Source organism: Allobosea sp. LjRoot90, assembly GCF_964254315.1.
Lineage (GTDB): Bacteria > Pseudomonadota > Alphaproteobacteria > Rhizobiales > Beijerinckiaceae > Allobosea.
In genome coordinates this window covers 1,046,227-1,089,148 of sequence record NZ_CAXUTF020000002.1, presented here as the reverse complement: position 1 = coordinate 1,089,148, position 42,922 = coordinate 1,046,227, and the positions used below count along the sequence as shown (strand labels likewise).

Below are 42,922 nucleotides of genomic sequence, written 5' to 3'. Positions count from 1 at the left end.
TAATACCTGATTCCACTTCTGGATCGCGCCAAAAGCAGAAACTGGCTGCTGGCCAGAAAGCGGACATTCCAGGAATTGGCGGCCTGGGAGGCAGCAATCCATACGCGCCGCATTCGCGGTGCCGGGGCCCAAGCCGTTGTCGCATCACCGTGGTGCGATCGTCATGCCGCCGTCGGCCAGCATGACCGAACCCGTGATAAAGCTTGCTTCATTCGAGGCGAGAAAAGCGATCGCCGCGGCGATCTCTTCGGGCGTGCCGAGACGGCCGATCGCCTGGCGCCCCGCCATCGCGGTCAGGCGCTCCTCGCGATCGGCGCCATCACCGGCAAGGCGGGCGATCCAGGGCGTGTCGACGGTACCGGGGCAGAGGCAATTGACCCGCACCTTGCCCGCGAGCTCGACCGCGAGCGCGCGCGTCAGGCCGAGCACCGCCGATTTCGAGGCGCAATAGGCGGCGCGCTCAGCAAAGCCGAGATGGGCAGCGACGGAGGCGAGATTGACGATGCTGGCCCCGGCCGGCATCAGCGGAACGGCGGCTCGCGCCATCAGCATCTGGGCGGTGACATTGACGGCGAAGACGCGGTTCCAATGTGCCGTCGTCAGCGTCGCCAGGGCGCCCTCGCCGGGTATGCCGGCATTGTTGACGAGCACGTCGCAGCGACTACGCGTTGCGAAGAAGGCCGCCACGGCATCTTCATCGGTGATGTCGAAGGCATGCCAGGACAGGTGTTCCGTATCGCCCTCGTCCGTGGGCAGCTCCAGATCGATCGCGGCGACACGTGCGCCCTCGGCGAGGAAGCGCGCGACCACGGCCCGTCCGATGCCACGGCCGGCGCCGGTGACGACCACGTCTCGATCGCGGAAGCGCATGGCGGCTCCTTTTAGTACTTCGGCTTCTCGGCGAACCAGCCAGGTCGGTCTGGGTCGAGATAGGCTCCGATCACCTTGCTGCTGACGAAACGTTCAAGCGCATCGAGATCGGGCACGACGCTGAGGCCAGGCCCTTGCGGAACGCTCAGCCGCCCATCGCGGATCGCGAACGGCTCGGTGACGATGTCGGCGCTGTGGTAATAATACTCGGTGTCGATCGCGATATTCATGTTCGGGATCGAGGCGGCGAGGTGCAAGTAAGCGGCCTGCGACAGGCCGAGCTCGCCGCCCGAATGCAGCGTCACCGGAATGCCCGCGGCCTCGGCTACGCCCGCCGCCTTGACGCATTGCCAGATGCCGCCCTCCTCATGCGGATCGAGCAGGATCACGTCGGCAGCGCCGGCGCGCACGATGTTGCCGACATCGCCGAGCGTATAGGCGCCTTCGTCGATCGCAATCGGTACCGTCTGCGCCTGGCGCAGTTCGGCATGGCCGGCGATGTCGTGCAGGACGAGTGGCTGCTCGACATAGGCGAGGTCGAGCCCCCTCAGCTTCTCAAGCTGGCGGCGGGCCGTGCCCGGCGACCAGGCGCCGTTGACGTCGGCGCGCAAGGGCGCGTCGCCGACGACCCGGCGCACCCCCTCCATCAGGGCGATGTCGCTGCGCTCGTCATGGCCGATCTTGACCTTGAAGGTGGTGTAGCCATTGTCGCGGAAGCGCGCGGCGGTCTCGGCGCAGGGCTTGGGATCGGCAACGAAGAGATAGGCGGCGAGCTCGATCTCGCGACGATAGGCGCCGCCGAGCAGGGCATGCAGCGGCAGGCGCGCATGCTTGCCGAGTGCGTCCCACATCGCCATCTCGACTGCGGCGAGCGCCATCACCACGGCGCGCTCGTGATGATAGTAGCCGGCACCGAGCACATGCCGGTGCAGGCGCTCGACATCGGCGACGCTGCGGCCAAGCGCCAGCGGCAGCACCACCTTCTCCAGAACGACCGGAACGAAATCGAGCAGGGCGATCGTCTCGCCATAGCCCTTGAGGCCGGAGGCGGTCGTCACCTCGACGATCAGCCGGGTCGAGCCGGCGCGCTTGCCGGAGCCCCAGACGATCGGGCTGTCGAAGGGGATGTAGACCAGCCAGTGCCGGGTCGCGGTGATGGTGAGCGGATCGTCAGGGAGTGCCATGGCAGCGTCAATCCATGTAGAGCCCGCCGTTCACGTTCACCACCTCGCCGGTGATGTAGCTCGAACGTGACGACGACAGGAAAAGCAGGAGATCGGCGATCTCGTCGGTCTCGGCCATGCGGCCCAAGGGAACGAAATCGGTGACGCGCTTGAGCTGCTCAGGCGTCAGCGCCTTGATCAGCTCGGTTGCGACCGGCCCGGGCGCCACGGCGTTGACGCGCACCCCAACCTTGGCCGCCTCTATGGCGAGCGCCCGGGTGAAGCCGATCACGCCGGCCTTGGAGGTCGAATAGGAGGTGTTGTCGCCGAACAATGTGCCGCGCTTGCCGGCGAAGGAGGCGAGCGAGACGATCGTACCCCTGCTCTCGGCGAGAACCGACATCGCCGCCCGCGACAGCAGGTAGACGGCGTCGAGATTGACGGCGAGTACGCGGCGCCAGGACTCCGGCGTCGTTTTCGCGATCGGCGCGGGCTCGCTGATGCCGGCATTGTTGACCAGCACGTCGAGGCGGCCGAAGGCGGCAAGCGTCGCGGCCAGGATCCGATCGGCGGCGGCGTCCTCAGTGAGGTCAGCCGCAACCATCCGCGACCCCGGCACCGAGGCGCCCGCCTCGGCAAGTAGGCCTTCGTCGCGGTCGGCGAGCATCACCAGCGCACCTTCGGCGGCGAAGCGCTGCGCACTCGTCAGGCCGATACCTCGCGCCGCGCCGGTGACCAGCACGACCTTGCCCGTCAATCCAAGATCCATGAATCGGCTCCGATGACTACTTGACCGCGCCCTGGGTCAGGCCCGCGATGAACTGGCGTTGCATGATCAGGAAGGCTCCGATGATCGGCACGCTCGACAGCACCGAGGCCGCCATCAGCATCCCGTATTCGGGCAACTGGTCACTCTTCAGCGTGGCGACGCCAACCGGCAAAGTGAACATCTCGTCGGTGCGCATCATCACCAGCGGCCAGATGTAGCTGTTCCAGGAGGCGATGAAGATCAGCACGCCGACGGTGCCGAGCGCCGGGCGCAGCAGCGGCAGCACGACGCTCCAGTACAGGCGGAATTCGCCGGCACCGTCGATGCGCCCGGCATCGAGCAATTCGTTCGGGATCGCCACCGCATATTGCCGCATCAGGAAGATGCCGAAGGCATTGGCGGCGAAGGGCAGGATCAGCACGATGTAGGTGTCGAGCAGCCCGAGCCTTGCCAGCCAGCCGAACAGCGGGATGACTGTGGTGAAGGCCGGGATCGAGACCGAGGCGATCACGACCCAGAACATCACGGTCTTGCCGGGAAAGTCGAACTTGGCGAAGGCATAGCCGCCGAGCGAGCAGAACAGTAGCCCCAGCGCCGTGCTGGCGAGCGCGACCACGAGGCTGTTCGCCATCCAGCGCAGATAGAGCGTCTTCGCCAGGAGATCGTCGAAGTTCTCCAGCGACCAGCGCCGCGGCCAGACATCACCGGCGAAGATGTCGGCGCGCGATTTGAAGGCGGAGAGCACCGCCCACAGTACCGGCGTCATCGCCAGCGCCAGCACGAGAAGCACGGCAAGCGTGCCGAGATAGGCGGCGAGGCTCGGCGCCGGCTGTTCAGCTTGGGATTCCCTGCTCATGCGACCTCCCGTCCGGAAAGGAGCTTCTGGACGATCGCGATCGCGACGATCATCAGCGTCAGCACATAGGAGACCGCCGCCGCATAGCCGAGTTCGACGTATTGGAAACCGGCTTGGTAGAGGTAGATGACGATGGTCAGCGTTGAGTCGGCAGGGCCGCCCTTGGTCAGCACCCAGGGCTCGTCGAAGAGCTCAAGCGCCCAGATCGTCGACATGATCACGCCGAACAGGATGACCGGCTTGAGCAGCGGCAGTGTCACATGGTGCGTCACCTGCCACGGGCTGCAGCCGTCGAGGCGCGCCGCCTCCTTGATGTCGCCGGGAATGCCCTGGAGACCGGCGAAGTAGATCACGGCGTAGTAGCCGAGCGCCCGCCAGACGCGCAGGATGATGATCGCCCAGATGGAAAAACGCGGGTCGCCGAGCCAGTCGATCTCGCCGAGGCCAAGGCCCTTCTGCACGATGTTCAAGAGGCCGACGCCCTTGGCGAAGATCATCTCGAAGATCACCGCCGCGACGACCAGGCTGATCGTCACCGGCAGGAAGAAGCCGACCTTGATCGCGTTCTTGAAGCGCAGCCACAGGCTGTCGAGGCAGAGCGCCAGCGCCAGCGCCGAGAGGTTCAGGATCGTCACATAGACGACGCCGTAGAACAGCGTGTTCTTGAGCGCCACCCAGAAGCGCGGATCGGCGAACAGCTTGGTGTAGTTGGCGAAGCCGATGAAGCGCGGCGATGCGAAGCCGCGCCAGTCGGTGAAGGAATAGATCAGCGAGGCGATGATCGGCCCGAGCCAGAAGGCGATGAAGGTCAGGAAGAAGGGCGCGAGGAAGAGGTAGGGCGTCAGCTCGCGGCGCAGCCGCGGCCAGAACACCGTCCCGCCGGCTCTTCTGGCTATGGTCGTCGCGCTCATCGGCCGAGCTGGCCGGCGAGCTGCTTCTCGATCTCGGCCCAAGCCTCGGCCGGCGATTTCTTGCCACCGAACATGAAGTCGAGCTCGTTGCCGATGATCACCTCGGCCTTGGCCCAGTCGAAATAGTTGAAGCCTTTGAGCGTGCGATCCTTCAGCCCGGCCTCGTAAATTGACTGGCCGGAAAGATAGTCCTCGCCCTTGAGTAGTTCGGGCGAGCGCAGCGCCGGCGCGAAGGCCGGAACGAGATGGCCTTCCTGCCAGATTTTTACCTGGGTCAGCTCATTGGCGCCGATGAACATCGCCCATTTCAGCGCCGCCTCCTTGTTGCGGGAGGTTTTCGGGATGGCGAGCACATTGCCGCCCCAGGCCCCGGTCGTCGCTGGCTGGTCCTTACCCCATTTCGGCCAAGGCATGACCCGCCATTTGCCGGCGTGCTCCGGCGCCTCTTTCTGCAAACGGAAGATCGCCCAGGCCGGCACGGCATAGCCGGCGATCCTGGAGTCCTTGATCGCCTGGAAGAACTCCGGCGCGTTGTTGCGCGACTCGAAGACGACCTTCTCCTTGCGGGCGAGGTCGAAATAGAACTGCAGCGTCTCGCGCGCGAGCTTGTTGTCGCGGATGACCTTGCCGTCCGCGCCGAAGATCTGCGCATCGCGCGACTGCAGGTACTGCACGAGATTGGCGACGCCGGGCACACCGCTCGGGCTCGAGACATGGCCGATGAAGATGCCCTTGGCGGCGAGGATCCGCCCGGCGGCGACGACGTCCTCCCAGGTCTCGAGCGGCGCCTTGATCCCGTTCGCCTCGAAGATGTCGGCCCGGTAGAAATAGACGGCCGGGTTCTGGTCATAGGGGACAGCAAAGGTCTTGCCGCCGGTGCCGAGCGAGGCATAGACGCTCGCCGGGAAGCTGTCCTTGAGCGGCGCCATCGCCGCGGTCGTGTCGAGCAGCCCCCCCGTCGGCAGATAGCCGTCGAAGCGGCGCTGCAGGATCAGCGCAACATCGGGGCCGCCGGCCCCCGCCGCGAGCGCGACCAGGAACTTGTCCTGAAGATCGAAGGGATTGAGGTTGACTACCTCGACTGTGATGCCCGGGTTCTGCTTCTCGAACTCGCCCTTCACCGCATTGGCGGCGGCGACATGCTCGGTCCAGGCCCAATAGGTGATCTTGGTGCGCGCTTGCGCATTCGCCGCAGCCGGCAGCGCAGCCGCGGCGGCCATTCCCGCCAGAACGGCGCGTCGATCAATCATCGTCATTTCGCCCTCCCATTTGTTCTACATTGTAGAACTTGTTTTATAATGTAGAACATCGTAGGGTTGAGAATTGCGGAGGTCAAGTGAGCGATGATCGAGGCGACGAAAGAGGCATCACGGGACGGCGACCCGGCGCGCGGCACGGCGGCGCTGCAGAAGGGCATCGGCCTGCTCGAGGCGTTGTCGGAGGCGGGCGGCACCGCCAGCTTCAGCGAGCTCGTGCGCGCCTCCGGCCTGCCGAAGGCGACCGTGCACCGCATCCTCGCCGCGCTGCTGGAGCGCGGGCTCGTCCGCTTCGAGCGGCGCGACGACCGCTACCGTTTCGGTTGGAAGCTGATCGAGTTCGCGCGTTTCGCCCAGGCCGATCTCGACCTGCCGACCCTGATCGAGCCCGAGCTCGTCCGCCTGCAGATGCAGACCGGCGAGACGGTCTTCGTCGCCCTGCCGCACGGTCCCGACATCGTCTGCTCGAAAGTGCTGGAGACGCGCGCGACCGGCGGTATCGCTCTCGCCGAAGGAAGCATCCTGCCCGGCTACTGTACCGCCGCCGGCAAGGCGATCCTGGCTTTCGCCGAGCGGACACTGCGGCCCGCCATGCTGGCCCGGCTCAAGCTCGTCCCGCACACGGTCCGCAGCCTGGCCGAACTGCCCTTGCTCGACGCGCAGCTCGATATCGCCAAGGCCCGCCGCTACGCCATCGAGGACGAGGAATTCGCTGTGGGACAGCGCTCCGTCGCGGCGCCGATCCTCGATCACAGCGGACGCGCCATCGGTGCACTGGCAGTGGTCGCGCCCGCCTTCCGCCTGACGACCGAGCGCCTGCACGAGATCGGCGCCGACCTCCTGAAGGCGGCGGCGCGCATCACCGGCCAGGCCGCTTTCTCACAACCGGAAACGAGACGTTCTGCAATGACGGCAACAAGGGCACGCTGCGCGGTCGAGACCCAGGCCTTCCTCGGCGAAGGGCCGGTCTGGAACGAGGCCGCGGGGCGGCTCGACTGGGTCGACATTCTTGCCCCGGCCCTGCATCGCTCGAATCCGGCCGATGGAACGGACCAGGCCGTAGAACTCGGCGAGCTCGTCGGCGCCTTCGCCCACTGCTCGACCGGCGGTCTGGTTCTGGCTGCTCAATCGGGCTTTGCCCTGTTCGATCCCGAGACCCGCCGGGCCACCCCGCTGATCGATCCCGAAGCCGACAAGCCGAACAACCGCTTCAATGATGGCAAATGCGACTCGAGCGGGCGCTTCTGGGCCGGCACCATGGACATGGGGGTAGCGCCCGGCGCCGGCAGTCTCTATCGGCTCGACCGCGACGGCTTGGTTCATTGCCTGGAACGGGGTATCGGCATCTCAAACGGGCTCGGCTGGAGCCCGGACGACCGGCGCATGTACTTCACCGACTCGTTGGCCCGGACGATCTTCGTCTACGATTTCGATGTAGAGAGCGGGACGATCGCGAACCGCCGCGTCTTCGCCCAGACCCTTGACCATATGGGCGTCCCCGACGGCTTGACCGTCGATGCGCAAGGCTATGTCTGGAGCGCGCAATGGGATGGCTGGCAGCTCATTCGCTTCGATCCCGACGGGCGGATCGACCAGACGATCAACCTGCCGGTGCCGCGCCCGACGAGTTGCACCTTTGGCGGCCCGGACCGCGCGACGCTCTACGTGACCTCGGCGCGCATCCGCCTCTCGGCGCAGCAACTGGCGGAAGCTCCACTCTCAGGCAGCGTCTTCGCCATCGAAGACTGTGGCCGGGGGTTGCCTGAGAATGTCTATCATTACCTGCCAGGCTAGCCCCGATGCGATGCCCCGCAGCGACCCTCGGACAGGATGCATTATTCGATCTTGGGCTTTTTTGAGGTCACGGGGGCAAGATCGAGAATCTCGTAGCCCTGATTGCCCCGTTGAAAACGCACATGGCTGCCCCTGGCGCCGACATCTCACGGGCCTCGGTCCCGCTGCCTTAAGCTACCCGGAAGCGGGCGTCACAGACGTCCGCTAAGGGCCAATTCCGGTCTTGCTCATCCTGCGCTCAGAAGTTCCCTTTCGGTCGCGAGCTCAAAGTCGTCTTTTGGCCCAATTCCCGACGTCTGAAGCGTCCGCTTTCAGACAACTCAGTTCGACTCTTGGTAGCGGGGTGGGCGCTTATGTCCGGGGCAAGGTAACAAATTTGGCCTAGTGGCGACGTTCGGCACGTGCTTACGGACTCCGCCGTTCTCGACGCGATCGTCCGTCGGCGACGTCCAGCACAAGTCGAAGACGTGGAACAGTCGAGGTGGTCCTGACCGATATGAACCTGGCCGATATCCAGTATTCGCTGCCCGAGGGCCTTGGAACCGCGGACGCTCAGCAATCCCGGCCAAACAATGGAGCTCTTTCGCGGAAGAATTCGAGCAGGTGCTGCACGCGCGGCACCATGGCCCGTTCGGACGGCACCATCGCTTTTATCCAGAGATCGGGAACGGCATAGCCCTCGAGGATTTCGACCACTTCGCCGGCGGCGATCGCAGCGGACGACACATACCTGCTGATCATTCCGATGCCGAGGCCGCCTTTCGCTCCGTTCAGAAGCAGAAGCATGTCGTTGCTGGAGATGCGCGCCCTCACGGGAACGCTGATCCGGCCTTCCGGGCCCATGAACGGCCAGTTGGCTCCCGTCGGCTGGTAGACGAGACAGTCATGGCTTTGCAGCTGGCGCGGGTTCTCCGGGCGGCCGTGTGATTCAAGGTAACCGGGACTTGCGATGAGGGTCCTCCTCACCGGCCAGAGGAAGGTGTCGACAACTCCGTCGAAACTGAGCGGGAAGGCGCTGATGGCGATGTCGAACCCCTCGATCGTCGGATTGAACGGGCCGTCCATCAGGAGCACTTCGACGTTCAGCGAGGGATGTGCCTCGACAAACTGCTGAACCAGGCCGCTGAGGTGCAGGAAGCCCTGGGTTGTCGGCAGCTTGATGCGGATCGTGCCTTCCAGCTGAGCCGCTCCCTTGCGCATGGCGGCGACCGCCTCGTCGTGCAGGTTGACGGCATCCGTCATGCGTTTGAGGTGGTACTCGCCGTCGGCCGTGAGGCCGACGCTGCGTGTGGTGCGGTCAAGCAGCCGTGCATTGACGGCGGCTTCGAGCTGCATGACCCGCTTCGTCAAGACCGAGGGCGAGAGATCGAGCGCCTCGGCCGCGGCAACGAAGCTGCCCCTGCGCGCGATCATGATCAGCGCTCGCATATTCTCGATCATGCTCATTGTTCACGATTCACGAATTCTGGGCGGCATGCAAGATGCTTTCCGAGCGTAAAACGCGCGGCTAGCGTCATTCGTAGAAATTGATCCGCCGAATTCTTGCCGAATGGGAAATTCATGCCGGCAATTTCGGCGGCATCGACACCGGGCTAGGCCGCGCGCAATGCCGTGACATTGTTTCGCAGAAGCGCGCGTCCGCAGGCCCTGATGGGTACCAAGGCGAAGCCGCCCCGACGGGCCAGACAAGGAAAGAAACGAACATGAGTCCGGAACAGTATGACGTGATCGTCGTGGGCGGCGGCTCCGGCGGGGTCGGTGCGGCCGTCGGCGCCGCGAAGGCAGGCGCGCGGGTCGGGTTGATCGAGGCCGCCGGCTGCCTGGGCGGGGCCGCGACGATGCGCAACGTGCTGACCTATTGCGGGCTCTACACGCTGGGCGAGCCGCCCCGGCAATCCGTAGCCGGGGTTGCCGAGGAGGTCATGGCCAAGCTGCGCCGCTGGGGCGCGGTGACGCCGCCGACGCGGCACCGCGGCGTATTCGTCATCTTCGATCCCGAGGCCGTCAAGCGCGCGCTCGACGAGGTCTGCCGGGAGGCCGGGGTGGGTGTTCTGCTCCACGCCTTCGTCTCGGGGGCGGACCGCGAAGAGAACGCGGTGACGCGGGTCCACTATGCCGACCATTCCGGCGTGCATGCGGCAGAGGCCCGCGCCTTCGTCGATGCAAGCGGCGATTGCGACCTGGCCTTCTTCGCCGGCGCGTCGACCCGTTACGGCAACAACGGCGCGGTCAACCTGGGCACGCTCGGCACCCGCTTCGGCGGCGTTTCGTCCGACGCGGACGTGTCGGCCGCGAGCGTCACCGCCGTTATCGAGGCTGCCCGGGACCGCGGCGTTGCCGGGCTGACCAAGAACAAGAGCGTGATCGCCCGGCTGCCGCTGTCGGGCGACGTCGTCGCCTACCTCGCCAGCGAGGACTATGATGCCCGCGACGCGCGCAGCATGACGCGCGCCGAGATGGGCGGGCGTGCCCAAGCCTGGACCTATCTGGAAGTCCTGCGCAAGCTGCCGGGCTGGGAGCGCGCCTACCTCTCCTCGACAGGACCTGACTTCGGCACGCGCGAGAGCCGGCACATCAACAGCGCCGAGCAGCTCACCTGGCAGCACGTCACCGAAGGGCGGCGCGTCGCCGATTGTATCGCGCTCGGCTCCTGGGGCGTTGAGTGGCACGACCGCGAGACGCTCGAGAGCAGCTTCATCTACCCGCCGGACCGCGGCACCTACGATATCCCGCTCGGCTGCCTGATGAGCGCGGACACGCCCAACCTGTTCGCAGCCGGACGCACCGCGGACGCAGATCGCGAGGCCGGCGCCGCCCTGCGTGTGATGGGCACGGCCTTCGCGACCGGCCAGGCGGCGGGCGTCGCTGCGGCGTGTTTCGCCCGGGACGGACGCGCCGAACCCGCTGAGGTGCGCCGAATCCTCGCCGGCCAAGACGCGCTGCTCGACCCGGCAGACATGCCGCCGCCGGTCGCGACCGCCTGAGAGCGACGGTACCACGTCCGATTCTGACCATCGGCGCACGACCACACAAGACCAATCAGGGAGGATGCAATGCAGCCGAAAGCCATCAGGCAGGAGCAACTCGGGCGAGACAGCGCCTTTTCCTGTGTCACCACCAGCGAGATGGCCAAATCTGCGCCTGGGAGGGTGATCATGCCCAAGCTCCTGGCCTTCATCGCAGCAGTCATGTTGTGCGCTTCCCCCGCGACCTCACAGGATTGGCCGAGCCGGCCGGTGACGGTCGTCGTCCCCTTCGCGCCGGGCTCCACCCCCGACGTCGCGGCACGCATGGTGGCCGAACGCCTCCACGCCAAGCTCGGGCAGCCCTTCGTGATCGAGAACAAGCCGGGAGCGAGCGGCAATCTCGGAACCGGGAGCATCGCACGCGCCGAGCCGGACGGACACACCATTGGCGTCAGCATCGTGGGACCGCTCGCGCTCAACACGCTCCTGTTTGCCACGATGCCTTATGACCCGAAGACCGAACTTGCGCCTGTGACGGTACTAGCCTCTCAGCCCAGCGTGCTGGTCGTCAGCAAGGACCTCGGCGTCAGAAGCACGGGCGAACTTGTCGCACTCCTCAAGCGGGATGCGAGCAAGCTGAACTTCGGCTCGATCGGAAACGGTTCGCTGTCTCATCTTGCGGTAGAGGCGATTGCACTCAAGAGCGGTGCCAGACCGGTCCACATCCCTTACAACGGCTCACCTGCGGCGGTGACCGCCCTGCTCCGCGGCGATGTGCATATGGCGGTGCTGCCCGCATCCTCTGTCGTGCCGCAGGCCGAAGCCGGGCAAATCGTCCTGCTGGCCGTCACGGCCGCACGACGCTCCGCCCTCCTGCCGGACTTGCCGACACTGGCCGAGGCCGGGATCGCCGGGGTGGAGGTCGACAGCTGGATCGGGCTGGTCGCACCGGCCAGGACGAGCCCCGCGGTCCTGACGAAGCTGGAACGAGAGGTTCGCCAGGTCCTGGCTGAACCGGGAATTCGCGAGAAGCTGAAGGTCCAGTACATGGAGCCGGTCGGCAACACGTCCCAGGATTTCCGCGCGCTCCTCGACACCGAGCTCGAGCGCTGGGGGCCGGTGATCAGAGCCAACAACATCAAGCTCGGTCAGTGACGAATGTGAGTAGGTGCGATCAAACCTCACATCGCACGTCAACGCCAAGTCGGCCCAACGATATCTAACGATGGCGTTGGTTTCATGCAGTTCCATCTCAACGGCTTCCGGACCGGCGATCCGAGCCGTTCTCGCCGGGCAGTGCCTCTCCCGGTTTTGAGGCTTTGCCCGAAGAGGTCGATGGCCTGATCGTCGGCTGCGGTCCTGCCGGCTTGACCTTGGCCGCACAACTGGCGCGCTTCCCGGAGATCACGACGCGGATCATCGACCAGAAGGCCGGCCCCCTGCTGCTGGGCCAGGCTGACGGCATCGCCTGCCGCACACTGGAGATGTTCCAGGCTTTCGGCTTTGCCGAGCGGGTGCTGAAGGAGAGCTACTGGATCGACGAGACCTCGTTCTGGAAGCCCGACGAAGCGCAGCCCGAGACGATCATCCGCCATGGCAGGATTCAGGATGTCGAGGAGGGGCTCTCGGAGTTCCGCATGTGATGCTGAACCAGGCGCGGGTCCATGACTTCTTCCTGGACGGTCGGCTTCGGTCATCCCGCCGCCGCGCTCTCTAGGTCCGCTTTCCGGCAAAGAGCTACAGTCGGGTTGTGGCGCCATACCGGCGTTGGCCGTTATCAGACCGCCGGAATTTCAGGTCTCTTCTATGAGAGCGGCCTTCCGGTTTCGCATGATCGTCGGCGACAGCATTGCAAGCAGCATAACTGCGACGATGCCCAGCAGCACCGCGCTGATCGGGCGCTGCAGGAAGACCGTGAAATCGCCGTCCGACAAAAGCATGGCGCGGCGGAAGTTCTCCTCGAGCTGCGGACCGAGCACCAGTCCGAGCAGCAGCGGAGCCGGCTCGACGCCGACCTTGATGAAGAAGTAGCCGATGGCCGCGCAGCCCAGCATCAGCCAGACATTGAACAGGCTGTTGGCGATGCCATAGGTGCCGATGCAGCAGAACAGCACGATCGCCGGGAAGAGCAGGCGATAGGGGATCTTCAGCATCGAGACCCACAGCCCGATCAAAGGCAGGTTGATCACCAGCAGCATCAGGTTGCCGACCCACATCGAGGCGATCACGCCCCAGACCAGCTTCGGCTGCTCCGTCATGATCTGTGGGCCGGGCTGGATGCCCTGCATCATCAGCGCGCCGATCATCAGCGCCATCAGCGCATTTGCCGGGATGCCCAGCGTCAGCAACGGGATAAAGCTCGTCTGCGCGCCGGCATTGTTGGCGGCCTCGGGGCCGGCCACACCCTCGATCGCGCCCTTGCCGAAGCGGGAGGGATCCCTGGCGAGCTTCTTCTCGAGCGCATAGGAGGAGAAGGGCGGCAGCGCCGCCCCGCCACCGGGCAGGACGCCGAGCACCGAGCCGAGCGCCGTACCGCGGACCATCGCCGGAAAGGCCGCCCGCAGATCGGCCCGGCTCGGGATCAGGCTGCGGATCGACTGGCTCACGACGCGCCTTTCGGCGGGGCGCTCCAGATTGGCGATGATCTCGCCGAGACCGAACAGGCCCATGGCGACCGGAACGAAGTCGAGCCCGTCGGAGAGCTCAGCGACGCCGAAGGTCATGCGCGCGGCCCCAGAGCTCACATCGATCCCGACGAGGCCGAGCAGGAGGCCGAGCAGCACCATCGCCAGGGATTTGGCGACCGAGCCATGGGCCAGAACGACGGCGGCGATCAGGCCGAGTACGAGCAGGCTGAAATACTCGACCGCCGTGAACTTCAGCGCCAGCGCCGACAGCGGCACGCTCATCACGGCGATGACGACAGTCGCCACCGTGCCGGCGAAGAATGAGGCGATCGCCGCGATCGCCAGGGCCGTGCCGGCCTTGCCCTGCTTGGCCATCTCGTGGCCGTCGATGCAGGTGACGACCGAGGAGGTTTCGCCCGGCACATTGACGAGGATGGCGGTGGTAGAGCCGCCATATTGCGCGCCGTAGAAGATGCCGGCGAGCATGATCATGGCGCCGGGCGGCGACAGGCCGAAGGTGAAGGGCAAAAGCAGCGCCACTGTCGGGATCGGGCCGATGCCGGGCAAGACGCCGATGGCCGTGCCGATCACGACGCCGAGCAGGCACAGGCCGAGATTGTTCAGCTCGAGCGCGGTCGAGAGCCCGAGCAGCAGGTTGTCGAAGAGTTCCATCGGGAGCTTGAGCCCTCAGCGCGGCCAGACAGGCACCGGCAGCGCCAGCACCTTGATGAAGAGGAGGACGGCCGCGGCCGAAAGGGCCAGCGCGAAAGGCAGGCTCTCGCGAAGCCGCCCCTCGCGGGTCGCAAAGCTCGCCACGATCACGGTGACGACCGAGGCGACGGCAAGCCCCAGGCGCTCGGCGGTCAGCGCAAAGACACCGACCGCGCCGAGCACGGCGAGCAGCGGGCGCAACTGGACGGCATCGATCGCGACGGCCGCCCGCCTGACGCCGCGAACGCAGAAGAACAGGCCGAAGGCTAGCAGGCCGAGCGCGACGACGCGCGGCATGTAGCCCGGGCCCATGTCGGCGGCGTGGCCGACGACGAGCTTGCGGGTCGCGACGAGCGTGCCCGCTGCGACCGCCGCGAGGAACAGGCCGAAGAGCAAATCCTGCCAGTCGATCCTGGAACGCGTCATCGGCCGAACTCCGCTCAGCTGCCCTTGATACCGGCTTCGCGGATAATGCCGCCCCAGCGCGTGGTCGCATCGCTCAGCCAGCTCGCGAACTCGGCAGGCGTGCCGGCGCGGACGACGCCGCCCTGCTCGGCGATCTTGTCCTTGATCTCCGGTATCGCGAGGATCTTGCCGATCTCGGCGTTGAGGCGCGCCACCATTGCCGGCGGCGTGCCGGCGCGGGTCAGGATACCCTGCCAGGTGCCTGCGTCGCCGCCGGGCAGGCCGACTTCCTTGAACGTCGGAAGTCCCGCGACGCGCTCCTCGCCGGTGACAGCGAGGCCGACGAGCTGCTTGTTCGAGACGAAAGGCAGCGTCGCGGTCGAGCCGTTGATGATGACGCCGCTTTCGCCGGAGACCACGGCCCGCGAGGCTGCCGCACCGCCCTTATAGGGCACGTTCTTCCACTGGATGCCGAGTTCCTTGGCCATCTGCACCGCGGTGATGTGATTGGCTGCGCCGACCCCGGAATTCGCGACCGCGAGCTTGTTTGGATTGGCCTTGGCGTAGGCGATCAGCTCCTGCGCCGACTTGGCCGGAATGGATTCATGCACCGCCAGCACATAGGGGCCGAACATCACCATCGAGACCGGCGCCAGATCCTTGACGGGATCGTAGGTCAGGTCAGAGAACAGGCTCGGCGCGGTCGCGAGCGAGCCGACATCCATCAGCAGCAGGGTGTGGCCGTCGGGCGGCGCCTTGGCGACGGCATCGGCGCCGAGGTTGCCCGCGGCGCCCGGCTTGTTCTCGATCACCACGGACTGGCCGATCGCGGCCGAGAGCTTGGGGGCGATCAGGCGGGCGAGAATGTCTGAGGTTCCGCCGGGCGCGAATGGCACGACGAGCCGGACCGGACGCTCGAAATTCTGGGCCGCGACGGGTTGGGCGGCCAGCGCGATGCCCGCGAGCGCTGCGAGAATGAGGCTCTTCTTGAGGGACGCTGCGAAGCGGAATCTGGGTGGGATCATGATTTCCTCCTGTGGGGCGCAATCCTGGCCCGGTGGCCGGATTGCGAGGTCGCAGGCAATCTTGAAAGCTGCCTTGTCAGCCGCAGGATAGGTCAGGCACGATGCGCCGGTGAGTTAGATTGGCAATGGAACGATACCTTTTTTGGATTGCACGATAGCTGCAAAAAGCTTGCCGCAGCGCGGTTGCCGCCTACTCTCGCCAATAGACGACAAAAGTCGCGACGGGGATTCTTGGGAGGACATGATGAGGAGATCGATCACGCGCCGCGCGGCGCTCGGCCTTGCCGGTGGCGCGCTCGCAGCGCCGTTCGCTTCGCGCAGCAGCTTCGGACAGGCCTATCCGACAAAGCCCGTGACAGTCATCATTCCGTTCGGGGCCGGCGGCACGACCGACCTCGTCGGACGCATCATCTGCGAGAAGCTGACGCAGCGGCTCGGCAAGGCCTTCGTCATCGAGAACCGGGCCGGCGCCGGCGGCAATACCGGCGTCGCCGCGCTCTCCTATGCCACGCCCGACGGCTATACGATCGGCATGACGACGCCCTCGACGCATGGGATTAACCCGAACCTCTACAAGGAAAAGCTGCCCTTCAAGCCGTTCGAGGATTTCGAGTTCCTGTCGCTCGCCTCGTCGCAGCCGAACTTCCTGTGCATCCATCCCTCGATCCCGGCGCAGAACGTCGCCGAGCTCATCGCCTATCTGAAGGCCAATCCGGGCAAGGAGAATTTCGGCTCCTCCGGGATCGGCACCTCGATCCATCTCTCCGGGGAGCTGTTCATGCAGCTCGCCGGCGTGACGATGCAGCACGTCACCTATCGCTCCTCCGGCGCGCTGGTGCAGGATCTGATCGCCGGCAACGTCAGGATCTCCTTCGACAACTTCACCTCGCCCTATCCCCACTACAAGGCGGGCACGCTGCGGGGGCTCGCCGTCACGACCATGGAAAGGGCCAAGATCGCGCCGGAGGTGCCGACGCTCGCCGAGACGCTGCCGGGCTTCGACATCAGCTCCTGGAACGGCTTCCTCGCACCGAAGGGCACGCCGAAGGAGATCTGCGACAGGCTCACCGGCGAGATGCAGGCCGTGCTGAAGGACCCGGCGGTGGTCTCTCGCTTCGAGGAGCTGGGCGCGGCAGCCACGCCATCCAGCGGCGCGGAGGCCAGGAAGAAGGCCGAGACCGAAATCGCCAAGTTCAAGGGCATCATCGACAAGGCCGGGATCACCATCCAGAACTGACATCGCGCCTCTGCCGGACCGGGCTGGCGCCGCCGGAGAGGCTGGACATGTTCGAGTTGAGCCAGCTGCGCTGCTTCGTCGCCGTCGCCGAGGAGCTGCATTTCGGCCGGGCGGCGGTGCGTCTCAACATGACGCAACCTCCGCTCAGCCGTCAGATCCAGATCCTCGAGCGGATACTCGACGTGGTGCTGCTGGAGCGCAGCAACCGGACGGTGAAGCTCACTCCTGCGGGGGAGAGCTTTCTGGCGGAGGCTCGCCATCTGCTCAAGCTCGCCGAGAGCGCGGCGCTGCTGGCCAAACGTGTGGCGAACGGCAAGGCCGGGTCGATCAATATCGGCTTCACCGCGACCTCGGCCTATTCCTACGTTCCGGAGCTCGTCGCCGCCTGCCGCCGCGAACTGCCCGATGTCGAGGTCTCGCTGAAGGAAATGGTCAGCGGCGACCAGCTCAAGCGGCTGGATTCGGGCGAGATCGACATCGGCCTGCTGCGCCCGCCGATTCCGCGCAACGGCCTCAGCGCCTTTCGCGTCACGGCCGAGCCGCTGATCGCCGCCGTCAACGCCGGCCATGCGCTGGCGCGCTCCGAGACGATCGCGATCGAAGATCTCGCCGCCGAGCCCTTCATCATGTACGCGCCGTACGAGGCGCGCTACTTCCACGACCTGCTCGTCGAGCTGTTCTCGCGGGCAGGGCTCGTGCCGAATTATGTCCAGCACCTGGCGCAGATCCACTCGATCCTCGCCATGGTCCATTCCGGGGTCGGCGTCGCGCTGGTGCCGCAGGCTGCAATGAACCTGCGTTTCAGCGGCGTCGTCCTGCGTCCGGTGAACCTGCCGAAACAGAGGCCGGCGGAACTGTTCTTCGTCAGCCGGGAGGACAATGACAACCCGCTCCTGCCGATCGTCGCGGCGCTGGCGCGAGGGCTGGCCCAGGAGCCGGCAAAAGCCGGCTGAACGATCCAATGAATGGATCGCTCGATACAGTGATTGGTCTCCATCGGCATCGTTCTTGATCTACTCCTGCGGCTGAGTTCAGCGAGGAGCCGATCATGAGCAAGATGAACCCGCAGGAGATGGCACGGCATATCGGCAACGGGCTGCTGTCGTTTCCGGTCACGCCCTTCGCCCCCGGCAACGTCTTCGACGAGGCACGCTACCGCTCCAATCTCGACTGGCTCTGCGGCTACGACGTCGCCGGCCTGTTCGCCGCCGGTGGCACGGGCGAGTTCTTCTCGCTTTCGCCGGCGGAGGTCGTGACCGTGGTGGCGACAGCCGTCGCCGAGACCAAGGGGCGGGTCCCGGTTCTCGCCGGCGTCGGCTATGGCACGCAGATCGCCACCGAGCTCGCGACCGCGGTCGAGAAGGCGGGCGCCGACGGCATCCTGCTGCTGCCGCCCTATCTCGTCTTCTCCGAGCAGGAGGGGCTCGCCGCCCATATCGAGGCCGTCTGCAAGGCGACCAGGCTCGGCGTCATCGTCTACAATCGCGACAACGCCATCGTCACCGAAGAGACGCTGGCCAGGCTCTGCGAGCGGAATCCCAATCTCATCGGCTACAAGGACGGCATCGGCGATATCGAGCTGATGACCCGCATCCATCTGCGCATGGGCGACCGGTTGACCTATATCGGCGGCCTGCCCACCGCCGAGACCTTCGCGCTCCCCTATCTCGAAATGGGGGTGACGACCTATTCCTCGGCGGTCTTCAACTTCGTCCCGCACTTCTCGACCAAGTTCTATGCCGCAGTGCGCCGCCGCGACCGCGAGACGGTGCAGGCGGGGCTGCGCGACTTCATCCTGCCGCTGATCGCGATCCGCAACCGCAAGCGGGGCTACGCCGTCTCGATCATCAAGGCGGGGATGAAGGTGGTCGGCCGCGATTCCGGCCCCGTCAGGACGCCGTTGACTGACCTCACGCAGAGCGAGACGGAAGAACTCGCGGCTCTGGTCGCCCGGCTCGACAACGGCGAATTCGCGACGCGCGAACTCGCCGCCGCCTGAGCACCATCTCTGCGGAGACGCCGACGATGTCGCGCCGGGATTGGTGCGGCATCGCTTCGTTCCCCAACGCCAGCACGCCCGCGATGCGTCGATTGGATCGGTCGATACGTCCTTTGAGCTGTCCGCAGCCGATCCACGGCCCCTAATCTGTCGGCTCACAAAAAAGGTCGGGCCAGCAGATTGCGGCCAAAGACCACCGGGGGGACGATCATGACGCCTACGAAAAACATTGGCGCCGCAGCGCTGCTTGCGTTCATCATGGCCGCCATGCCTGCCACCGCGAAGACCATGGTCTATGTCTCGAACGCCGACAGCCGCGAGATCAGCGTGCTCGAACTCGACGCGCAGCTCGGCGAACTGAAGCCCGTCGAGACCGTCGCGGTGACCGGCACGGCGATGCCGATGGCGGTCTCGCCCGACAAGCGCCATCTCCATGTCTCGCTGCGCTCGCAGCCCTTCTCGGTCAGCACGTTCGCGATCGACCGGCAAAGCGGCAAGCTCGGGCTGCTGTCCACGGTGCCCTTGCCCGACAACATGGCCTATGTCGCGACCGACCGGACGGGCCGCTTCCTGCTCAGCGCCTCCTATACCGGCGACAAGATCACCATCAACCCGATCGACGCCCAGGGCATCGTCGGCGCAGAGCCGGTCCAGGTCGTGCAGACCCGCAAGCATGCGCACGCGATCCTGAGCGACCGTGCCAACAAGCATGTTTTCGCCAGCAATCTCGGCGGCGACATCCTGCTGCAATACAAGTTCGACGCCACGACCGGTCGCGTCACCCCGAACGAGCCGCCCTTCGTCGAGACGAAGAAGGGCGCAGGGCCGCGCCATTTCGTCTTCAGCCCCGATGACAGGTTCGCGTATCTGGTCAACGAACTCGACGGCACGCTCAACGCCTACCGTTTCGAGACCGCCAAGGGCACCCTGGCCGAGACCGGCAGCGTCAGCATCATGCCGACTGGCTTCCAGGGCGGTGCTCCGTCCGCCGCCGAGCTTCGCATCGCGCCGAACGGCCGCTTCATCTACGCGTCGGAGAGGACATCGAACACGATCGCGGCTTTCCGGGTCGATGGTGCCACTGGCGCGCTGACACCTGCCGGCAATTTCGCGACGGAGACGCAGCCGCGCGGCTTCAATATCGACCCGAGCGGGCGCTTTCTGGTCGCGGCCGGGCAGAAGTCCGATTCCGCGACGCTGTATGCGATCGACGCCGAAAGCGGGGCGCTGAAGGAATTGAAACGCTATCCGCTCGGCAAGAATCCGAACTGGGTTGAAATCATCGATCTGCAATAAATGCGGCAAGTTTGTTGTCAAAAGATCACGGAAACGTCCGCTTTCCGACAGTGAGCCAGTGTCGGCAAATGGCGCGCTACGACGGCGGTAGAATCGACATATGAATTGCTGCGGCCTGCGGCGCTAACGCGACAGTGAGTAAGCGGGAGGATAGGATACCTGAGCAGAGCATCGCAGCCTCGAAAGCCTCCAGGACGTGTTACTCGACGGGCTTACCGAGGTGTTGGTCGATAATAATATGATACCGCAACGGCCATTTGCACCGGCTCTACCGCGTTCGGCGCTCATGACGTTGATCATGGCTGAGAGTCGCGGTGGGGGAGCTACTCATGCGATGCGCTACGATCGCCATATAGATCATTCTCGCCGCGCCGCTTCTTGCTGCAACGCCCGCGACATCGAATTCGTTGGGCGGAGCAACATCGCAGATTGATCATCTCGGCGGCGGAATGACCGATTCTCTCTCGATGAGGCGCGTTTGCAAAATGATGCGCCGGCCGACGGTGGTATCGCCGCGGGCGCGCCGCACGAGAGCAGCGGCGCTCTCCGAGCCCAGTTCGTAGCAGGGCTGCGCAATTACCGTGATCGACGGCGTCGTAACACTGGTCCAGTCCGCATCATGGAAGGCGATGAGCGACAGATCGCGCGGAATGGCGATGCCCAGCGCGCGCAGCGCCTTGAACAACTCAAGCGCCACCACGTTGTCGGATGCGATGAGCGCGGTTGGCCGGTCCGGTAGCGCCATCAGATCGGCGACGATCTTGGGTCCCCCGCCCAGCCGATTCACGCCGAGGCGGACATAGCGTTCGCAGCCTCCGCCGCCCGCCTGCGCGGCGGCCTCGAGAAAGCCTTCGATGCGGTCGCGCACGGTGGACAGATGAAGCTGGTGCGGGCCGCGGTACACCGGATCGTCGCACGCTGTCGCCGACACGTAGCCGATGCGCCGGTGCCCGGCTTCGGTGAGCCGTCGCGCCACGGCAGCGCCGGCGGCGCGGTCGTCAGCGACCACGGTGTCGACGCTCATTGAAGGGATGTAGCGGTCCAGTAGCACGATCGGCCGCCCGCTAGCTTCCACGGCACGCAGGTGTCCCGTGTCATGCACGCTGGCGGGTGTGACGATCAACCCGTCGACCCGCTTGCCCAACAGCATGCGTATGGCGTCTCGCTCGCGTTCGACGTCCTCGCCGGAATTCGCGAGGATGACATCAAAGCCCTCGGCCCGCGCCACATCGCTGATGCCGCGCACCGCCAGGCCGAAATAGGGGTTCTCCACATCGGCGACGATGACGCCGATGGTGCGCGACCGACCGGTCGTCATGCTGCGGGCGACCTCGTTCGGCCGGTAGTTGAGGCTCCGGGCGGCGGTCATCACCTTGTCCCGAACCGCCGGACTGGTGACGCTGTAACCGCCGAGCACGCGCGCCGCGGTCGCCTTGGAGACGCCGGCCTCGCGCGCGACATCCAGCACAGTTGCATCCCGAGGCTTCGACGGTGAATCGCTCATGGTTCCGCCTTAGTTCCGCTACCCGACGATCGCAACGCGAAACGGCGACGATTGACAAATGAGACCGGTCTCATTACGTCTTTAGCATCTTGAGGGGCAGGGTGTCATGGTGCGCAAGCTGAAGTGGGGCGTGCTCGGCGCGGCGAATATCGCGCGCAAGCACGTCATTCCCGCCATGCTGGCGAGCGAGCGTTGCGATCTCGTCGCCATCGCGTCGCGTGACGAGGAGCGCGCTCGCGCCACAGCCCGCGATTTCGGCATTCCCACGGCTTACGGGTCCTATGAGGCCCTGCTTGCGGACCAAGCAGTCGAGGCGATCTACAACCCGCTGCCCAACCATCTGCACGCACCCTGGACGATCAAGGCGCTGGAGGCCGGCAAGCACGTGCTGTGTGAGAAGCCGATCGCGCTCGACGCCGCCGAGGCCCGCGAGATCGCCGCCGCCGCCGAGCGCACGGGCCGGCTGGTCATGGAAGCCTTCATGGTGCGCTTCCATCCGCAGTGGCGGCAGGCGCGCGAAATCGCAGCGGGCGGCCGCATCGGCGAGGTGCGCGCGATGCAGACAATCTTCTCCTATTACCTGACCGACCCCGCCAATGTCCGCAACCAGCGCGACATAGGCGGCGGCGGTCTCTACGACGTCGGCTGCTACGCCATCAATACTGCGCGATATATCTTCAGTGCGGAGCCGGAGCGGGTCATCGCGCTCGTGACCACCGATCCGATCTTGGGCACCGACTGCGTCACCAGTGGCCTGCTTTCGTTTCCCGAGGGGCGACAGCTCGCCTTCACATGCGCCACGCAGCTCGTGCCATGCCAGCGTGTGCAGATCCTCGGAACGCGTGGCCGCATCGAAATTGAGATTCCCTTCAACGCGCTCAAGGCCGCCGATACGGCGGTCATCATCGATGACGGCAGCGACCTCGCCGGCGGCGGCCGGGAGCGGATCGTTCTGCCCGCCTGCGATCAATACGCGCTGCAATGCGACGCCTTCTCGCGCGCCGTGCTCGGCGAGGAGCCGCTCGCCGCGACGATGGCGGATGCCATGGCGAACATGCGCACCATCGACGCTCTCTTCCGCTCGGCGCGCTCCGGCGCCTGGGAAGCGCCGTGAGCCGTCCCGGCACCCCGCCCTCGTCTGAAGCAGAGAGAAGCCTCGTGAGACCGTCTCCAGACCGCCCGAGCATCGTCATCATCGGAGGGGGGATCTTCGGCGTCTCCACGTCGCTGCATCTCGTCCGCCAGGGATCGCTCGTCACGCTCGTCACCGAGGGTGTCCTCGGCAGCGGCGCTTCGGGCCGTTCCCTCTCATGGCTCAATTCGTCCCGCCTTCGCTCGTCCGCCTATCACCGCCTCCGGATGGTCGGCATCGATCGCTATCGCACGCTCGCGGCGCAGCATCCGCATGCCCCGTGGTTGCGCTTCGACGGCGGCCTAACCTGGGACGCCGACGATGCGTCGAATGCGATAGACGCCGCTGAAGCGCATGAACGCAGCATCGGCTACGACGTGATGCGTTTAGCGCCGGAGGAGGTTGCTGCCGTGACGCCTGGCGTCGATGCGCGGGCGATCACTCAGCAGGGCGCACTGTTCAATCCCGGCGAGGGCTGGGTCGATCTCCCCGCGCTGATCGGCCTCCTCGCCGCAGAAATCCGTATACGGGGTGGCGAGATTGTCGAGGGCGCCGGCACAGCATCGGTGCTCGTCCGCAACGGCTCTGCCCGTGGCGCGAGGGTTGCCGATGGCCGTCTGTTCGAAGCCGATGCCTGCCTGATCGCGACCGGCCCGTGGACGCCCGCCATGGCCGCCGATCTCGGTGTCGAGATTCCGGACGCTTCGCCGATCGGGCTTCTGGTCAAGACCGCACCTGTGGAGACCGCGCTCCGCGCCGTGCTGAACACGCCGCGCGTCGCCGTGCGGCCGACACCCGACGGTGCGCTGGTGCTCGACTCGGCCTGGTCCGAGGAGGAGATGCGCGTCAACGCAGATGGCAGCCTCGCCGTGCGGCAGGACACGATCGAGGGCCTGTTGCGGGAGGCCTCCGCCGTGCTGGCCGGCAATCCGAAGCTGACCTTCGGCTCCTACGGCGCAGGGCGCAAGCCCATTCCGGGTGACGGCGAGCCGGTCTTCGGTGCGCTGGACGGTGTTGGCTCGTGTTTCGTCGCCTTCAGTCACAGTGGCGCGACGCTGGGGCTGATCGCGGGCGAGCTCCTGGCGGACGAGATCGCCAACGGCCGCCGCAGCCCGCTGCTGGACGGCTTCCGGCCTGGTCGCTTCCAGGCCGCTGCCCGATCGCTGGTTGACGCCTGATGCCACGCGTCGCCACGGCTGATCCCGATGCCCGAAATCTGCCACGGGAACGGATTTCGACTCCGCGCCCGTCGCCGATTACGAACTGATCGAAAAAGCAAAAGAGGAGAGGGACGATGACGAAACCGTGGTTCAGAAACGCGATGGCATCGCTCGTGCTGTCGTCGTCCGTGCTGTGGGGCGTATCCGCCGCACAGGCCCAGTCCATGCCGCCGCTGCCCAAGGCGGTCAAGGACGCCGGGACGCTGCGCATCGGCGTGCGCTGCGACGCGCCGCCCTTCGGCCAGTCGGCCACCGACGGCAAGCCGGTCGGCATCGAGATCGACATCGCAAAGCAGCTTGGCGCCTATGCGTTCGGCTCGGCCGACAAGGCGGAGCTGACCTGCGTCACCACGGATGCGCGCATCCCTTCGCTGACCGGCCGGAAGATCGATCTGATCGTGGCGACGCTGGGCCGTACGCCGCCCCGTGAGCAGGTGATCGATTATTCGACGATCTACTATTGGGGCAGCAGCAACGTCGCCGTGCTGAAGGACAGCCCGGTGCAGAGCCTGGCCGAGCTGAAGGGCAGGTCCATCCTGATCGTGAAGGGCGGCAACCAGATCAACTGGTTGCGCAGCAACATTCCGGACGTTCAGTTCGTGCAGCTCAACACCGCTTCGGACAGCCTGCAGGCCCTGTTCCAGGGACGCGCGGACGCTTACGTCACCGACGGCACGACGATGGCGCTGCTGCTGGGCAACTATCCCAATCTGCGCGTGCTCAAGGGCGAGGTCGATCTCGGCTTCAACGGCGTCGGAATTCGCAAGGGCGAGTCCGAGATGAAGGCCTTCGTCGATGCGGCTCTCGCGCGGATGAAGGAAGAAGGCTTGCTTTCGAAGGCGGTGAAGACCCACGTCGCCGATGCCAATCTGCAGGCGCAGATGATCCGCTCGTTCGAGACCCCGCCTCCTTCGAACTGACGGCAGGCGCGTCGGCGGGAGGACCGTCGCCGGCGCGCTCTTGGTTGGTCCGCCCGGGGAAGCACCATGGACTTCGATTATATCCTCGGCGCGCTCCCGGACCTCATGAAGGGTCTGAAGATGACCCTGATGGTCAGCGCGCTGTCGATAAGTGTGTCGCTCGTCCTCGGGGCGCTGGGGGCCGCCTTGCGAACCAGCGGCCACGCGCTCCCCCGGCGATTGGTCATCGGCTACGTCGAATTCGTCCGCGGCACGCCGCTACTCGTGCAGATCTTTTTCATCTTCTTCGGCCTGCCCAGCCTCGGCATACGCTTCTCGGTGTTTTGGTCCGGCGTCATTGCCCTGACGGTCTGGGCCACGGCGTTCCAGATCGAGAATGTTCGCGCAGGACTCGCCTCGGTGGCGCCGGGCATCCGCGACGCATCGGTCGCTCTGGGTCTGAAGCGGTGGCAGCATGCGATCCTCGTCGTCTTGCCGATCGCCGCCCGGGCCGCCCTGCCGCCCGCCATGAACACCGTCGTCTCGACCTTCAAGAATTCGGCCTATTTGCAGACGATCGGGCTCGTGGAGCTGACCTTCGTCGCAGTCGATCGCATCGCCTATGACTTTCGCGCCGTCGAGATGTTCGCGACGATCTGCGTGATCTACCTGTTCTGCGTCTTCGTTCTGGCTGGGCTGGCCAAGCTGGTCGAGCACCGGCTCAATCGCCCTTTCGCGGAACGCTGACCATGCTGCTCTTGGAGTTCCGGAATTTTCTGCTGGCGGGCTTCGCCAACACGCTGCTGCTGGCGCTCGTGCTCACGGCGGGTGCCACCCTGTGCGCTATCCTGTTCGCGGCCGCTCTGTCGGCGCGCTCCCGGGTCGTGACGGGGTTTGTCTACGGCCTCGTCGAATGCCTGCGCGACATCCCGCTGATGGTCACCGTGCTGCTGGCTTATTTCGTGCTGCCTAAGGCGGGCATCTCGCTCAATCCCTTCTGGTCAAGCGCGCTCAGCATCTCGCTTTGGGGCGGCGCCAATGGCGCGCATATCATCCGCGCCGGCCTGACATCCGTTCCGAAAGGGCAGCATGAGGCCGCCGACGCCTTCGGCCTGCGGGGCTGGCGAAAGCTCATGCTGGTCATCCTGCCACAGGCAATGCCGGTGATCATCCCTCCCTACGTCAGCCTGGTCACGAGCCTCGTTCAGGCGAGCTCGCTCGGCGCGGTGATCGGAGTGGAAGAGGTCTTCCGCGCAGGTCAAGTCATCATCGAGCAGACCACACTCACGCGGGGCGGCAGTCCAGCCTATCTCGTGTACGGCTTCCTGCTCGTCATCTATTTTGTGCTGTGCTGGCTGATTTCCCTCGTCGGGCGTCGCTGCGAGCAATACTTCACCCGGCATTTGATGGGAGCCGATGAAGCCTGCCCTCTGCCACAAGGTACGACACAGATCGTGCCTGCCTGATGCCGGCGGCAGTGGAACTCTTTGCCACCGCATGGCGCATCCATCTTAAGGCGTTCGATGTCCTGACCCGTCCGCGGGGCGTCTGCTTGATGGTAGTGAGCGAATGTCCGGAATTGGCGCTCCGCTGCCCGTCCTTAGTGACTGGTTTGGCATTCTACCGAAACAGCGCAATTGCGCCTGGAGCGCGCGATGGTGATTGGCGGAAATCGGGTGTCCTGCGCCTCTTCAAGTATTGCATTTTAAACTTCTTATATGCAAAACTGCGTCATGCTCCTGCTCTCAGAGATTTCGTCGACCGAGAAAACCGTCCGGATAGACGCCGCCAGCGTGTTCGGGAGCGACTACGGACGCCTACCTCACATCTTCCGCATCCTGGTTGAGAACGTCGCGCGCAACGCGTCCTCCTCGATCGAGCGTGACGCGGCAATGGTGGCGATCCGCGGCTGGCTGGTCGCGGGTAGGAGCAGCGCTGAGATCGCCTTCCAGCCCTCGCGCGTGCTGATGCACGACACGACGTGCACGCCGGCTCTCGTTGACATCGCCGGGATGCGTGACGCGCTCGCGGAAGCCGGCGGCGATCCCGGGGCGCTCAGTCCTGTCCTGCCGGTTGACGTCTCCGTCGATCACTCGCTTGGCGTCGATGTCTCCGCTGTGTCGGGTGCCGCCGACCTCAACAAGGAGCGCGAATACCGCCGCAACGGTGAGCGATACCGCTTTCTCAAATGGGCGACGCAGGCGATGCGCGGGGTGCGGGTCAATCCCCCTGGCACCGGCATCATGCACACGATCAACCTCGAGCAGCTTGCGACCGTTGTCGGCACGACTGTTATCGAGGGCCGCACGGTCGCCATCCCCGATACGCTGATCGGGACCGACAGCCATACACCGATGATCAATGGGATCGGTGTGCTGGCCTGGGGTGTCGGCGGACTCGAGGCCGAAAGCGTGATGTTCGGCATGCCGGTGATGATGAGGCTGCCCGACGTGATCGGCGTGCGCCTCGACGGCCGGTTGCGCGAAGGCGTGCTCGCGACGGATCTGGCGCTGACTGTCACGCAGCTCCTGCGCGAGCGCGGAGTGACCGGCACCTTCGTCGAGTTCTTCGGACCGGGCGTCTCGACCCTGTCGGCCGGCGAACGCGCCGTCGTCGCGAACATGACGCCCGAGTTCGGGGCCTCAACCGCCTTCTTCCCGGTCGACGGGCGCACGCTCGCCTATCTGCGCCAGACCGGCCGCGACGAACGCGCGGTCGCGCTGGTCGAGGCCTATGCCAGGGCGCAGGGGCTCTGGTTCGACGCGGATGCGGAGCCCCGGTTCACCGACACCGTCGCGCTCGATCTCGGGACGGTCGAGACGAGCCTCGCTGGCCCCTTTCGTCCGCAGGACCGCTTGCCGCTCTCGGGCGTGCCAGCGGCGCTGGCGGCGCTTCCCCAACCGGCGAAGCTCGCGGAGGCCTTGCCGCGGCACCCCGTTGCGATCGCCGCGATCACGAGTTGCACCAACACCAGCGATCCGCGCCTGCTCGTCGCGGCCGGGCTCGTTGCCCGCAAGGCCCGTACGCTCGGCCTCGTTCCGCCGCTCTGGGTCAAGACTTCGCTCGCTCCGGGCTCGCCCGCCGCCGAGCACTTCCTGCGTCGCTCCGGTCTCCTCGACGATCTCGAGGCTTTGGGCTTTGGGATCGTCGGCTATGGCTGCACCACCTGCATCGGCAATTCGGGGCCGCTGCTGCCGATGATGGAACAGGCGGTCGCGGCAGGCGAGACGCTGCCCGTCGCAATCCTGTCGGGCAATCGCAACTTTCCCGGCCGCGTCCACGGCCAGGTCGAGGCGGGCTTCCTGGCCTCGCCGCCGCTCGTCATTGCCTATGCCCTTGCAGGCGATGTGACGCGCGACCTCACGCGCGAGCCGATCGGCCAGGCGGGCAACCGGGCGATCCATCTGTCCGAGCTCTGGCCGTCGGGCGACGAAATCGATGCGGCTCTGGCGGCCGGCCTCGATCGCGCCGACTTCCGGGATGCGTTTGCGCGCGCTTCGGCCGATGCGAGCTGGGCCGAGCTCGAAGCGCCGTCGACGCCGCTCTTTCCCTGGGCCCTGTCGTCGACCTATCTGCGCCGGCCGCCCTTCGCCCGCGCCGACGCGCCCATTTCCCTCGGCCGGTTCAGCGCTCACCCGATCTTGGTCGTCGGCGACGACATCACCACCGATCACATCTCGCCCGCAGGCCAGACACCGGCGTCGAGCGAGGCGGGGCAGTGGCTGATCGGGCATGGCGAGAGCCCGCGCGATCTCAATGTCTACGCCTCGCGGCGCGGCAACTGGGAGGTCATGCTGCGGGGCCTGTTCACGAATAGGACGGTGGTCAACCGGCTGGGATCCGATCTGCCTCCGGGCTCGACCCGGCATGCGATCAGCGGTGAGGTTCTCCCGCTCTGGGTCGCCGCGGAGCGCTATCGTTCGGCGGGCGAAGCCATCGTGATCGTCGCAGGCGAGCGCTACGGCACGGGCTCCTCGCGCGACTGGGCGGCGAAAGGCCTCGGCCTGCTCGGTGTCCGTGCCGTGCTCGCGGCGAGCTTCGAGCGCATCCACCGATCGAACCTCATCGGCATGGGCATCCTGCCGCTCACTTTCGACGATGCTGCACAAAGTGCCGGACTGTCACTCCGGCCCGGCGACCGCATCGAGGTCGCGGTGCCCGAGAACCTGGTCGCGCCGCGTCTCGCCACGGAGGTCACGCTCCTGCGCGCGGGCGGCGAGCGTCTGTCGATCCCCATGCACCTCGCAGTCGAGACGGAACTCGAATGCGAGACGCTGCGCGCCGGCGGCATGCTGCCGCTGATCCTGCGGCGCTTTCTGCCCGATCACCGAGATCACCCACCGGGTGAAGACGAGGCGGCGGAACGTCGCCGCGCCCGAGTCGCATCGCTCCACAACCAAAACCGACCATAAACGGAGGAAAAGTCCATGATCGACCGTCGACTTCTGCTCGCCTGCGCCGCCGCCATCATCGCGGCCCCGGCCGTGGCCCAGACCCCGTCCGAACTCAAGATCATCGCTCCCGCCGGGCCGGGCGGCGGATGGGACACCGCTGCGCGCTCGATCCAGCAGGTCCTGACCGGAGCCGGCCTCGCCAAGAGCGTCCAGGTGCAGAACGTCACCGGTGCGGGCGGCACCGTGGGCCTCGCCCAGTTCATCAACGGGTCAAAGGGTGATCCCTCCCAGCTGATGGTGAACGGCATCACCATGGTCGGGGCGATCCTGACCAACAAGGCTCCGGTCAGTCTCGACCAGGTCACGCCGCTCGCGCGCCTGACGGGTGATCCACTCGTCATCGTCGTGCCGGAGAACTCGCCACACAAGACGATCAAGGACGTGGCCGCGGCCATCAAGGCCGATCCCTCGCGCTTCATCTGGGCTGGCGGATCGGCCGGCGGAGCCGACCACATCCTCGCCGCGCTCGTGACGAAGGCGGCCGACAGCGATCCCGGCAAGCTCAACTACGTCGCCTTCTCGGGTGGCGGCGAGGCGCTCGCCGCCATGCTCGGCGGCCGGGTGACGGCCGGCGTGTCGGGCTATGGCGAGTTCGAGAGCCAGATCAAGGCGGGCAAGCTGAGGGCCATCGCCCTGTCCTCGGGCAAGCGCCTCGAAGGCGCGGATGTTCCGACGCTGAAAGAGCTCGGAATAGACGTCGAGGTCGTCAACTGGCGCGCCGTGATGGCGGCGCCCGGCATCTCCGCCCAGCAGCGGCAGGAACTCACCGCCATCTTCGACAAGATGGTCAAATCGAAGGAATGGGTCGAGCTGCTGAAGGTCCGTGGTTGGGATGACTATTACCTCGCCGGCGAGCCCTTTACCGCCTTCCTCAAGGAGGAGCAGGTCCGCGTCGCTGACGTTCTGCGCTCGATCGGCCTCGTCAAATAAGCTTCGAATCGTCGCGCGGCTCGGGTAGATGCTCTCGTCGGCGGGCCGCGCAGGCCGGCGGGAGCGCATCGTGGCACGGGCGAGCAGGCAGGACCTCGGAGAGACGCTGGCGGCGAAGCTGCTCGGAGAGATCCGGGAGTTGAGGCTCGCCGCCGGGACGCATCTGCGCGCCCAGGATCTCGCGACCCGCCTCGGCGTCTCGCGCTTCCCGGTGGGTCAGGCCCTTCATCTGCTCGCCGGCAAGGGCGTGCTGCGCCATGAGCCCAACCGCGGCTATTTTGTCGCTCAGGGCGAGCCGGCCAGCGCGGAAGAGCTGGGTCTCGCCATCACCGACGGCCGTGACGCGATCTATTTCCGGATCGCCGAGGACCGTCTCGGGGGCTCGCTGCCCGACCAGAGTACGGAAGCCGAGCTGCGCGAGCGCTACGGGTTGACGCGTGCCGAGCTCACGGCGGTGCTGACGCGCATTAGCTCCGAGGGCTGGGCCGAGCGGCGCGCCGGCTATGGCTGGACTTTTCTCCCGGTCCTGAACACACCCGAAAGCCTGGAGCAGAGTTACCGGCTCCGTCTCGTCCTCGAGCCTGCAGCCTTGCTCGAGCCGGGCTACGACCTCCTGCCCGAACAGATCGCTGCCTGCCGCCACGCTGAGGAGAGGTTGCTCGCGGGCGCCATCGAGACCGATTCCGCCGATGCGCTGCACGAGCGCGGGGTGCGGTTTCACGAGACGATCGTCGGCGCGAGCGGCAACCCGTTCTTCCTCGATACGATCCGGCGGCTCAATCGCGTGCGTCGCCTGCTGTCCTACCGGTCGATGCTGGACCGCAAACGTTACCGTGCCCAATGCGAGGAGCACCTCGCCATCCTCGACAGCCTCGCGCGCCGCGACCAGGAAGAGGCTGCCCATCGTCTGCGCGCTCATCTGGCGCACACAATCGAGAACCTGGCGCGGATCCGCCCAATCCTGTCGCGCTGAAGAGTGGCGTTTCCAACTTCGACCGTAGATGGGTAATATTGCATTTATTGCTGTCGATATGCTAAAGTGATCAACCAGGTTGGGAGGATCAGTCATGGCATTGGATGTCACGCGGCGAGCCGCGCTAGGATTGCTGGCGGTCGGAGCCGGCATCGCGGCAAATGGGCTTGCCCAGGCGCAGAGCTATCCGAACAAGCCTATCCGCCTCATCGTGCCCTTCGCCGCAGGCGGTGGCGTGGATACGGTCGCGCGGATTCTCGGCGAGGCGCTCAAGCAAGAGCTTGGGCAGGGCGTTGTCATTGAGAACCTGCCGGGAGCCAGCGGAACACGCGGCGCCGAAACGGCAGTCAAGGCGGATCCTGACGGCTACACGATCCTGCTCGCTTCGGCCGGCGAGATCGCGGTTGCGCCACATATCCAGAAGGGGCTGCGCTATGTGCCGGAGCGCGATCTCGCACCGGTCACACTGGCTGTGCGAGTTCCCAATGTACTCGTGGTGAAAGGGGAGGCCCCCCACAGGAGTGCGGTGCAACTCATCGCGTTCTCAAAGGCGCAGCCGAAGGACGGCACCTATTCGTCGAGCGGCGTCGGCAATCCGCAGCATCTTGCCGGCGAGCTGATGAACAGGATGACGGGCTCGCAGCTTCTGCATGTCGCCTATCGCGGCGCGGCGCAGCAGATCCCGGATGTCCTCGCCGGCAGCGTCACCGCGACCTTCGCGAGTTATCTCGCTGTCGCCTCTTTCGTGCAGAGCGGACAACTTCATGCCGTCGGCGTGACATCGAAGGAGCGGATCCCGAGCCTGCCCACCGTGCCGGCTTTGGCCGAGACGCCCGGTCTGGCGAACTTCGATGTCGTCAACTGGTTCGGCTTGTTCGCCCCGGCCAGGACGCCTCCGGCGATTCTGGACACGCTTCATGCTGCTGCGGTCAAGGCGCTGAAAAAGCCGGAGATCGCAGCCAAGCTGTCGGAACTCGGCAGCTATCCAAGTCCGATGCCGGCTGCCGCCTTCGGTATGTTCGTGCGAGACGAGACGGCAAAGTTCAAGGATATCGTCACTGCTGCCGGCATTGAGGCGCAATGAGCCGAGTAGTGGGGCCGGACGCTCATTTTGCCTATGTCGGATCGCGCACAACGCGCGAGCGCGGTGCGTCGGGCGAAGGCATCTCGATCTTCGCGACCGACGCTAGCGCGCGGCACTGGCGCCACCTCCAGACGGTGGGGGATCTCGTCAACCCTTCCTTTTTGGCATTCGGCCGGGAGCAGCGGTATCTCTACGTGGTGCATGGCGATGGGACAGAGGTCAGCGCCTTCGCCATCGACGAGACGACGGGCGGGCTGACCTTTGTCAATCGCGTCCCCTGCGGCGGGCGCAATCCGGTTCATCTCGTCGCGTCGCCAGGCGGCCGGCAGCTCTATGTGGCCAATCACCTGTCGTCGAATGTCGCCGTGATCGAGATCGCGCCCGATGGTGCACTCGGCTCGATCGCGCAGATCGTGACGCTGGATGGAGAGCCGGGGCCACATCGGGTCGAGCAGCCCTTCGCCAAGCCGCACCAGCTGATCTTGAGTGTTGACGAGCGCTATCTGATCGTCCCGGACAAGGGGCTAGACGCGACCTTCGTCTTCTCGATCGAGCGCGATGGCGGGCTGCGAGCCACAGGCGAGCCGGCGCGGGACCGCGAGGGCAGTGGCGCGCGCCATGCGGTCTGCATACCGGACGGCCGCCACGTTTACGTCGTCAACGAGCTCGATTCGGCGGTCTGTGCTTTCGCCTTCGATGAAGGCAGACTTCACCCCATCCAGCGCATCAGCGCACTACCCGACAGTTTCTTCGGCTTCAGCCGCGCGGCCGGCATCGTGCTGACGCCAGACGGTCGCCATCTCTTCGCGTCCAATCGGGGGCATGACAGCCTCGCGGGTTTCGAGGTTGATCCAGGCTCAGGACGCCTGAGTGCGAACGGCATCACACCTTGTGGCGGCCGCACGCCTCGCTTCATCGCGCTTACGCCCGATGCGTCGGCCGTGATCTGCGCCAATGAGGAGAGCCATGGGCTGACCCGACTGGACGTCGGTGAAGCCGGCTGCCTTCGACCAGCGGTCGAGATCGCGCAAGTACGCAGTCCAGTCTGCGTGGTTTGGAAAGCTCGGTCGACATAGTCGCGCTCACGGCGGCAACCGATTCCGGCGCTCCAGCAACGAATGTCCGCTTCCTGGCGATGCGCCAACGTCCGCTGCTGGCGCAGAGCGGCCGGATGGGTTTGGCAAGCACGTGCGGCCAAATTCGTCGCCATCCCTGCCGACATGTCCGGGCAGAGCAGGAGCAGATTGTGACCGAGCGATTTGAAAGGGCACCGCCAACCCTGGACACATGAGGAATTGCTGCACGAGCAGGCCGGCCGCGACCCTTAGCCGATTGCGGGTACGAAGATCGCTTCCAAACGCAGCTAAAGTATTGCGATCTTATACCGCTGCCGCGCCCGGTCTGTCGGCATGGGGCGCACAAGGGGTTCGCATGTGAATGGAAAAATTCATATTGCAGATTAAAACATATTTTCATACATTCTGATCAAGAACGTCGCACTCCGCGAGGGGAATGATCATGAAAAACTTTCTGGCGGCCGTGGCCATGCTGCTGGCCGGGACCCTGTCTACGCACGCTCAGACCAGGGAACTGGTCGTCGCCGCTTTCGGTGGCGCCTATACGGACGCCCTGAAGAAAACTATCGCTGAGTTCGAAAAAGGGAACGGCGCCAAGGTCACGTTCATACCCGCGTCGGGCGCCGACGGCCTCGCTAAGGCCATGGCCCGTGAGGTCGATGTCATCCACGCCGACATGGCCTGGGCTTATCGCGGCGAGGCGCAGGGTGCCTTCGAGAAGCTCGATCCGAGCATCGTCACCAACCTTGCCGCGCTCTACCCCAGGGCCCGCTTCTCGGATTACGGCGTCATCACCAACTTCGGCCAGTACGGCATTGCCTACAATCCGAAGGACGTCACGCCGGCCCCGGCCTCCTGGCTCGACCTCTGGGACGCGAAATACGACGGGGCCGTGACCACGACGGGCTTTGACGCCGCCAATGTCGAGCTGCTCGTCCTGATGGCGAAGCTCAACGGCGGCAGCGAGGACAATATCGAGCCCGGCTTCCGGAAAATGGCGGAACTCGGCAAGCATATCAGTGTCTTCTACAACCAGCATGCCCAGCTGCTCGACCTGTTCCGCAACCAGGAGGTCGTGATGGCGCGCTGGCTGCGCGGCCGCGTCGACTGGGCCAACAAGCAGGGCGTCGCGCTGAAGTTCGCGGTGCCGAAGGAAGGTGCGATCGGCCTCGTCTCGACCGTCCATGTCGTGAAGGGCCGCCCGAACACCGAGCTCGCTCAGAAATTCGTCAATCACCTGCTCGGTGCCCCAAGCCAGAAAACCTATGCAACCGATCTCGGCTACACACCGGCGCGCGCCGGCCTCGATCTGACCGGCATCGACGTGCCCTATGGCGAGGAGTCGGTCGGCTCGCTGCTGATCGCCGACTGGAAGAAGATCGTGCCCAGGATGGATGCCTGGAAGGAGCGCTGGGAAAAGCAGGTGGTCGCCCGCTGAGGATGGCGCGCCCGGCTCCCGCAGCCGGGGGGATTTCGAGCTTGGACAGGTGGGCGATGGGACAGATCAGCGCAAGAAACATCACCAAGGCCTGGGGCGCTTTCACCGCGCTGAAGGGCGTCGATCTCGATGTTCGCGAGGGCGAGTTTCTCTCGATCCTCGGGCCGAGCGGCTGCGGCAAGAGCACATTGCTGCGCATCATCGCGGGTCTCGATGAGCCAAGCGGAGGCGAGATCCATATTGCGGGCCGGAACGTCACCCAGGATCCGGTCTGGAAGCGCAGGATCGGCTTCGTGTTCCAGAGCTTCGCGCTCTGGCCGCATCTGACCGTCTTCCGCAACGTCTCGATGGGGCTGGAGCTGCGCAACACGCCGAAGGCCGAGCTGCATGGCAGGGTCGTCGAGGCGCTCCGGATGGTGCAGCTCGACCATCTGGCCGATCGCCTGCCGTCGCAACTGTCCGGCGGCCAGCAGCAGCGCGTCGCGCTCGCCCGGGCCATCGTCCTGAAGCCCGATGTGCTCCTGCTCGACGAACCGTTGAGCGCGCTCGACAAGAACCTCCGACAGGACATGCAGGTGGAGCTCAAATCGCTCCAGCAGACGCTCGGCCTCACTACCGTCTTCGTCACACATGACCAGGAGGAGGCGCTGTCGCTTTCGGACCGGGTGGTGGTGATGAACAAGGGAGCGATCGAGCAGCTCGGCGCGCCCGACGCCATCTACAACGGCCCGGTCTCCGAATACGTGGCGCGCTTCGTTGGCGAGGCCTTCTTCTTTCGCGGCCGCATCGAGCGGGGCGAGGGCGGGGCCTGCTTGCGCCTTGTGGATGGAGGCGCCGTTCCGATCGAGGGCACCGACGCGGTGCAGGGGGAGGAAGGCCTGGCCTTCGTCCGGCCCGAATGGATAACGCTCGAGAAGCTCGGGCCCCAGCAGCAGGCCGAGGCGCCGCGCGGCGTCGTCGAGCGCCTGATGTTCTTTGGCCAGTCGAGTGACTATCTCGTCGCGCTCGGCGAGCGCCAGATGCGGGTCAAGCGGCGCCCCGACATGCCGGTGCTGCAGCCGGGCGACGCGGTCGCCATCCACTGCACGGCACGGGTTCTGCGCGACGGACAGGACGCGCCATGAAGCGGCCGGGCCTCCTGACGCTGCCGGCCGTCACCATCCTCGGCGCGTTCTTCATCTTGCCACTGGTCTGGGTCCTCATCCTGAGCGTCCTCACCGCGGGGCCGACCGGCGAAGTGCTGGGTGAGGTCACGTTGCAGAACTATGCGCGCTTCCTGACCGACGGCTACTATCTGAACGATCTCTTGCTCCGCACCATCCGCCTCGCCGCGATCGCGACCCTGTTCTCGGTCGTCATCGGCTATCTCGGCGCGCTGGTGATCGTCAGGGCCTCACCTACAGCGCAGAGCTGGATGGTCCTGCTGGTGATGCTGCCGCTCTGGGTCAACCTTGTCGTCCGCACCCTGAGCCTGATGGTCGTCCTCGGCCGCAACGGGCCGGTCAACCAGATCCTGGTCGGCCTCGGCTTCTCGGCTCGTCCGCTGCCGCTGCTTTACAACGAGACGGCGGTGGTGATCGGCATGGTGCAGGTCGCCGTGCCCTTCGTCATCATGGCGATCTACGGCGTGCTCCAGTCGATTCCGCGCGAACTCGAGCACGCCGCGATGACGGTCGGCGCGACGCCGCTGTCCGCCTTCCGCCGCGTGACGCTGCCGCTCAGCCTGCCGGGCATTCTCGCCGGCAGCGTGCTCGCCTTCGGAATCAACGTCGAATCCTTCGTGGTGCCGATCCTGCTCGGCGGCGGGCGGGTGCGCTTCATGAGCGTCGCGGCCTACGAGACCGCGACGGTGTCCAACAACCTGCCTTTTGCCGCGACGATCGGTGTCGTCCTGCTCGTCGTCACCATGGCGATGCTCGCCCTCTACCAATGGGCGGTCCGCTCGGCGGGGCGGCAGGCAACCGTCATCCAGGCGGGCTGAGGAGAGGGCCATGCAGAGATCTCTCATCGGCACGGGCCTGTGGTACGCTGGCGCGATCCTTTTCTTCGCCTTCCTGCTCGCGCCTCTGGTGGTCTTGATCGCGGTCTCGTTCAACCCGGTCGCGATGGTGTTTCCGCCGCAAGGTTTTTCGCTCAAATGGTACGGCGCGATCCTCGATAAGCCGGACTTCCTGCACGCAGCCTGGGCGAGCACGCTGCTGGGCGCCCTGACGGCGCTGCTAAGCACCGGCCTCGGCGTCCTCGCCGCGATCGGCGTGCAGCGGCATCAGGGGCCCGCCAAGGCCCTTGTCTCGGCGCTGCTGATGTCGCCGCTCTTCATCCCGGCCGTCATTGTCGCGCTGGCTCTGTTCCAGATCATCTTCATGATGGGGCTGGTCAACAACGTCTGGACGCTGCTCGCCGCCCATGTCGTCGTCACGCTGCCCTATCCGGTGCGCAACGTGATGGCGCAGATGGAGGGCTTCGATATGCGGCTCGAGGAGGCTGCACTCAGCGTCGGCGCGATGCCTCGCCAGGCGCTCTTGCGCGTGACGTTGCCGCTGCTCAAGGCCAGCATCGTGCCCTCGCTGATCATCGTCTTCGTGCTGTCCTGGAACAACTACACGGTGTCGGTCTTCCTCGCTTCCAAGGACTGGACGACGCTGCCCCTCCAGCTTCGGGCCTATCTCCAATACGAGTACGAGCCGTTCGTCGCCGCGATGTCAACGATCCTGATCCTCGCCTCGATCGTCCTGCTGATCATCGTCGATCGGACCGTCGGGCTCGGCAGCGTTAGGAAACGAGACTAGCTGGCGAAGACCTTGCGCCGTTTCGATGACCGGTCGATCTGGTCGAGGCGCTTGCGTGCCTCGACGCTCATGCACGAAAACATCGCATCGAGCAGGATCGGAACGAGTGTGGCGGCTGCCGCATAGGAATCGAAAACCAGCCGGCTGTCGACACGCGCCTTGAGGAGCAGGTCGGCGATCTGGTCATGATCGTTGAAGCTCGCATCCGCAACGAGCGCGATCCGCATGCCCGCCTGGCGCGCTATCTCGATCGCCCGGAGCGTCTCGCGCGGATAGAGCGGCATCATGAAGACGAGCAAGGTACGTCCGCCGGCGGCCCAGCATTGCTCGATCTGGTCCTCGACCAGGGATCCGCCGCCTGCGAGGAGGCGGACGTCCGGATGCACCTTCGCGGCGAAATAGGCGAACTGCGTGGCAAGCCCCGCCGAGGCCCGCAAGCCGAGTACGGCGAGCGGCCGCGACGTCGCCAGCGCCTCGCCAAAACCTTTGGCCAGATCCGCATTGGACAAGGATTGCGCGAGTTCGGCGAGATTGTCCGCCTCGGCCAGGATCGCGGCTTGATAGCGATTGGTTTCAGCTTCGCTTTGCGCTTCTTCGAAGGACGGGTTCGACCGCAAGAAGCGCCGCATCTCCAAATAGCCGTCGAAACCCAGCGCCACCGCAAAGCGCGTGACCGAGGGCTGGCTGACATTGGCGAGTTCCGCCAATTCCATGCTCGACAGGAAACCAAGCTGGGCGCTGTTCTCGATCATGCATTGGGCGATCCGGCGCTGCGCCGGGGTGAGGCGTTGGCCGGCGGTGCGCCGGTCCAGCTCGGCTCGTAAAACCTGGCGATCCGCCGGTACGGCCGATACCGCGAGCCTCGGATCATCTGGAGTCGCGAGCTTGGTATCCTCGGCCATTCGCGTTCTCTTCAAGGTCACGATCCTGTATCAATATATTCAAGAATTAACTTTCTGCATAAGTCGGTTGCCCAAAAAAAGCGAGCCCCGACCGAGGTCGGGGCTCCGGTGATTGAAACGAATGGGGCGGCTTCGCCGACCTCAGGCCGCCACAACGAGCTTCGAGAAGGCCCCTAACTCGGCCGGCCTGCGGTGCGGGAAGGCGACGCCGAGATTCCACGGGAAGATGAAGTGGACCCAGCGATGCATGCGGATGACATAGGTCATCATCGCCCCGGTCAGTTCCACGTATTCGTCCTTGGTCTTCAGCGTGTCCAAGGCGTCGGAATACATCTGGCCGACCTCATGCATGTTCGTCAGGCCAAGATCGGTCATGAACTCGAACACGTTGAAGGTCCCGGTGAGGAATTCCCGCGTCATGCGGTTGAGCGTCACAAGCTCCATGTCCTCATATTTCGAGATCTTGAGCAGCCGATACATGACGTCGGCGCCGACCAGCATCAGGTAGGCTTCCAGATGCACGAGCACGGAGAAGGACTGCTCGCCGCTGCCGGCGCCGCTGTCGATCACGCCCCAGCGCACCTTCTGGATCTCGACGGGCTCGTCGAACCAGACGCGGTCGATCTGCTTCTCGATGATCGCCTTGGCCTCGCGCCAATCGCCCTCGAACCTTGCGATATGGGACATCAGGCAGCCCTCCGGACATTGATCTCGACGATGCTGCGCCGCGGCTGGGCGACGGTCTGCTCGTACACATGCGCGCCGAGTGCCAGGAGCTTCGGCAGGTCTTCCTCGAAGACCTCGGCGAACTTGTTGACGGTCGCACTCTCGGTGATCTTGCCGTAGGTCAGGCAGATGGTCTGGCCGGGCGCGTAGAGATAGACGGCGCCCGGATGGCGCGGGACCATGTTGTTCCCGCCGAGATGGACGATCCGGGTCGGCATCCAGACCGCCTCGCCCGAGACCACGACATGGCCGAGCACGCTCTTCAGCGGCAGCTGGGCAAGCACCTGATCGACAACATCGGGATTGTCTTTTGCCAGCAGCCTGGCGCGGAACGATAGACCGATGCTCGGCGCATCAAATTGAATGACATCGGATGGCATGGGCTCCCCTCGGCGGGTTGAAAGGAAAATGATCAAGCTCGTAATTTATGAAAATAACCATTCACAATGTCAATCCATGAAATACAACATTCTTTCCTGCATTAGGCCGGCACTTGCGATGCTCGTGGCAGTTCTCGGCAAGACGCTTGCCGGCTTGGACACATGCGCGGGTGCTTCTCGGCGCCGAGGAGGGGGGCCGGAGATGGCGTGTCGCGGCCAGAGCCACGCTCAGCCGCCACGGCCCCATTATTGAATGAAAAATATTCCTTGATGATATCAGAGAAATAAAATATTCATAAGCGATCGATACTCTGTCGCTGAGGGGTGGGTTTCGGGATGAGGTTGCGGCAGTCGGGACAGGGCGCCTACAGGATCGGCGTGGATTCCGGGGGGACGTTCACGGACGTTTGTGCGCTCGACGAGGAAAGCGGCGTGTTCACCGTTTGGAAGGTGAGCAGCACGCCGGCCGATCCCTCTGCCGGCATCGTCGATGCCGCCGGCAGCATGGTCTCGCTGCTGTCCGAGCGCGATGGCGGCGAGCCGCAGCTCAGCTTCTTCGGGCACGGCACGACGGTCGGCACGAACGCGCTGATCGAGCGCCGGGGCGCACCGACCGCCCTGGTGACGACGGCCGGCTTCCGCGATGTGCTTGAGATCGCCCGCCAGCGCCGGCCGGAGCTCTACAATCTTCAGACCATGCGGCCGGAGCCGCTCGTGCCCCGCGATCTGCGCTTCGAGGTCGCCGAGCGCATCCAGTTCGACGGCTCCGTGCTTCTTCCCCTGAACGAAGACGAGGTCCTCCGGCTCGTTTCTGCACTGAAGCAGTCGCGCGTGCGCGCCATCGCGATCTCCTTCCTCTTCAGCTTCCTCAATCCTGCCCATGAGCGGCGCGTGAAGCAGATCCTGCAGCAGGAGCTGCCGGACGTGTTCATTTCCGTGTCTTCCGACATCGTGCCGGAGTTCCGCGAGTATGAGCGGACCTCGACGGTCGTGATGAACTCCTATCTCGGTCCGTTGATGCGCGCTTACATCAATCGGCTGCAGGACCAGCTGAAGGCGATGGTGCCGTCGCGCATCATGATCACGCAGAGCAATGGCGGTCTGATCAGTGCCGACGTCGCCGCAGCACAGCCCGTGCGCACCGTGCTTTCGGGGCCGTCCGCCGGAGTCGTAGGTGCCGTGAAGATCGCGCAGCAGATCGAGCGCGCAAACCTGATCACCTTCGACATGGGCGGCACCTCTGCCGATGTCTCGATCATCAGCAATTTCGCGCCACGCTACAAATCGATGACGAATGTCGAGGGCTTCCCGATCAAGGTTCCGATGATCGATATCCTCGCCGTGGGCGCGGGCGGCGGCTCGATCGCCCATAATGACCATGGCCTGCTGAAGGTCGGGCCGCGCAGCGCCGGCGCCAATCCGGGCCCGGTCTGCTATGGTCTCGGCAACTCCGAGCCGACTGTCACCGACGCCAACGTCGCGCTGGGCATCCTCAACCAGAAGCACCTGCTGAACGGACGCCTGCCGATCGATGCGCAGGCCTCGCGTGCCGCCATCGAGCGGCTGGGCACTGGCTTCGGCATGGGGTGGGAACGGGCGGCAGCGGGAATCCTGCAGGTCGTCAGCGCCAACATGGTCAATGCGATCCGTGCCATGACTGTGGAGCGCGGCCTTGATCCGCGCGATTTCTCGCTGTTCTCGTTCGGCGGGGCAGGGCCGTTGCATTCAGGCTATCTGGCGCGCGAGTTGGAGATCGCCGAGATCGTCGTGCCGGCCTTCCCGGGCGTGATGTGCGCGGTCGGCCTGCTGACCAGCGGCATGCGCATGGATTTCGTGCGCACCCATTACGAGCCGCTGACGCCGCGCAGCCTCGAGGGACTGGAACGCCAGTTCAAGGAGCTTTCCGAGCTCGCGCATGGTTGGTTCGACCAAGAAGCCGTGCCCAGCGAGCGGAGAAACATCAGCGCGGCCGTGGATCTTCGCTACGCTGGCCAGGCTTATGAACTCACGGTCCCCGTTGCTCCGGCGGCGGGCGCAACCGGCCACGACGCCGTCGTCGCAGCGTTCGTGAGCGCCCATCGCGAGCGCTACGGCTACGTCGTCGATGGGGAGGCGATCCAGATCACCGCGGTGCGGACCGAGGCTTTCGAGACCCTGTCCTTCCCGCACCCGGTCGTAGAGAGGCCCGTGGTGGAAGGGCCGATCACGCCCGTGGAGCATCGGGACATTCTCGACATCTACGACATGAAGACGGTCCGGACGCCCGTCTACCAAAAGGCGACGCTGCCGCAGGAGGCCGAGATCGCAGGCCCCTGCGTGATCGAGCAGATGGATACCACCATCCTGGTCCTGGGCGAGCAGCGCGCCGTCATCGACCGCCACGACAACGTCATCATCTCGGCTGGATGAACGTCATGCAGATCGATCCCATCACCACGGAAGTCGTCTCGAAATACCTCCAGTCGGTGGTCGACGAGATGGGCAGCATCATCGTCCGCACCGCGTTCTCGACCAACATCAAGGAACGCGAGGATTGCAGCACCGCCATCCTCAATGAGAAGGGCGAGATCGTCTCCCTGGCCGAGCGCATCCCGATGCATCTCGGCTCGCTTTTGGGCATCGGCGGCTATGTGCTCGATCACATCGATCTGGACGATGTGCGCGACGGCGACGTGTTCATCGGCAACGACGCCTATCGCGGCGGCGGCACGCATCTGAACGACATCGTGCTGATGCAGCCGATCTTCGTCGACGGCCGCTATTGCGGCTGGGTCACCAATCTGGCTCACCACTCCGACTTCGTCGACAGGAGCCACAAGCACATTTTTCAGGAAGGACTGCGCATCCCGCCGATCCGCCTCTACCGGGGCGGCGAATTGCAGGCCGATATACTGGAGCTGATCTTGCTCAACTGCCAGGTTCCGCGAGAACGCAGGAACGACCTGGCGGCGCAGATGGCAGCCAACCGGCTTGCCGTAGAACGCTACCGTTCGCTGTGCGAACGCTACTCGCTCGATGTCGTCAAATCGGTCGAGCGCGAGATCATGGACTACGCCGAGCGCAAGACGCGGGCGTCGCTGTCGCGCATCCCGAACGGGGTCTACCGCTTCAACTCGAAGTTCGACACCAACCTGATCGGCCATGTGCTCGACCTGAACGTTGCGGTCGAGGTCAGGGACGGCTCGATCCACTTCGACCTGTCCGGAAATCCGCCGCAGCTCCCGGCGCCGATCAACATGGTGCTGACCGCGACGCTGGCGACACTCTATTACGCCGTGAAGACCCTCGTCGATTCCGACGTGCCGCCCAATGCCGGTTTCCATCGCGCGATCAGCGTCCATGCTGAGCCCGGCTCGGTCCTGAACGCCCAGGAGCCGGCCGCCGTCTACAGCCGGACCGACATCGCGCTCCGTCTGGTCGACATGATCCTGGCGGCGCTGCAGCCCGCGATCCCCGAGCGCGTCATCGCCGCGTCGACTGGCGGTGGTCTTGTGACGATCAGCGGCACCAGCCCGCGCAGCGGGCGCTTC

At 65.4% G+C, this 42,922-nt stretch carries 37 protein-coding genes and 1 pseudogene (1 of these 38 cut by a window edge); 24 read left to right on the top strand and 14 right to left on the bottom strand.

What is annotated here, in order from left to right:
- Positions 1-144: 144 nt before the first annotated feature.
- The 6 genes from ACSQ3M_RS11985 to ACSQ3M_RS11960 are packed head-to-tail and all read right to left on the bottom strand — an operon-like array spanning position 145 to position 5,825.
- The gene (locus tag ACSQ3M_RS11985; protein WP_436150276.1) at positions 145-870 is read right to left on the bottom strand and encodes an SDR family NAD(P)-dependent oxidoreductase; all 726 of its coding nucleotides are present in this window, start codon (positions 868-870) and stop codon (positions 145-147) included.
- An 11-nt stretch (positions 871-881) separates the two neighbouring features.
- Positions 882-2,054, bottom strand: coding sequence for a mandelate racemase/muconate lactonizing enzyme family protein (locus tag ACSQ3M_RS11980; protein ID WP_436150275.1), 1,173 nt, complete (start codon positions 2,052-2,054; stop codon positions 882-884).
- A gap of 7 nt (positions 2,055-2,061) precedes the next feature.
- The gene (locus ACSQ3M_RS11975; protein WP_436150274.1) at positions 2,062-2,802 is read right to left on the bottom strand and encodes an SDR family NAD(P)-dependent oxidoreductase; all 741 of its coding nucleotides are present in this window, start codon (positions 2,800-2,802) and stop codon (positions 2,062-2,064) included.
- 16 nt (positions 2,803-2,818) lie between these two features.
- On the bottom strand, positions 2,819-3,658 hold the full coding sequence (locus tag ACSQ3M_RS11970) for a carbohydrate ABC transporter permease (RefSeq protein ID WP_436150273.1): 840 nt from the start codon (positions 3,656-3,658) through the stop codon (positions 2,819-2,821).
- Complete coding sequence (locus ACSQ3M_RS11965) at positions 3,655-4,569, bottom strand: carbohydrate ABC transporter permease (protein WP_436150272.1); 915 nt, start codon at positions 4,567-4,569, stop codon at positions 3,655-3,657. Before ACSQ3M_RS11965 ends, ACSQ3M_RS11970 begins: the two co-directional genes overlap by 4 nt.
- Complete coding sequence (locus ACSQ3M_RS11960) at positions 4,566-5,825, bottom strand: extracellular solute-binding protein (protein ID WP_436150271.1); 1,260 nt, start codon at positions 5,823-5,825, stop codon at positions 4,566-4,568. The genes ACSQ3M_RS11965 and ACSQ3M_RS11960 overlap by 4 nt, the downstream gene beginning before the upstream one ends.
- Positions 5,826-5,912: 87 nt before the next feature.
- On the opposite strand from ACSQ3M_RS11960, the gene ACSQ3M_RS11955 reads away from it, so the two are divergent.
- Positions 5,913-7,619, top strand: coding sequence for an SMP-30/gluconolactonase/LRE family protein (locus ACSQ3M_RS11955; RefSeq protein WP_436150270.1), 1,707 nt, complete (start codon positions 5,913-5,915; stop codon positions 7,617-7,619).
- Positions 7,620-8,171: 552 nt separating this feature from the next.
- Here ACSQ3M_RS11955 and ACSQ3M_RS11950 read toward each other — a convergent pair.
- Positions 8,172-9,065: a LysR family transcriptional regulator gene (locus ACSQ3M_RS11950; RefSeq protein ID WP_436150269.1), complete on the bottom strand. Its 894-nt coding sequence runs from the start codon at positions 9,063-9,065 to the stop codon at positions 8,172-8,174.
- Positions 9,066-9,145: 80 nt separating this feature from the next.
- Between ACSQ3M_RS11950 and ACSQ3M_RS11945 the strand changes: the two genes are divergently transcribed.
- From ACSQ3M_RS11945 to ACSQ3M_RS11935, 3 genes and pseudogenes are all read left to right on the top strand, one after another.
- Positions 9,146-10,603: an FAD-dependent oxidoreductase gene (locus tag ACSQ3M_RS11945; RefSeq protein WP_436150268.1), complete on the top strand. Its 1,458-nt coding sequence runs from the start codon at positions 9,146-9,148 to the stop codon at positions 10,601-10,603.
- A 171-nt stretch (positions 10,604-10,774) separates the two neighbouring features.
- The gene (locus ACSQ3M_RS11940; protein ID WP_436150267.1) at positions 10,775-11,740 is read left to right on the top strand and encodes a Bug family tripartite tricarboxylate transporter substrate binding protein; all 966 of its coding nucleotides are present in this window, start codon (positions 10,775-10,777) and stop codon (positions 11,738-11,740) included.
- Positions 11,741-11,824: 84 nt separating this feature from the next.
- Positions 11,825-12,290, top strand: a pseudogene (locus tag ACSQ3M_RS11935) (FAD-dependent monooxygenase); the annotation flags it as partial.
- A gap of 88 nt (positions 12,291-12,378) precedes the next feature.
- Here the strand turns inward: ACSQ3M_RS11935 and ACSQ3M_RS11930 are convergent.
- From ACSQ3M_RS11930 to ACSQ3M_RS11920, 3 genes are read right to left on the bottom strand one after another with little or no spacing between them, the layout of a single operon-like run.
- Positions 12,379-13,884: a tripartite tricarboxylate transporter permease gene (locus tag ACSQ3M_RS11930; RefSeq protein ID WP_436150266.1), complete on the bottom strand. Its 1,506-nt coding sequence runs from the start codon at positions 13,882-13,884 to the stop codon at positions 12,379-12,381.
- Positions 13,885-13,899: 15 nt separating this feature from the next.
- Positions 13,900-14,349 (bottom strand): tripartite tricarboxylate transporter TctB family protein, encoded by a 450-nt coding sequence (locus ACSQ3M_RS11925; RefSeq protein WP_436150265.1) that lies wholly within the window; start codon positions 14,347-14,349, stop codon positions 13,900-13,902.
- A gap of 14 nt (positions 14,350-14,363) precedes the next feature.
- Complete coding sequence (locus ACSQ3M_RS11920; RefSeq protein WP_436150264.1) at positions 14,364-15,353, bottom strand: Bug family tripartite tricarboxylate transporter substrate binding protein; 990 nt, start codon at positions 15,351-15,353, stop codon at positions 14,364-14,366.
- A 244-nt stretch (positions 15,354-15,597) separates the two neighbouring features.
- Here ACSQ3M_RS11920 and ACSQ3M_RS11915 point away from each other — a divergent pair, with 244 nt between their 5' ends.
- From ACSQ3M_RS11915 to ACSQ3M_RS11900, 4 genes are all read left to right on the top strand, one after another.
- Complete coding sequence (locus tag ACSQ3M_RS11915) at positions 15,598-16,590, top strand: Bug family tripartite tricarboxylate transporter substrate binding protein (RefSeq protein WP_436150263.1); 993 nt, start codon at positions 15,598-15,600, stop codon at positions 16,588-16,590.
- A gap of 47 nt (positions 16,591-16,637) precedes the next feature.
- A complete protein-coding gene (locus ACSQ3M_RS11910; protein ID WP_436150262.1) occupies positions 16,638-17,543 on the top strand; it encodes a LysR substrate-binding domain-containing protein in 906 nt (301 codons plus the stop codon).
- Between the two features lie 95 nt (positions 17,544-17,638).
- Positions 17,639-18,589 carry a 5-dehydro-4-deoxyglucarate dehydratase gene (gene kdgD / locus ACSQ3M_RS11905; protein WP_436150261.1) on the top strand — a complete coding sequence of 317 codons (951 nt, stop codon included), beginning with the start codon at positions 17,639-17,641 and terminating at the stop codon, positions 18,587-18,589.
- Positions 18,590-18,799: 210 nt separating this feature from the next.
- Positions 18,800-19,885 (top strand): lactonase family protein, encoded by a 1,086-nt coding sequence (locus ACSQ3M_RS11900; RefSeq protein ID WP_436150260.1) that lies wholly within the window; start codon positions 18,800-18,802, stop codon positions 19,883-19,885.
- Between the two features lie 433 nt (positions 19,886-20,318).
- Here ACSQ3M_RS11900 and ACSQ3M_RS11895 read toward each other — a convergent pair whose 3' ends face one another.
- Positions 20,319-21,389, bottom strand: coding sequence for a LacI family DNA-binding transcriptional regulator (locus ACSQ3M_RS11895; RefSeq protein WP_436150259.1), 1,071 nt, complete (start codon positions 21,387-21,389; stop codon positions 20,319-20,321).
- A 106-nt stretch (positions 21,390-21,495) separates the two neighbouring features.
- Between ACSQ3M_RS11895 and ACSQ3M_RS11890 the strand changes: the two genes are divergently transcribed.
- The 14 genes from ACSQ3M_RS11890 to ACSQ3M_RS11825 all read left to right on the top strand — a co-directional run bounded on the left by ACSQ3M_RS11890 (position 21,496) and on the right by ACSQ3M_RS11825 (position 37,384).
- Positions 21,496-22,503: a Gfo/Idh/MocA family protein gene (locus ACSQ3M_RS11890; protein WP_436150258.1), complete on the top strand. Its 1,008-nt coding sequence runs from the start codon at positions 21,496-21,498 to the stop codon at positions 22,501-22,503.
- A gap of 44 nt (positions 22,504-22,547) precedes the next feature.
- Entirely contained in the window at positions 22,548-23,699 is a 1,152-nt protein-coding gene (locus ACSQ3M_RS11885) for an NAD(P)/FAD-dependent oxidoreductase (RefSeq protein ID WP_436150313.1), read from the top strand.
- Between the two features lie 116 nt (positions 23,700-23,815).
- Positions 23,816-24,661 carry a transporter substrate-binding domain-containing protein gene (locus ACSQ3M_RS11880; protein WP_436150257.1) on the top strand — a complete coding sequence of 282 codons (846 nt, stop codon included), beginning with the start codon at positions 23,816-23,818 and terminating at the stop codon, positions 24,659-24,661.
- 66 nt (positions 24,662-24,727) lie between these two features.
- Positions 24,728-25,387, top strand: coding sequence for an amino acid ABC transporter permease (locus tag ACSQ3M_RS11875; RefSeq protein ID WP_436150256.1), 660 nt, complete (start codon positions 24,728-24,730; stop codon positions 25,385-25,387).
- Positions 25,388-25,389: 2 nt separating this feature from the next.
- Positions 25,390-26,106 carry an amino acid ABC transporter permease gene (locus ACSQ3M_RS11870; protein ID WP_436150255.1) on the top strand — a complete coding sequence of 239 codons (717 nt, stop codon included), beginning with the start codon at positions 25,390-25,392 and terminating at the stop codon, positions 26,104-26,106.
- 267 nt (positions 26,107-26,373) lie between these two features.
- The gene (gene acnA, locus ACSQ3M_RS11865) at positions 26,374-29,052 is read left to right on the top strand and encodes an aconitate hydratase AcnA (protein WP_436150254.1); all 2,679 of its coding nucleotides are present in this window, start codon (positions 26,374-26,376) and stop codon (positions 29,050-29,052) included.
- 15 nt (positions 29,053-29,067) lie between these two features.
- Positions 29,068-30,024: a Bug family tripartite tricarboxylate transporter substrate binding protein gene (locus tag ACSQ3M_RS11860; RefSeq protein ID WP_436150253.1), complete on the top strand. Its 957-nt coding sequence runs from the start codon at positions 29,068-29,070 to the stop codon at positions 30,022-30,024.
- Between the two features lie 70 nt (positions 30,025-30,094).
- Positions 30,095-30,997, top strand: a complete 903-nt coding sequence (locus tag ACSQ3M_RS11855; protein WP_436150252.1) for an FCD domain-containing protein — start codon at positions 30,095-30,097, stop codon at positions 30,995-30,997.
- A 94-nt stretch (positions 30,998-31,091) separates the two neighbouring features.
- The gene (locus tag ACSQ3M_RS11850; protein ID WP_436150251.1) at positions 31,092-32,081 is read left to right on the top strand and encodes a Bug family tripartite tricarboxylate transporter substrate binding protein; all 990 of its coding nucleotides are present in this window, start codon (positions 31,092-31,094) and stop codon (positions 32,079-32,081) included.
- A gap of 8 nt (positions 32,082-32,089) precedes the next feature.
- Positions 32,090-33,157, top strand: a complete 1,068-nt coding sequence (locus ACSQ3M_RS11845) for a lactonase family protein (RefSeq protein ID WP_436150250.1) — start codon at positions 32,090-32,092, stop codon at positions 33,155-33,157.
- A 442-nt stretch (positions 33,158-33,599) separates the two neighbouring features.
- Positions 33,600-34,595, top strand: a complete 996-nt coding sequence (locus ACSQ3M_RS11840) for an ABC transporter substrate-binding protein (RefSeq protein WP_436150249.1) — start codon at positions 33,600-33,602, stop codon at positions 34,593-34,595.
- Between the two features lie 56 nt (positions 34,596-34,651).
- Positions 34,652-35,719 (top strand): ABC transporter ATP-binding protein, encoded by a 1,068-nt coding sequence (locus ACSQ3M_RS11835; protein WP_436150248.1) that lies wholly within the window; start codon positions 34,652-34,654, stop codon positions 35,717-35,719.
- On the top strand, positions 35,716-36,576 hold the full coding sequence (locus tag ACSQ3M_RS11830; protein ID WP_436150247.1) for an ABC transporter permease: 861 nt from the start codon (positions 35,716-35,718) through the stop codon (positions 36,574-36,576). Before ACSQ3M_RS11835 ends, ACSQ3M_RS11830 begins: the two co-directional genes overlap by 4 nt.
- Before the next feature lie 10 nt (positions 36,577-36,586).
- Complete coding sequence (locus tag ACSQ3M_RS11825; RefSeq protein ID WP_436150246.1) at positions 36,587-37,384, top strand: ABC transporter permease; 798 nt, start codon at positions 36,587-36,589, stop codon at positions 37,382-37,384.
- Here ACSQ3M_RS11825 and ACSQ3M_RS11820 read toward each other — a convergent pair.
- The 3 genes from ACSQ3M_RS11820 to ACSQ3M_RS11810 all read right to left on the bottom strand — a co-directional run bounded on the left by ACSQ3M_RS11820 (position 37,381) and on the right by ACSQ3M_RS11810 (position 39,392).
- Complete coding sequence (locus ACSQ3M_RS11820) at positions 37,381-38,286, bottom strand: MurR/RpiR family transcriptional regulator (protein WP_436150245.1); 906 nt, start codon at positions 38,284-38,286, stop codon at positions 37,381-37,383. The two genes, ACSQ3M_RS11825 and ACSQ3M_RS11820, sit on opposite strands and share 4 nt — an antisense overlap.
- A 141-nt stretch (positions 38,287-38,427) precedes the next feature.
- Positions 38,428-38,973: a hypothetical protein gene (locus ACSQ3M_RS11815; RefSeq protein ID WP_436150244.1), complete on the bottom strand. Its 546-nt coding sequence runs from the start codon at positions 38,971-38,973 to the stop codon at positions 38,428-38,430.
- A complete protein-coding gene (locus ACSQ3M_RS11810; RefSeq protein WP_436150243.1) occupies positions 38,973-39,392 on the bottom strand; it encodes a hypothetical protein in 420 nt (139 codons plus the stop codon). The genes ACSQ3M_RS11815 and ACSQ3M_RS11810 overlap by 1 nt, the downstream gene beginning before the upstream one ends.
- Before the next feature lie 336 nt (positions 39,393-39,728).
- Between ACSQ3M_RS11810 and ACSQ3M_RS11805 the strand changes: the two genes are divergently transcribed.
- Positions 39,729-41,801, top strand: coding sequence for a hydantoinase/oxoprolinase family protein (locus ACSQ3M_RS11805; protein WP_436150242.1), 2,073 nt, complete (start codon positions 39,729-39,731; stop codon positions 41,799-41,801).
- A 5-nt stretch (positions 41,802-41,806) separates the two neighbouring features.
- On the top strand, positions 41,807-42,922 hold the 5' portion of the coding sequence (locus ACSQ3M_RS11800; RefSeq protein ID WP_436150241.1) for a hydantoinase B/oxoprolinase family protein. 522 nt of this gene lie beyond the right edge of the window; only the first 1,116 of its 1,638 coding nucleotides appear in the window; the start codon lies at positions 41,807-41,809; the stop codon falls past the right edge of the window.

Excerpts from the sequence above, each read along its gene's own strand:
- ACSQ3M_RS11925 (WP_436150265.1), bottom strand. The coding sequence starts at position 14,349 with ATGACGCGTTCCAGGATCGACTGGCAGGATTTGCTCTTCGGCCTGTTC.
- ACSQ3M_RS11970 (WP_436150273.1), bottom strand. The coding sequence starts at position 3,658 with ATGAGCAGGGAATCCCAAGCTGAACAGCCGGCGCCGAGCCTCGCCGCC.
- ACSQ3M_RS11930 (WP_436150266.1), bottom strand. The coding sequence starts at position 13,884 with ATGGAACTCTTCGACAACCTGCTGCTCGGGCTCTCGACCGCGCTCGAG.
- ACSQ3M_RS11890 (WP_436150258.1), top strand. The coding sequence starts at position 21,496 with ATGGTGCGCAAGCTGAAGTGGGGCGTGCTCGGCGCGGCGAATATCGCG.
- ACSQ3M_RS11955 (WP_436150270.1), top strand. The coding sequence starts at position 5,913 with ATGATCGAGGCGACGAAAGAGGCATCACGGGACGGCGACCCGGCGCGC.
- ACSQ3M_RS11805 (WP_436150242.1), top strand. The coding sequence starts at position 39,729 with ATGAGGTTGCGGCAGTCGGGACAGGGCGCCTACAGGATCGGCGTGGAT.
- ACSQ3M_RS11860 (WP_436150253.1), top strand. The coding sequence starts at position 29,068 with ATGATCGACCGTCGACTTCTGCTCGCCTGCGCCGCCGCCATCATCGCG.
- ACSQ3M_RS11965 (WP_436150272.1), bottom strand. The coding sequence starts at position 4,569 with ATGAGCGCGACGACCATAGCCAGAAGAGCCGGCGGGACGGTGTTCTGG.
- ACSQ3M_RS11980 (WP_436150275.1), bottom strand. The coding sequence starts at position 2,054 with ATGGCACTCCCTGACGATCCGCTCACCATCACCGCGACCCGGCACTGG.
- ACSQ3M_RS11830 (WP_436150247.1), top strand. The coding sequence starts at position 35,716 with ATGAAGCGGCCGGGCCTCCTGACGCTGCCGGCCGTCACCATCCTCGGC.
- ACSQ3M_RS11910 (WP_436150262.1), top strand. The coding sequence starts at position 16,638 with ATGTTCGAGTTGAGCCAGCTGCGCTGCTTCGTCGCCGTCGCCGAGGAG.
- ACSQ3M_RS11815 (WP_436150244.1), bottom strand. The coding sequence starts at position 38,973 with ATGTCCCATATCGCAAGGTTCGAGGGCGATTGGCGCGAGGCCAAGGCG.
- ACSQ3M_RS11870 (WP_436150255.1), top strand. The coding sequence starts at position 25,390 with ATGCTGCTCTTGGAGTTCCGGAATTTTCTGCTGGCGGGCTTCGCCAAC.
- ACSQ3M_RS11950 (WP_436150269.1), bottom strand. The coding sequence starts at position 9,065 with ATGAGCATGATCGAGAATATGCGAGCGCTGATCATGATCGCGCGCAGG.
- acnA (WP_436150254.1), top strand. The coding sequence starts at position 26,374 with ATGCTCCTGCTCTCAGAGATTTCGTCGACCGAGAAAACCGTCCGGATA.
- ACSQ3M_RS11820 (WP_436150245.1), bottom strand. The coding sequence starts at position 38,286 with ATGGCCGAGGATACCAAGCTCGCGACTCCAGATGATCCGAGGCTCGCG.
- ACSQ3M_RS11895 (WP_436150259.1), bottom strand. The coding sequence starts at position 21,389 with ATGAGCGATTCACCGTCGAAGCCTCGGGATGCAACTGTGCTGGATGTC.
- ACSQ3M_RS11850 (WP_436150251.1), top strand. The coding sequence starts at position 31,092 with ATGGCATTGGATGTCACGCGGCGAGCCGCGCTAGGATTGCTGGCGGTC.
- ACSQ3M_RS11900 (WP_436150260.1), top strand. The coding sequence starts at position 18,800 with ATGACGCCTACGAAAAACATTGGCGCCGCAGCGCTGCTTGCGTTCATC.
- ACSQ3M_RS11960 (WP_436150271.1), bottom strand. The coding sequence starts at position 5,825 with ATGACGATGATTGATCGACGCGCCGTTCTGGCGGGAATGGCCGCCGCG.
- ACSQ3M_RS11920 (WP_436150264.1), bottom strand. The coding sequence starts at position 15,353 with ATGATCCCACCCAGATTCCGCTTCGCAGCGTCCCTCAAGAAGAGCCTC.
- ACSQ3M_RS11975 (WP_436150274.1), bottom strand. The coding sequence starts at position 2,802 with ATGGATCTTGGATTGACGGGCAAGGTCGTGCTGGTCACCGGCGCGGCG.
- ACSQ3M_RS11915 (WP_436150263.1), top strand. The coding sequence starts at position 15,598 with ATGAGGAGATCGATCACGCGCCGCGCGGCGCTCGGCCTTGCCGGTGGC.
- ACSQ3M_RS11940 (WP_436150267.1), top strand. The coding sequence starts at position 10,775 with ATGCCCAAGCTCCTGGCCTTCATCGCAGCAGTCATGTTGTGCGCTTCC.
- ACSQ3M_RS11875 (WP_436150256.1), top strand. The coding sequence starts at position 24,728 with ATGGACTTCGATTATATCCTCGGCGCGCTCCCGGACCTCATGAAGGGT.
- ACSQ3M_RS11810 (WP_436150243.1), bottom strand. The coding sequence starts at position 39,392 with ATGCCATCCGATGTCATTCAATTTGATGCGCCGAGCATCGGTCTATCG.
- ACSQ3M_RS11840 (WP_436150249.1), top strand. The coding sequence starts at position 33,600 with ATGAAAAACTTTCTGGCGGCCGTGGCCATGCTGCTGGCCGGGACCCTG.
- ACSQ3M_RS11835 (WP_436150248.1), top strand. The coding sequence starts at position 34,652 with ATGGGACAGATCAGCGCAAGAAACATCACCAAGGCCTGGGGCGCTTTC.
- ACSQ3M_RS11825 (WP_436150246.1), top strand. The coding sequence starts at position 36,587 with ATGCAGAGATCTCTCATCGGCACGGGCCTGTGGTACGCTGGCGCGATC.
- kdgD (WP_436150261.1), top strand. The coding sequence starts at position 17,639 with ATGAGCAAGATGAACCCGCAGGAGATGGCACGGCATATCGGCAACGGG.
- ACSQ3M_RS11985 (WP_436150276.1), bottom strand. The coding sequence starts at position 870 with ATGCGCTTCCGCGATCGAGACGTGGTCGTCACCGGCGCCGGCCGTGGC.
- ACSQ3M_RS11880 (WP_436150257.1), top strand. The coding sequence starts at position 23,816 with ATGACGAAACCGTGGTTCAGAAACGCGATGGCATCGCTCGTGCTGTCG.